The sequence below is a fragment of the Microcoleus pseudofavosus SVA1_A4 genome, assembly GCF_036700565.1.
In the GTDB taxonomy this organism is placed as follows: Bacteria; Cyanobacteriota; Cyanobacteriia; order Cyanobacteriales; family Microcoleaceae; genus Microcoleus.
On sequence record NZ_JAUBPE010000033.1, the window covers coordinates 1 to 57,671 of the forward strand.

General features: G+C 46.1%; 50 protein-coding genes and 1 pseudogene. 23 read left to right on the forward strand and 28 right to left on the reverse strand.

Features of this window, described 5'->3' with window-relative positions:
* Positions 1-126: 126 nt before the first annotated feature.
* The 4 genes from QUA02_RS15815 (at position 127) to QUA02_RS15830 (ending at position 4,766) form a co-directional block, all read left to right on the forward strand.
* Positions 127-600: a GatB/YqeY domain-containing protein gene (locus QUA02_RS15815; RefSeq protein WP_333029136.1), complete on the forward strand. Its 474-nt coding sequence runs from the start codon at positions 127-129 to the stop codon at positions 598-600.
* A gap of 338 nt (positions 601-938) precedes the next feature.
* A complete protein-coding gene (locus tag QUA02_RS15820; protein ID WP_333029137.1) occupies positions 939-2,576 on the forward strand; it encodes a protein kinase domain-containing protein in 1,638 nt (545 codons plus the stop codon).
* A 60-nt stretch (positions 2,577-2,636) separates the two neighbouring features.
* Positions 2,637-3,344 carry a dethiobiotin synthase gene (bioD, locus tag QUA02_RS15825; protein ID WP_333029138.1) on the forward strand — a complete coding sequence of 236 codons (708 nt, stop codon included), beginning with the start codon at positions 2,637-2,639 and terminating at the stop codon, positions 3,342-3,344.
* Positions 3,345-3,548: 204 nt separating this feature from the next.
* Complete coding sequence (locus tag QUA02_RS15830) at positions 3,549-4,766, forward strand: M20 family metallopeptidase (protein WP_333029139.1); 1,218 nt, start codon at positions 3,549-3,551, stop codon at positions 4,764-4,766.
* Between the two features lie 183 nt (positions 4,767-4,949).
* Here the strand turns inward: QUA02_RS15830 and QUA02_RS15835 are convergent, their stop codons facing one another.
* Together QUA02_RS15835 and QUA02_RS15840 are read right to left on the reverse strand one after the other, a co-directional pair.
* Positions 4,950-6,740 carry a serine hydrolase gene (locus tag QUA02_RS15835; protein WP_333029140.1) on the reverse strand — a complete coding sequence of 597 codons (1,791 nt, stop codon included), beginning with the start codon at positions 6,738-6,740 and terminating at the stop codon, positions 4,950-4,952.
* A gap of 68 nt (positions 6,741-6,808) precedes the next feature.
* Positions 6,809-7,597, reverse strand: a complete 789-nt coding sequence (locus QUA02_RS15840) for a calcium-binding protein (protein ID WP_333029141.1) — start codon at positions 7,595-7,597, stop codon at positions 6,809-6,811.
* A 283-nt stretch (positions 7,598-7,880) separates the two neighbouring features.
* Here QUA02_RS15840 and QUA02_RS15845 point away from each other — a divergent pair, with 283 nt between their 5' ends.
* On the forward strand, positions 7,881-9,236 hold the full coding sequence (locus QUA02_RS15845; RefSeq protein ID WP_333029142.1) for an AAA-like domain-containing protein: 1,356 nt from the start codon (positions 7,881-7,883) through the stop codon (positions 9,234-9,236).
* Here QUA02_RS15845 and QUA02_RS15850 read toward each other — a convergent pair.
* On the reverse strand, positions 9,233-10,090 hold the full coding sequence (locus QUA02_RS15850) for a calcium-binding protein (protein WP_333029143.1): 858 nt from the start codon (positions 10,088-10,090) through the stop codon (positions 9,233-9,235). The two genes, QUA02_RS15845 and QUA02_RS15850, sit on opposite strands and share 4 nt — an antisense overlap.
* Before the next feature lie 80 nt (positions 10,091-10,170).
* Positions 10,171-11,031, reverse strand: coding sequence for a calcium-binding protein (locus QUA02_RS15855; RefSeq protein ID WP_333029144.1), 861 nt, complete (start codon positions 11,029-11,031; stop codon positions 10,171-10,173).
* 298 nt (positions 11,032-11,329) lie between these two features.
* Between QUA02_RS15855 and QUA02_RS15860 the strand changes: the two genes are divergently transcribed.
* Positions 11,330-15,016 carry a WD40 domain-containing protein gene (locus QUA02_RS15860; protein ID WP_333029145.1) on the forward strand — a complete coding sequence of 1,229 codons (3,687 nt, stop codon included), beginning with the start codon at positions 11,330-11,332 and terminating at the stop codon, positions 15,014-15,016.
* 32 nt (positions 15,017-15,048) lie between these two features.
* Here the strand turns inward: QUA02_RS15860 and QUA02_RS15865 are convergent, their stop codons facing one another.
* Both QUA02_RS15865 and QUA02_RS15870 read right to left on the reverse strand, forming a co-directional pair.
* Entirely contained in the window at positions 15,049-16,029 is a 981-nt protein-coding gene (locus QUA02_RS15865; RefSeq protein ID WP_333029146.1) for an aldo/keto reductase, read from the reverse strand.
* 67 nt (positions 16,030-16,096) lie between these two features.
* Positions 16,097-17,488, reverse strand: a complete 1,392-nt coding sequence (locus QUA02_RS15870) for a glycoside hydrolase family 10-like protein (protein WP_333029189.1) — start codon at positions 17,486-17,488, stop codon at positions 16,097-16,099.
* Between the two features lie 247 nt (positions 17,489-17,735).
* Between QUA02_RS15870 and QUA02_RS15875 the strand changes: the two genes are divergently transcribed.
* The 3 genes from QUA02_RS15875 (at position 17,736) to QUA02_RS15885 (ending at position 20,557) form a co-directional block, all read left to right on the forward strand.
* Complete coding sequence (locus tag QUA02_RS15875; RefSeq protein WP_445305177.1) at positions 17,736-18,947, forward strand: slr1591 family oxidoreductase; 1,212 nt, start codon at positions 17,736-17,738, stop codon at positions 18,945-18,947.
* Positions 18,948-19,065: 118 nt separating this feature from the next.
* Entirely contained in the window at positions 19,066-19,725 is a 660-nt protein-coding gene (locus tag QUA02_RS15880; protein WP_333029148.1) for a DUF2834 domain-containing protein, read from the forward strand.
* Between the two features lie 82 nt (positions 19,726-19,807).
* Entirely contained in the window at positions 19,808-20,557 is a 750-nt protein-coding gene (locus QUA02_RS15885; protein ID WP_333029149.1) for a gamma-glutamyl-gamma-aminobutyrate hydrolase family protein, read from the forward strand.
* 7 nt (positions 20,558-20,564) lie between these two features.
* On the opposite strand, the gene QUA02_RS15890 is transcribed toward QUA02_RS15885, so the two are convergent.
* The 9 genes from QUA02_RS15890 to QUA02_RS15930 all read right to left on the reverse strand — a co-directional run bounded on the left by QUA02_RS15890 (position 20,565) and on the right by QUA02_RS15930 (position 25,982).
* Positions 20,565-20,753, reverse strand: a complete 189-nt coding sequence (locus QUA02_RS15890) for a CPXCG motif-containing cysteine-rich protein (protein WP_006635525.1) — start codon at positions 20,751-20,753, stop codon at positions 20,565-20,567.
* On the reverse strand, positions 20,737-21,198 hold the full coding sequence (locus tag QUA02_RS15895) for an SRPBCC family protein (protein WP_333029150.1): 462 nt from the start codon (positions 21,196-21,198) through the stop codon (positions 20,737-20,739). The genes QUA02_RS15890 and QUA02_RS15895 overlap by 17 nt, the downstream gene beginning before the upstream one ends.
* A gap of 13 nt (positions 21,199-21,211) precedes the next feature.
* Positions 21,212-21,562, reverse strand: coding sequence for a helix-turn-helix domain-containing transcriptional regulator (locus tag QUA02_RS15900; protein ID WP_333029151.1), 351 nt, complete (start codon positions 21,560-21,562; stop codon positions 21,212-21,214).
* Positions 21,555-21,896, reverse strand: coding sequence for a type II toxin-antitoxin system RelE/ParE family toxin (locus QUA02_RS15905; RefSeq protein WP_333029152.1), 342 nt, complete (start codon positions 21,894-21,896; stop codon positions 21,555-21,557). Before QUA02_RS15905 ends, QUA02_RS15900 begins: the two co-directional genes overlap by 8 nt.
* A 41-nt stretch (positions 21,897-21,937) precedes the next feature.
* Positions 21,938-22,351 (reverse strand): helix-turn-helix domain-containing protein, encoded by a 414-nt coding sequence (locus QUA02_RS15910; RefSeq protein ID WP_333029153.1) that lies wholly within the window; start codon positions 22,349-22,351, stop codon positions 21,938-21,940.
* On the reverse strand, positions 22,326-22,634 hold the full coding sequence (locus tag QUA02_RS15915) for a type II toxin-antitoxin system HigB family toxin (RefSeq protein WP_333029154.1): 309 nt from the start codon (positions 22,632-22,634) through the stop codon (positions 22,326-22,328). The genes QUA02_RS15910 and QUA02_RS15915 overlap by 26 nt, the downstream gene beginning before the upstream one ends.
* A 22-nt stretch (positions 22,635-22,656) precedes the next feature.
* Positions 22,657-24,312: a B12-binding domain-containing radical SAM protein gene (locus QUA02_RS15920; RefSeq protein ID WP_333029155.1), complete on the reverse strand. Its 1,656-nt coding sequence runs from the start codon at positions 24,310-24,312 to the stop codon at positions 22,657-22,659.
* 342 nt (positions 24,313-24,654) lie between these two features.
* A complete protein-coding gene (lspA, locus tag QUA02_RS15925; protein WP_333029190.1) occupies positions 24,655-25,164 on the reverse strand; it encodes a signal peptidase II in 510 nt (169 codons plus the stop codon).
* Positions 25,165-25,403: 239 nt separating this feature from the next.
* Complete coding sequence (locus QUA02_RS15930) at positions 25,404-25,982, reverse strand: biotin transporter BioY (protein WP_333029156.1); 579 nt, start codon at positions 25,980-25,982, stop codon at positions 25,404-25,406.
* A gap of 360 nt (positions 25,983-26,342) precedes the next feature.
* Between QUA02_RS15930 and pstS the strand changes: the two genes are divergently transcribed.
* From pstS to pstB, 4 genes are all read left to right on the forward strand, one after another.
* The gene (pstS, locus tag QUA02_RS15935; protein ID WP_333029157.1) at positions 26,343-27,521 is read left to right on the forward strand and encodes a phosphate ABC transporter substrate-binding protein PstS; all 1,179 of its coding nucleotides are present in this window, start codon (positions 26,343-26,345) and stop codon (positions 27,519-27,521) included.
* Positions 27,522-28,032: 511 nt separating this feature from the next.
* Positions 28,033-28,989: a phosphate ABC transporter permease subunit PstC gene (gene pstC / locus QUA02_RS15940; RefSeq protein WP_333029158.1), complete on the forward strand. Its 957-nt coding sequence runs from the start codon at positions 28,033-28,035 to the stop codon at positions 28,987-28,989.
* Positions 28,990-29,023: 34 nt separating this feature from the next.
* Positions 29,024-29,920 carry a phosphate ABC transporter permease PstA gene (pstA, locus tag QUA02_RS15945; RefSeq protein WP_333029159.1) on the forward strand — a complete coding sequence of 299 codons (897 nt, stop codon included), beginning with the start codon at positions 29,024-29,026 and terminating at the stop codon, positions 29,918-29,920.
* 91 nt (positions 29,921-30,011) lie between these two features.
* On the forward strand, positions 30,012-30,812 hold the full coding sequence (pstB, locus tag QUA02_RS15950; RefSeq protein WP_333029160.1) for a phosphate ABC transporter ATP-binding protein PstB: 801 nt from the start codon (positions 30,012-30,014) through the stop codon (positions 30,810-30,812).
* Between the two features lie 310 nt (positions 30,813-31,122).
* On the opposite strand, the pseudogene QUA02_RS15955 reads toward pstB, so the two are convergent.
* The 4 genes and pseudogenes from QUA02_RS15955 to QUA02_RS15970 form a co-directional block, all read right to left on the reverse strand.
* Positions 31,123-31,911 (reverse strand): annotated as a pseudogene (locus QUA02_RS15955) (bestrophin family protein).
* 199 nt (positions 31,912-32,110) lie between these two features.
* A complete protein-coding gene (locus QUA02_RS15960) occupies positions 32,111-32,590 on the reverse strand; it encodes an aromatic-ring-hydroxylating dioxygenase subunit beta (RefSeq protein WP_333029161.1) in 480 nt (159 codons plus the stop codon).
* A 2-nt stretch (positions 32,591-32,592) separates the two neighbouring features.
* Positions 32,593-33,855 carry an aromatic ring-hydroxylating oxygenase subunit alpha gene (locus QUA02_RS15965; protein ID WP_333029162.1) on the reverse strand — a complete coding sequence of 421 codons (1,263 nt, stop codon included), beginning with the start codon at positions 33,853-33,855 and terminating at the stop codon, positions 32,593-32,595.
* Between the two features lie 179 nt (positions 33,856-34,034).
* Positions 34,035-34,526 carry a tellurite resistance TerB family protein gene (locus QUA02_RS15970; RefSeq protein WP_333029163.1) on the reverse strand — a complete coding sequence of 164 codons (492 nt, stop codon included), beginning with the start codon at positions 34,524-34,526 and terminating at the stop codon, positions 34,035-34,037.
* 807 nt (positions 34,527-35,333) lie between these two features.
* On the opposite strand from QUA02_RS15970, the gene QUA02_RS15975 reads away from it, so the two are divergent.
* Positions 35,334-35,627 carry a hypothetical protein gene (locus tag QUA02_RS15975; protein WP_333029164.1) on the forward strand — a complete coding sequence of 98 codons (294 nt, stop codon included), beginning with the start codon at positions 35,334-35,336 and terminating at the stop codon, positions 35,625-35,627.
* Positions 35,628-35,939: 312 nt separating this feature from the next.
* On the opposite strand, the gene QUA02_RS33635 is transcribed toward QUA02_RS15975, so the two are convergent.
* Entirely contained in the window at positions 35,940-36,203 is a 264-nt protein-coding gene (locus QUA02_RS33635) for an NblA/ycf18 family protein (RefSeq protein WP_445305176.1), read from the reverse strand.
* Positions 36,204-36,338: 135 nt separating this feature from the next.
* On the opposite strand from QUA02_RS33635, the gene QUA02_RS15985 reads away from it, so the two are divergent.
* From QUA02_RS15985 to QUA02_RS15995, 3 genes are all read left to right on the forward strand, one after another.
* Positions 36,339-36,935, forward strand: a complete 597-nt coding sequence (locus tag QUA02_RS15985; protein WP_333029165.1) for a phycobiliprotein lyase — start codon at positions 36,339-36,341, stop codon at positions 36,933-36,935.
* A gap of 273 nt (positions 36,936-37,208) precedes the next feature.
* Positions 37,209-37,967 (forward strand): phycobilisome rod-core linker polypeptide, encoded by a 759-nt coding sequence (locus QUA02_RS15990; protein WP_333029166.1) that lies wholly within the window; start codon positions 37,209-37,211, stop codon positions 37,965-37,967.
* 243 nt (positions 37,968-38,210) lie between these two features.
* Positions 38,211-38,897: an NERD domain-containing protein gene (locus QUA02_RS15995; RefSeq protein WP_333029167.1), complete on the forward strand. Its 687-nt coding sequence runs from the start codon at positions 38,211-38,213 to the stop codon at positions 38,895-38,897.
* 236 nt (positions 38,898-39,133) lie between these two features.
* Here QUA02_RS15995 and QUA02_RS16000 read toward each other — a convergent pair whose 3' ends face one another.
* Together QUA02_RS16000 and QUA02_RS16005 are read right to left on the reverse strand one after the other, a co-directional pair.
* Positions 39,134-40,099 carry an RluA family pseudouridine synthase gene (locus QUA02_RS16000; protein ID WP_333029168.1) on the reverse strand — a complete coding sequence of 322 codons (966 nt, stop codon included), beginning with the start codon at positions 40,097-40,099 and terminating at the stop codon, positions 39,134-39,136.
* Positions 40,100-40,294: 195 nt separating this feature from the next.
* A complete protein-coding gene (locus QUA02_RS16005; protein WP_333029169.1) occupies positions 40,295-41,743 on the reverse strand; it encodes a RecQ family ATP-dependent DNA helicase in 1,449 nt (482 codons plus the stop codon).
* Positions 41,744-41,828: 85 nt separating this feature from the next.
* Between QUA02_RS16005 and QUA02_RS16010 the strand changes: the two genes are divergently transcribed.
* Complete coding sequence (locus tag QUA02_RS16010) at positions 41,829-42,659, forward strand: phytanoyl-CoA dioxygenase family protein (RefSeq protein WP_333029170.1); 831 nt, start codon at positions 41,829-41,831, stop codon at positions 42,657-42,659.
* 273 nt (positions 42,660-42,932) lie between these two features.
* Here QUA02_RS16010 and QUA02_RS16015 read toward each other — a convergent pair whose 3' ends face one another.
* Positions 42,933-43,313 (reverse strand): hypothetical protein, encoded by a 381-nt coding sequence (locus tag QUA02_RS16015; protein ID WP_333029192.1) that lies wholly within the window; start codon positions 43,311-43,313, stop codon positions 42,933-42,935.
* Positions 43,314-43,670: 357 nt separating this feature from the next.
* Here QUA02_RS16015 and QUA02_RS16020 point away from each other — a divergent pair, with 357 nt between their 5' ends.
* Both QUA02_RS16020 and QUA02_RS16025 read left to right on the forward strand, forming a co-directional pair.
* Positions 43,671-44,270 carry a M23 family metallopeptidase gene (locus tag QUA02_RS16020; RefSeq protein ID WP_333029193.1) on the forward strand — a complete coding sequence of 200 codons (600 nt, stop codon included), beginning with the start codon at positions 43,671-43,673 and terminating at the stop codon, positions 44,268-44,270.
* A 14-nt stretch (positions 44,271-44,284) separates the two neighbouring features.
* A complete protein-coding gene (locus QUA02_RS16025) occupies positions 44,285-45,520 on the forward strand; it encodes an MFS transporter (RefSeq protein WP_333029171.1) in 1,236 nt (411 codons plus the stop codon).
* A gap of 247 nt (positions 45,521-45,767) precedes the next feature.
* Here QUA02_RS16025 and ftsH read toward each other — a convergent pair whose 3' ends face one another.
* On the reverse strand, positions 45,768-47,702 hold the full coding sequence (ftsH, locus tag QUA02_RS16030; RefSeq protein ID WP_333029172.1) for an ATP-dependent zinc metalloprotease FtsH: 1,935 nt from the start codon (positions 47,700-47,702) through the stop codon (positions 45,768-45,770).
* Positions 47,703-47,840: 138 nt separating this feature from the next.
* On the opposite strand from ftsH, the gene QUA02_RS16035 reads away from it, so the two are divergent.
* Positions 47,841-48,119: a hypothetical protein gene (locus QUA02_RS16035; protein ID WP_333029173.1), complete on the forward strand. Its 279-nt coding sequence runs from the start codon at positions 47,841-47,843 to the stop codon at positions 48,117-48,119.
* A 124-nt stretch (positions 48,120-48,243) separates the two neighbouring features.
* On the opposite strand, the gene QUA02_RS16040 is transcribed toward QUA02_RS16035, so the two are convergent.
* The gene (locus QUA02_RS16040; RefSeq protein WP_333029174.1) at positions 48,244-50,844 is read right to left on the reverse strand and encodes a dynamin family protein; all 2,601 of its coding nucleotides are present in this window, start codon (positions 50,842-50,844) and stop codon (positions 48,244-48,246) included.
* Positions 50,845-50,927: 83 nt separating this feature from the next.
* Here QUA02_RS16040 and QUA02_RS16045 point away from each other — a divergent pair, with 83 nt between their 5' ends.
* Positions 50,928-52,253, forward strand: coding sequence for a hypothetical protein (locus QUA02_RS16045; RefSeq protein ID WP_333029175.1), 1,326 nt, complete (start codon positions 50,928-50,930; stop codon positions 52,251-52,253).
* Between the two features lie 69 nt (positions 52,254-52,322).
* On the opposite strand, the gene QUA02_RS16050 is transcribed toward QUA02_RS16045, so the two are convergent.
* From QUA02_RS16050 to QUA02_RS16060, 3 genes are all read right to left on the reverse strand, one after another.
* Positions 52,323-53,042 carry a DUF2786 domain-containing protein gene (locus QUA02_RS16050; RefSeq protein ID WP_333029176.1) on the reverse strand — a complete coding sequence of 240 codons (720 nt, stop codon included), beginning with the start codon at positions 53,040-53,042 and terminating at the stop codon, positions 52,323-52,325.
* A 188-nt stretch (positions 53,043-53,230) separates the two neighbouring features.
* Positions 53,231-54,445, reverse strand: coding sequence for a DUF790 family protein (locus QUA02_RS16055; protein ID WP_333029177.1), 1,215 nt, complete (start codon positions 54,443-54,445; stop codon positions 53,231-53,233).
* Between the two features lie 103 nt (positions 54,446-54,548).
* Complete coding sequence (locus QUA02_RS16060) at positions 54,549-56,087, reverse strand: DEAD/DEAH box helicase family protein (RefSeq protein ID WP_333029178.1); 1,539 nt, start codon at positions 56,085-56,087, stop codon at positions 54,549-54,551.
* Between the two features lie 312 nt (positions 56,088-56,399).
* On the opposite strand from QUA02_RS16060, the gene ald reads away from it, so the two are divergent.
* Positions 56,400-57,488: an alanine dehydrogenase gene (gene ald / locus QUA02_RS16065; RefSeq protein WP_333029179.1), complete on the forward strand. Its 1,089-nt coding sequence runs from the start codon at positions 56,400-56,402 to the stop codon at positions 57,486-57,488.
* The last annotated feature ends 183 nt before the right edge of the window (positions 57,489-57,671 follow it).

The following is a 57,671-nucleotide window of genomic DNA, read 5'->3' on the forward strand; positions in this document are numbered from 1 at the left end:
AGCTAAAGATTCCATCCTGTTTTGAATAATGTTTTTGGATCTTGATCGCTACATCATACATCAATTCAGCAACGCCTCGGAGCATACTCCAGATTTTTGATATCGGGCAAAGCAAGGTAGAAATCGATGAGCTTAAGAGAACGCATTGACGCAGAGATCAAAACAGCCATGAAATCCAAGGACAAAGTTCGCTTGGAAACAGTTCGCGGCATCAAAAAATTTATTCTCGAAAAAGAAGTCAGCCTCCGCCCCTCCGGGCAAGACACGCTGACAGAAGCTCAAGAACTGGAAATTTTGATGCAAATAGCCAAACAGCGCCGGGACTCGATCGAACAATACCGCAAAGGCGGCCGCGAAGATTTAGTGGCACAAGAGGAGGCGGAGTTAGCAATTGTAGAAGAGTATTTGCCGCCGCAAATGTCAGACGAAGAAGTGAGTCAAGTCGTTGACGAAGTGATTGCCTCTGTTGGCGCTACTTCTGCAAAAGATATGGGCAAGGTGATGGGCAAGGCAATGCAGCAGCTTAAAGGCAAAGCAGACGGCAACAAAATTCAAGACATGGTGAAAGCAAAGCTTAGTCAGTTGACAGTTGACAGTTGACAGTTGACAGTTGTTAGTTGACAGTACCATCAGCAGTCATTCGATCGACCCCAAAACATCGGAAATGTAGGGGCAAACCCCTCGTGGTTGCCCCTCCTTAAATTTATAAAAAAAACTGGTTTCTGGAACTTGCGTAAAAAAACATAAAATGCTAACTTTGGTCGGGACTGAGACCTAAAGACAGTGAAGTATGCTATTGAGTGTTAAAGACCTAGCAGGATCGTCTATTTTTTAACACTGGACAATTAGCAATTGTTGATGAACGGGTTTAAATTCCCAGTCAACTGTCAACTGTCAACTGTCAACTGTCAACTATTTAACAGTTTCTACTTAAACTTATGCAGCCACCTATTGCTATTGGAACTCTCCTACAAAACCGCTACCGCTTGGTGAATATTTTAGGTCAAGGGGGATTTGGCCGGACTTATTTAGTAGAAGATTTGGGGCGGTTTCAAGAACGCTGCGCGCTGAAAGAATTGATTCCGGTGCAAAGCGGGCCTTACGTTTTGGAAAAATCGAAGGAATTGTTTCAAAGAGAGGCGGCAATTCTTTACCAAATTGGGCACCCGCAAATTCCCCAGTTTCGGGCAATATTTGAAGAGAACCAGCGTTTGTTTTTGGTGCAGGATTACGTGGAAGGGATGACTTACCGCGAACTGTTGCTCGATCGAACTTCAACAGGCCGCACCTTCACCGAAGCCGAAGTCTTGGTATTTATCCGGCAAATGCTGCCGGTACTGGCTCACATCCACGCCCGCGGCATCATCCACCGCGACATCTCGCCTGAAAATATCATCCGGCGCGAAAACGACCAAATGCCCGTACTGATTGACTTTGGAGTAGTAAAAGAACTCGCTACCAAAGTGCAGTCTCCCGAAGGCACAGCCCACGCGACAACTGTCGGTAAAATCGGCTACGCGCCGGTGGAACAGTTGCAAAGCGGGCGCGCCACTGCCAGCAGCGACCTCTACGCTTTAGCTGTAACGGCGATCGTCCTGCTGACGGGGAAAGAACCGCAGGAATTGCTCGATCGAACAACGCTGCAGTGGAATTGGCAGCAGCAAGTGCAGGTGAGCCCGGGTTTGGCTTTGGTGCTCAATAGGATGTTGAGCCGGTCTCCGGGCGATCGCTATCAATCTGTCAGCGAAGTCGCCCAAGCACTCGACGGCCAAACTAATCCTTACTCTAACCCGCAAACTGTACCGCCCGCGCCAGCAGCGGTTCAACCAGACCCTTCGCTAATCGCAACGGTGGCCGTGGGTCGCGCGCCTGAGCCGATCGCCCAGAGTTCCCACCCGCAAAACCAGCCAGACCCGCTAATTGAGCCGGCCGGCGGCTCTATTTGGGACAATCCCGTCGCTGCGATCGGTCTGCTGGCGGGCTTAGTAATCTTGACAGGCTTCGGTTCCTGGGCTTTAGTCGGCTCATTTCTCAACAACAATCCGCGCCCCAAACCCACTCCGACACCGCCAGAACTCACAAGTCCGACGCCGACACTAACTCCGGTACCAAACCCGCTACCTTTGCCAACCCCAACCCCGCAACCTTTGCCCACCCCAACCCCAGAACCTGTGCCGGAACCAACCCCAGAACCTGTGCCGGAACCAACCCCAGAACCTGTGCCGGAACCAACCCCAGAACCTTTACCGGAACCCACCCCAGAACCTGTGCCGGAACCCACCCCAGAACCGACCCCAGAACCGACCCCAGCGCCAACTCCGACACCAAAACCGACTCCCGCACCGACTCCCGCGCCCAAACCGACACCAAAACCGACTCCCGCACCGACTCCCGCGCCCAAACCAACACCCGCGCCAACACCCGCGCCAACTCCAGCACCAACTCCCGCGCCGTCGCCGGAACCCGCACCGTCGCCGGAACCAGCGCCAACTCCCGCACCGTCGCCGGAACCCGCGCCAACTCCTGCGCCGTCGCCGGAACCAGCGCCAACTCCCGCGCCGTCGCCGGAACCCTAGACTTCTGGCAAAATTCCCCTAGACTGATGTTGAGGCCAATTATTTGTTAGCTATTTGTCAATGAACTCCTTGCTAATTGCTGGAACTGATACCGACGCGGGCAAAACTGTTTTGACCAGCGCTCTGGCTGCTTATTGGCAAATGTATTTTCCCGATCGCAGTTTGGGAATTATGAAGCTGTTGCAAACGGGAACGGGCGATCGCGAACTCTACACCCGTTTGTTTGCCCTCGACCAATCCCCCGAAGAACTCAATCCGCTGCACTTCGGGGCGCCTCTAGCACCGCCGGTTGCCGCCGAACGGGAGGGGAGACATATCGAGCTGGAAAAGGTCTGGACGGCGTGGCAAAGCCTCTCTGAGCGCAAGGATTTTGTGTTGGTGGAAGCTTTGGGAGGGCTGGGTTCGCCTGTAACCCGGGAACTGACGGTGGCCGATATTGCCAGGGATTGGCGGCTGAGGGGAGTGTTGGTGGTACCTGTGAGGTTGGGGGCGATCGGGCAAGCTGTGGCGAATGTTGCTCTCGCCAGACACACTGGTTTTAAGCTTAGAGGTATTGTGCTTAATTGCGTTCAAGCTTATTCTGAAGAAGAAATTACCGATCTCGCACCGGTTGATTTGATCCAATCCCTAACTCAAATGCCTGTGTTAGGTATTTTGCCGCATTTAGATGACCCGACTGACCTTGCCAAATTAGCTAAAGTTGCTTCACAATTAGATTTGGAGCGCTTATTGCCTGGGGTTAATTTAGTTTCTAAGATTTCTAAATAACTGTACTCTCAACACCTCTGTTGCTCATTCTTCTCTTCCTCTGCGTACTCTGCGCCCTCTGCGGTTCATTTTAAAAAAATCTCCTGCACAACTCAGATAGGATTGAAGAAGATTTTATTTTAACCGCAGAGACCGCAGAGACCGCAGAGAAAGAGAAGAGAGAGTTTCACAAATTATTCAGAATTGCTATAAGGAGAATGAAAAATGGTTTCTACTTTACCGAATTTAACTTCTGTCAATTTATCTCAATTGCGGCTTGAGATTAGAAATTTGCAGCCTCAGCTAGTCGAATGGCGCCGCCTTTTGCACCAAAAGCCGGAGTTGAGTTTTCAGGAAAATTTAACGGCGCAATTTGTCTCGCAAAAGTTGCAGGAATGGGGAATAGATCGTGAAACTAATATTGCTAAAACTGGGATTGTCGCAACTATAGACAGCGGCAAACCGGGGCGGGTTTTGGCAATTCGGGCTGATATGGATGCTTTGCCGATTCAAGAGGAAAATGAGGTGGATTATCGATCGCAGCATAAGGGAATTATGCACGCTTGCGGCCACGACGGCCACACTGCGATCGCCCTCGGTACTGTTTGTTATCTCGCAAAGCACAAACACAGCTTTTCGGGTAAAGTAAAAATGATCTTTCAGCCCGCCGAAGAAGGCCCAGGGGGCGCAAAACCGATGATTGAAGCGGGAGTTTTGAAGAATCCTGATGTTGATGCGATCGTCGGCTTGCATTTGTGGAACAATCTACCTTTAGGCACTGTAGGCGTTCGCAGCGGTGCGCTGATGGCGGCTGTAGAAACTTTTGACTGCACGATTTTTGGCAAAGGCGGACACGGTGGAATGCCGCATCAGACTGTAGATGCGATCGTAGTTACAGCCCAAATTGTCAGCGCTTTACAGGCAATTGTCGCCCGGAACATTGACCCGATCGACTCAGCGGTAGTAACTGTCGGCAAATTCCACGCAGGCCACACCCACAACGTGATTGCAGACACCGCTCAAATCGGCGGCACCGTGCGCTATTTCAATCCAAAATATCAAAGTTATTTTGACAAGCGAATAGAGCAAATAATTGCCGGAATTTGTCAGAGTCACGGGGCAAATTACAAATTCGATTATTGTTCGCTTTACCCGCCAGTTATTAATGATTCGAGAATAGCTGAATTGGTGCGTAGCGTTGCAGAATCGGTTGTAGAAACTCCTGCGGGAATAGTGCCGGAATGTCAAACAATGGGGGGCGAGGATATGTCGTTCTTTTTGCAAGAAGTCCCCGGTTGCTATTTCTTTTTAGGTTCGGCCAATCCAGAGAAAAATTTGGCTTACCCGCACCATCACCCGCGATTTGATTTTGATGAAACTGCCTTGGGGATGGGTGTAGAAATGTTTGTGCGGTGCGTGGAAAATTTTTGTGCGAGAGATTAAAAGCAATTTCTAAGTTTGTAGGGAGGACTTCAGTCCTCTCTTTTTGTGGTAGCGCCGGAATGATATAGAGGACACGGCAGTGCCGTTTCCCTACCGCGATTAATTGTAGGGACACGGCACTGCCGTGTCCTGATTTCGGGTAATATTAATTCCGATGCCACCGAAATTGATATTATGGTACTATTAAGGCGCGATCGCCTCCCAATTAACCTGAGAAACTCCGTACAAAATAAAATTATTCAACATTCCGTAAGCATCCCCGCAATTGTAACTTTTAGCCTCTACACATTTGCGATCGGCATTTTGATTTACAGCCACAAAAATATCGACTCCATCCGGCAAATTACCCGAATACATCATCAACTTGCCAAAATCATCAAGGATGCGACCTTTATCGTCCAGCGGCGGCAATTTCCACTCTTTAGGATTGCGATTTCCCCCTAACTGAATAGCCCAAGCATGAGTGCCGTCAAGCGCTCCATTGTGCGCGGTATATCGATTCCAAACATTATTTCGCTTCTCCCCGATGCGCGGGTTATTTTCATAACCACCTACCCAATATTCAGACATAAATTTGAGAAAAACTTCAGCTTCCGCAGCAAGCGAACCAGTACCGGGTACCAAATCTGTGTTTCTGCTGCTAAAAGGAACCCGACCCAAATTCCAAGACCAATTTATCGTCCCAGGCTGCGGATTTAGCCAAGTAGAAAAATCGCACAAGCTGCCCTTCCAGATGCAGTGCGGCCGCTTCACATCCCATCCTTTCCAATAATAAGTCTGCCCGTTCCAATCGCGTTTATCTGGTTCGCGATCGGCAATATTTTCTACTCCTTGGCTCATGAAAATTCCCCTCGCAGCCGTAGTAGAAATTCCTAACTCCGCTTTAAAAAAAACTTCTAAAGCCGAACCTTGATGAGTTTCTAATTTACCCATTTTAGCCGCATATCTGCCGGAAGCTACCAACTGCTGCAAAATAACTGTAGGAAATGCCGGACTGGTATTGGAATAGTGATATTGACCGAGAGGATACTGAAGGCATCGCCCTGCTAAAATCTGCATAGTTTCTGCTAAAGTAGGACTGGGCAAAAAATAGCCGGCGTTAGGAGAAATGCCGAGTTGATTTTTAGCTGAACTGATAGATTTGTAGCCCCACTCATTGACAAGTAACTGTTCTTGTGATTGAAAATCGGCTGGAGTTTTCAGATTGCGAAGCACGGGCAAATTTGCGGTGATATCTTCACCGTATCTGGGCGCGCTCCGCTGAAGTCCCGATCGGTGGGATAATAAGTGTCCCAGGGTGACGTTTTGCCACTGTTTGTCTGCAAATCCCGTGTTGAGATTGGCACAGTTTTTGTCTTTCACGGCAAGGGGAAATTTCACTTTTCCCGAAAATACGGCGTGCAAATTCTTAGGAATAATTGCTACTGGATATTGTTTGTTCAAACCGGGAATTAGCGGCGGATAATGCTCTGGATCGAACAATTTCATCCCTTCAATTTGGTCGTCAGTCAGTTCTAAATTTGTGCGATCGCGCGCTGTCTGTTTCAGGGCCCAGCGCACCATTGCAAAGGTAACAGGCTTGCTGATGCTGCCCATACGCATGGGGGTATCTGCGGCTACCGGGGGAGCCAGAGGAGCCTGCATATCGTCGCCGCAAGCCGGATTTACATTATTAGTCGATCGGCCTTTCATGCGGCCTAGACCCCAAACACCCACGGGTTTACCTTTAACAGAAACACCGAGTACGGCCGCACCGACGCACCGATGCTGCATGAATTGTGTTAGGGATTGTAAAATAGGCTGGAGTTGCGCGTCGCCGCTACCGCTAACGGGGATGCCTTCTGACGCTAAAGCTATGTTGTTGGACTCGTCGTAAAGCTTTCCCAAGCCTCCTAGGAGGATAGCTGAAAGTAAGGTCAAACTTGTGTAGAAAAATCTGCTTAATTTTTGTCGATCGCCCGAATTATTCATCATAAAAAACTCCGGTTAAAATAATGTAGGGCGGTGCTCCGCTGCCCGCCCTTTGACAGCGATCGTTGACACTATACGGGGATGGGAGGCGCCGAGAAGAATACTTGATTGGGGTTAACATTACTTAAGTTTGTATCTTGTACAACGCCAATCAAATTGTCCTTGTAGAAGATACCAGTATCTTGAGCCTTGTTGCCGTTCCAATCGCCTGGTTTGAGGGAATAGCCGTCCGCTAACTTGCCTTTAATTTGGATTTTATCTAGACCTAAAGTAAAATCCGTAATTGTCGCGTGGCCAGTTCCGAGGTAGTAAACGTTATCAACGTTACCGAGCACAAATGTGTCGGCTCCCGCGCCCCCGGCGAGAGAATCGGATTCGCTGCCGCCGCCTATACCGTTACCAGCCCCCGAAAAATTAGCACCGTCAAGGTAATCGCTACCGTCCCCGCCGATGAGATAATCTTTGCCGCTTCCTCCGAATAGATAATCGTTGTGAAGCCCTCCCGATAGCGTATCTTTACCTGCGCCTCCGTATAATCTATCCTCGCCAGCATCGCCTGTTAAATAATCGTTGCCGTCATCGCCATTTAATTTATCGTTGCCGAAGCCGCCGTCTAATTTATCGTTGCCGGCACCGCCATTTAATTCGTCCTCTCCGAAGCTACCGTCAAGCAAGTCATCTCCAGCGCGACCGAACAATTTATCGTTGCCTTCATAGCCGTAGATTGTATCATTTGCAATCAGAATTTGACCTTGACCGTCGATCGTAAAATCGTCTCCTACTAGGGATTTGTGGAATTGACCGTTGCCGTTGACTGTGTTGTTGTCGTCGAATTGAGTACCGTTGATAACTGATGACATTGCTGTTGCTCCTGTTTGTTTTCAAATTGGTGCAAGGGTGAGGGCAACTCAACTAACTTGCTTGATATCTCCTAGTTTCTCTTCTAACAAAGCAACCGACAATGGGAATAAAATCAGGTGTTTAAATCAGTCCAAAAATGGCGGCTAGCAGTGATTGATAGTAAAAACTCAGGTTAAATCAGTTAAAATAGGGAAAAGTCAGGGTGACTTTTTCATGCAGGAACAATATATCTCTTGTCATAGTCTGCATATTTACGTATATACGTACTCTCCGGCGAAGTCCATGAACTCAGAATTAGAATTCTCTTGGAGCAAAACCAAAGATGCTGCCGATCGCATTTTTGCTCAAAACACCGGCAAACATCTCAGCGACATCGAAATGAAAGTCCTTCAAGGTTCCTGGGAAGGCAAAAGTTACGACGAAATCGCCAAAACTTACGGCTACAGTGCTGAATACCTCAACAAAGATGTCGGCAATAAATTGTGGCACAAGCTTTCAGACGCATTAGGAGAAAAAATCACTAAGAAAAATTTTAAAGAAGCTTTGAAAAGAGCGGCGTCACCAGAATCCAGTCCATCTATTAACACAAATCTCCCCTCGCAAACTCTACCTATAGTAGCAAACTTGCAGTTTCCCGAAGGGTCGGTAGCATTAGACTCTCCTTTTTATGTAGAGCGTTGCAACATTGAATCTCTGTGCTGCGAGACAGTTGTGAAACCCGGTTCGCTGATTCGGATCAAAGCACCGGAAATGATGGGCAAAACTTCATTGATGAACCGAATTTTAGCTTGCGCCCAGGGGGAGAACTATCACGCAGTTTATCTCGATTTGAGCGCCGCAGACCGAGGAATATTAACAAATTTGGATAAATTTCTGCGCTGGCTGTGTTTGATGGTAAGCCGGCAGTTAAAGTTAGAAAACAAGTTAAACGAATATTGGGATACGGATATTTTGGGCAGCAACGATAACTGTACGGTTTACTTTGAAGAGTATCTGCTAGCAGAAACAGAAACTCCTCTGGTTTTGGGATTGGATGAAGTCGATCGCATATTTCCCTACACAGAAGTAGTTGAAGACTTTCTGGGGATGCTGCGAAGCTGGCACGAAAAAGCCAAGATTTCGGATGTCTGGAAAAAACTGCGGTTGGTAATGGCGCATTCTACGGAAGTTTATATTCCCTTGGACATGAATCAATCTCCGTTTAATGCCGGGGTTCCCATTGAATTGCAAGAGTTTGACAGCCAGCAAATTTACGATTTAGCTCGTTTGCACGGCTTGGATTGGGATGAGGGGCAGTTGCGAGAGTTAATAAGTGCGATCGGCGGACATCCTTATTTAGTAAGATTGGCAATGTATGAGATTAGTTGTGGCAAAATCTCATTAACTCAGCTATTAAAAAATGCGGCATCAGAATCTGGAATTTACAGCAGTCATTTGCGAAAGCATTTGGAAATACTGCAACACAATCCAGAATTAGCTTTAGCTTTGAAAAAAGTTGTCAATTCTGCCGAACCAGTGGAATTAGATTCAATGCAAATTTACAAATTGCACAGCATGGGAATTGTGCGGCGGCAAAACAATTATGTCATGCCGCGTTGCAACTTGTACCGCGAATATTTCTGCCGCGTTTTAGGTTAAAAAGCGGAGATGAACACCTGATTGGGGTTGACATTGGTAATATTTTGGTCTTGCACAACACCAATCAAATCACCCTTGTAGAAGACTCCAGTGTCTTGGGCATTGCTACCTTCCCAGTTGCCAAGTCCAAGCGAATAACCGTCTGTTAGAATGCCTTGAATTTGGATTTTATCGGTTTGAGCTAAACTAAAGTCCGTAAGTGTGGCGTAGCCATTTCCGAGGTAGTAAACGCTATTTGCGTCACCCAACACGAAGGTATCCTTTCCAATGTCACCCGTGAGGGTGTCGAATTCATTTTGCCCAAAGCCGAAACCAGTAAGTTGATCGTTACCGCTTCCGCCGTATAGAATGTCGTTGCCCGTACCGCCAAGTAAAGCATCGTCTAAAGTACCGCCAATCAGCAGATCGTTACCAAGGCCGCCAACTAGATAATCGTAGCCAACGCCGCCATATAAAGTGTCATTACCAGCCCCACCATCGAGAACGTCGTTGTTAGCCCCACCATCTAGATAGTCATTTCCACCAAGACCCAACAATATATCGCTTCCTGCATCACCATAGATTGTGTCAGATCCCAGCGTTAATACAGGGCCATTGGGGCCTTGCATCCATTCAGGATCTTTACCAACTAACTTGGGTCGGAATTGACCGTTATTGAAGGTATCGTCGTCATTGAAAGGGGTTCCATTAATAATTGCCATTTCAGTTGCTCCTTGTTCTTCAAAATTAGGGCGTAGAGATTGAGCGAAACCCACGTAGGTGAATTTTGTTTGTTTAGGCAAAGGTGCAAGTTCGATGACGGGCGTCGCCACATTCGACTTGCACCCAGACGAGCGGTTTCCAACCGCAGGCAAGCGGGGTATTTTCTCTTAAGTTGACACGCCAAGAATGGGCGGAGCGAAGCGGAGGGTGTGCAGCGCCCCTACAGATACAATTACACAAAGGACAGGGTTAAATCCGCAGCCATGTTATCTGAAACTACGGCAATCATGTCACCTTGATAAAATATTTTCGTGTCTTTCAGAGAGTCATTGCCGTAATCGTAGTAGCCCGATACAAATTCGTAGTCTTGCTTTTGACCGACCATCAAAATTGCATCTCCATCGGCTTTCTTAAAGTCCCGAATAATTGCATAAGCGTGCTCGCCTAAGCCATCTAAGTAAGGAACTTCAAACTCTGGGCCGTCGATAACTAGCGAGAATGTATCGGCTCCCGAACCGCCAATTAAGGTATCGACTTCATAATAATCGTATCCTCCGTCATTATTGCTGTGACCGATGAGAATGTCATTGCCGCTATTGCCTTCTAGCCAATCGGAATCGCCACCGCCATAGACTTTATCATTGCCAGTACCGCCAAATAGGAAGTCGTCACCGTCAAGGCCTTTGAGTGTATCTGCACCGCCACCGCCAAAGATTGCATCGTCCGTGTAATGCTTTCCTACTAGGTAGTCATTTCCTGGCGTTCCCGGTATGGTGTTAGGATTGGGTACGCCGCCGATTTTATCGATGCTGCCGAACAAACGGTTAGTAGAATCATCTTCTTCCCGAGGACGATCGGTCAAGTCTTCAAAAGCACCGAATTTATTGTGATTGGGATTCGGCGGTTTACCTGCATCGGGGTCTTCCGTCCGGGGAACATCGGTAAAGTCTTCAATCAAACCGAATTTATTAGGCTTAGGATTCGGATTATCTGAATCAGGGTCTTCCTTCCGGGGAACGTCGGTCAAGTCTTCAATTAAATCGAATCTCAGGGTAGAAATGTTAGCGTCGGCGATCGTTCTAAATTCTGTCATGGTAGTAATCCTATTTATGAGTGTATTCTGAGTTTGTCAAAGCGCTAAGTGTTTGTATTTGTTTGCTGCACCTTTCGCTTTCTGTTATCAGTGTCTTCGTAAAACTATTGAACTGCAATGGTGATAAAATCAGGTATTATAGGAACTGATAAAGAGCTTCGCACTCGGAATTAATCGGAAAAAATCAGGTGTACCCTGACAAAGCATTATCAAAATCAGCAAAAATCAGGTTTTTTGGTAAATCTCTACATAGTTACGTTTGCGATCGTACAATCAAATCTAAATATGGGTGCAAGCAATGATGAAAGAATCTCCCGTTAGCGATGAATATCAGATTGGCGGAAGTCTCGCAGCAGATGCGTCAAGTTACGTGACGCGGCAAGCAGACTTGGACTTTTACGAATGTTTGAAAGCAGGTGAGTTTTGTTACGTGCTGAATTCGCGCCAAATGGGCAAATCTAGTTTGCGGGTGCGGGCGATGCGAAGGCTGCAAGCTGAAGGCACTGTTTGCGCTTTTATCGATCTAACAGGTATTGGTAAGGAAAATGTAACTCCCGAAAAATGGTATGCAGGAATTGTCAATTCTTTAGTCAGTAGCTGTCAGCTAACTAATAAAATTAATTGGCGGAATTGGTGGCGCGATCGCCGGGACTTACTGTCGCCACTCCAGCGGTTTAGTTTGTTTATTGAAGAAGTTGTTTTAGTTGAAGTTTCACAAAATATAGTTATTTTTATTGACGAGATAGATCGAGTATTGAGCATGAATTTTTCTGCGGATGAGTTTTTTGCTCTGATCCGCTGGTTTTACAATCAAAGAGTTGACAATCCTCTCTACCGCAGGCTGACTTTTGCGCTGTTGGGAGTGGCAACTCCTTCGGATTTGATTGCTGATAAAACTCAAACTCCTTTTAATATTGGTAGGGCGATTAATTTAGGCGGTTTTGTGATTGGTGAAGTGCGGCCTTTGATGGATGGTTGGCGGGGGCTGGTTGACAATCCTGAAAGTGTCATGGCCCAGATATTGGATTGGACGGGGGGACAACCTTTTTTGACGCAAAAGCTGTGCAAGTTGGTGTTGGAAAATCAGTTGCAGAGAGTTAACCGCAGCGGGGCAGAGGATAGCCGGAAAGACTTGCAGGTTGGGGGCTTAGTGAAGTTGCGGGTTGTTGAGAATTGGGAGTCTCAGGATGAGCCGGAGCATTTGAAAACTATTCGCGATCGACTTTTGAGAAATCAGCAAAAAGCCGGACAGCTATTGGGGCTTTACCAGCAAATCTTGGAATCCATGAACCCCCCCCAACCCCCCCTCAGCAAGGGGGGGCTAAGTGCTGCTCTATTTCCCTTGAGCAAAGGTGAGCTAAATTCTGTTCTTGCTCCCCCCCTTAGCAAGGGGGGGCTGGGGGGGATTCTTGCTGATAGCAGTCCCGAACAAACCGAACTGCGGCTGTCAGGTTTAGTGGTGCAACAGCAGGGAAGATTAAAAGTTTACAACCGAATTTATGCCGAAGTTTTCAATCTGGAATGGGTGGAAAAACAGCTAGGAAAGCTGCGGCCTTATTCGGAAACTTTTAATGCTTGGGCTGCTGCTAATTTTGAGGATAATTCGCGTCTGCTGCGGGGAAATGCGCTGCAAGAAGCTCTGGAATGGTCGAGGGATAAAAATTTAAGCCATCTGGATTACCGCTTTTTAGCAGCATCTCAAGATTGGGAAAAGCGAGAATTTAAACTGGCTTTAGATGTTAAAGAAGAAGAAAGTCATATATTAGCAAAAGCCAATGATACTTTAGTTTCGGCTCAACAACAAGCGAAAGTAAAATTAACTCAAGCCAAGCGCAGGGCTACCCGCATCATTGCGATCGGTTCTGTAGTTTTGGGGATTTCTATAATCACAGCAATCTCGATTCAATTACAAGTAAAAAAAGCCCAACAGGAACTCGCCGAAAAACAAGTAGTCCTGCAAACTTTATTTTCTAAAGCAGATTTGGTTTCAGATCCTTTTGCAGCACTGCTGAAAGCATTACAAGCAGCGCAAAAGATGAAAAAATTAGAACCATCAGCCACCAACGAGACACAGATGCAGGTAATGAGAGGACTGCAACAAGCAATATATCATGTTAGAGAAAGCGATCGCGCGATCGGTCATCGCGGCGCTATCAAAAGTGTGACTTTCAGTCCCGATGGCAAAATTTTTGCTTCTGCTAGCGAGGATGGTACGGTAAAACTGTGGAATGCTAGACCAGCGACATTGATATCAACCCTGACAGGACATACTGGTAGAGTTACGAGTGTGAGTTTTCATCCTAATGGCAAGATTTTGGCTTCGGGAAGTGAAGATGGTACCGTCAAGTTGTGGGATGTAACGCACAGCACTTTAATTAAAACTATTAAGGCTCATCATAGCTGGGTGCGAGCTGTTAGTTTTAGTCCTGACGGTCAAATTTTTGCTTCCTGTAGCTCCGCTGGTTTTATCAATTTGTGGAAAACAGCAGATGCTACGTTATTAAAAACTCTAAAAGGGCATACCCATAGCGTTAACCATATTAGTTTTAGTCCCAATGGTAAAACTCTCGCTTCTGCAAGTTTTGATACAACCGTGAAGCTGTGGAATATTGGCGATGGAACCCTGGTAAATACTCTGAAAGATCATAAAAGTCATACCAGAAGTGTCAGTTTTAGTCCCGACGGTAAAAGCTTAGCTTCTACCGATGAAGAAGGCATAGTGAAACTGTGGAATGTAGCAGATGGAACTTTAGTGCAAAACCTCCCAACCCATCGCAGGGCTGTCTGGAGTGCAATTTTTAGTCCTGATGGCAAAACTCTAGCCACTATCAGTTCCGATAGTACCGTAAAGTTGTGGAATTTAGAGGATATAAACGACAACAGAACCGAACCGCAACTTCTCAAAGGACATCGCGGGAGAATTATGAGTATCGGTTTTAGTCCAGATGGCAAAACTCTGGTTTCTGGAAGTTTTGATAGTGCAATCAAGCTCTGGAATTTAGAGGTTAGGGAACCGCAAACCATTAAAGGAAATAGCGCTAATGTTCAAGCTGTAAGTTTTAGTCCCGACGGTAATATGTTAGCTTCCGGTAGCGACGACTTTAAAATCAAGCTGTGGAATAGCAAAAATGGTACTTTACTCCAAACTCTTAACGGTCATCTAGACGGGGTGCTAAGTGTTAGTTTTAGTCCCGATGGTAAGATGTTAGCTTCCGCCAGTGCTGACAAAACAGTGAAGTTGTGGAACGTGCAAGATGGTAGATTGCTAAAAACTCTCAACGGTCATCGTGCTTGGGTTAGGAGAATTCGCTTTAGTCCAGATGGGAAGACCTTAGCTTCTGGCAGTTCTGATAGTACGGTAAAACTTTGGAATGTAGCAGATGGTAGTTTGCTGAAAACCTTTAAAGAACCTCGCAGTATTGTAACTGATTTAAGTTTTAGTTTAGATGGCAAATCTCTAGCTGTGTCTTGTTCTGACGGTGATATAATGCTATTAAATTTAAAAATAGCTACTTTGACGCAGGCTTTTCCTGCCCATAGCGGTTGGGTAAATACCATTAGTTTTAGTCCAAATGGTAAAATCTTAGCTTCTGGTGGTTCGGACAGTAGAGTCAAACTGTGGAATGCAGAAAATGGCAGCTTGTTGTTCACCCTAGAAGGACATTTATCTGATGTAAGTAATATCAGTTTTAGTCCGGATGGCAAGATTTTAGCTTCCTCTAGTGATGACGGTACTGTGAGGGTTTGGAATGTAGAAAATGGTCGAGAAATTTCAACGCTAGAAGGGCATCTCGGTAGAGTTACTAGCGTTATGTTTAGTCCAGATGGTAAAACACTGGCTTCTGCTGGGATTGACAATACTATCAAGTTGTGGAATTTAGAACTCGATCTAGATATTTTAATCGGGCGGGGTTGCTTGTGGCTAAGAGATTACCTTGTCACTCATCCTGAAGCAGAAATCAGGGAAATTTGCCGAAAGAGGTAATGGGTAATAGCTACTGAACTACGAACCTATTATTACTTAGTTTGAAAGATATTCTGCACCATTTTTTTATCTGCACTCGCCGCCGCTTTATCCAATTCTTCAATCTCGCCGCCATCTAATTTCCACCCCAAAGCACCAATATTATCCCTCGCCTGTCCCGCAGATTTAGCCCCCGGAATCGGCATAGTTTCTTTGCAGATGCACCAGTTGATTGCTACCTGCGAAACAGTCTTGTTTCTGAATGTCGCTATTTCTCGCAAACACTCTAAAAGCGATCGCATTCCCGGAAGTAGCTGCTTGCACGCCAAACCTCGAATACCTTTAGGAAACGCGCCGTTTTCCGAATATTTACCCGTCAGCAACCCCAAGGCTAGAGGACTGTAAGCAATCAATTTTATCCCCAATTCATCGCAAACATCTTTCAATCCGAGTTCTGTCACCGGATAGGTAGAAAGTAGCGAATATTGCACTTGTAATGTAACAATAGGAATTTGGCGATCGCTAAATTTCTGATGCACCCATTTCAGCCGTTTCGGCCCGTAATTAGACAAGCCCACTCCCTTAACCAAGCCTTGCTCGTACAGGTCAGCCAAACCGTCTAAAAGAGCCCCCTCTTGCCAAGGAGCGTAATTGGCTGTAGACCAGTGCATTTGCACCAAATCTACATTTTTTCCGAGGCGCGAAGCAGAGGCTTTACCCGCCGATATCATTGATTGTCGCGTCAGTCTCCAAGGATAAGCCGCGAGTTTTGTCGCAATACAAATACTGTCTTTATTTGCACCTTGATATTGTTGATAAAACTGCCCCAAAAGCTGCTCGCTGCGTCCGTTTAATTTCCCGGTTCCGTAAGAGTCGCCTGTATCGAATAAAGTCACGCCATTACTGACACAAAGATTGAAAGCGGCTTGCAATTCGCCGTCCATACTTTCATCGTAGCCCCAAAGCAATCTGTTGCCCCAGGCCCAAGTGCCGCAGCCCATTTTTGGTAGTAAAAGTTTTTGGTTAGTTGGCATTTTTATTAATGATTAATGATTGAGATCGCGGTAAGGTGCGCAATGCGCACCCTACTTTTTAAATCTTTTACGTGGTTGGCGAGGGGGAAGGTGCGCTGTTTTTGGTAGGTCGATCCGGCTTAGCTTTGGGGTCGGGCTTGGGTGGCGGTGGCGGAGGGAAAGTAGCCGCGCGTCTGGGTATTTGTAGCGCTGTTCGGAATGCAGAAGACGGGAAGAAAGCACTAAATTGAGAAAGCCGATCGGCAATTGGTTCTGGCGCATATTCCCACAAGCTTTCGTAGTAAAAGAAAGCGACGCCTAAGCCGTATTCTTGGACTGCTTGCACCTGAGATTTAATTTGCTGAATCGGTACTGGGCTATTTCTCAAACCTGTCATAATTCCAACTGCGGTGGGAATCTTTTGCTGTGCTTCTTGCATTTCTGGACGGTTAATCTTGCCGACAAACGATTCTAGATTGGGACGGTACACTTGCACTATTAGCTCGTCGGCAATATCCAAACGCACCCAAGCCAGCCAATCTTGCAGGTGATGTTTGTAAGCAAATTCGTAGTAATTGGGAGAAATAGAGAAAATTGCATTGGGTTTGATTGCTTTGACGGCTTGATTTAGCTGCGACATAAAAGCGGTAATTTTATTAGCTCGCCATTGCACCCATGCTGGATTTTGAAAATCTTTTGGCGGAGCTTTTTTTGTTTCTTTGGTATACAAAGCAACTGTGTAGTCATCGTAGCCAAATTCCGAGGGCAAACTCATGTGATCGTCAAATTGGATACCGTCGGCGTTGTATTGAGTGGTGATTTCTAGTACGAGTTCGGTAATGAATTGCTGCACTTCTGGATGAAAGGGATTGAGCCAAACTAATTCGCCGCCGGCGTCGTTTGATGTTTGGCTGCCGTCCTGTTTTTGTGTCAGCCACTCGGGATTATTTAAGGCTAATTCTGATGTGGGAGGAGCCATGAAGCCAAACTCAAACCAAGGAATTACTAGCAGGCCTTGGCGGTGAGCTCGATCGATTAAATCTGCGAGCATATCTTGTCCGTCTAACCCTCTGTAAACAAAGGGTTGAATGTCTCTTTGCTGCGCTACATAGCTGGGATACATTGCATAGCCAGAATTCCAGACTACAGGATAAATAGTGTTGAAATTTAACCGCTTTAGTTGGCTGACAGCATCTCCTAGTTTGCGGCGATCTCTGAGGATGTCTTTGTCGTTTGTCGTCATCCAAACGCCGCGAATTTCCTGGCGGGGTTGCTGGGCGATCGCCGGAATCAAGTTGTTCGCCAGCAATACTATAATCAATGAGAGGGCAAACAGAAGCGGTAAAAGAGTTTTAATCGATCGCTGCCAACTGCGCGGAATGATGCGTAATGTCATAGTTTTGAATGGTGAGTTAGCTATCCAAACACACCCCGGCATAATTTGGTGGTAAAATTTGCTCGCTCTACAGTCTACAGGTATTTGCGCTGATTTGGCGATCGCAACTGAGCCAAGTATCATCTGCGATACAGAGGGTAAGCCAGAGCATTCTGTCTAACTGCTGAGAAATCATTAATTACGCACTGCAAGCTCTCCTTACCGGACAGTGTGGCCCAAGGAGTGCGAGTGCTGTACAATATCGGTGCTGGAACATTTCGATCGAACATCTTTAATTGTGAAAGATTTAGTCTTAATTGGCGGCGGTCACAGTCATGCTATTGTATTAAAAATGTTTGGCATCAAACCGCTGCCAGGTGTGCGTTTGACTCTGATTAGCGACGTGCTGCACGCGCCTTATTCGGGGATGCTGCCGGGACACGTTGCCGGGTTTTACGGTTATGATGAATGTCACATCGATTTGCGATCGCTCGCGGAATTTGCCGGATGTCAAATATTAATCGATCGGGCGATCGCGATCGACTTTAACAAAAATTTAGTTATTTGTCAAACTCGCCCTCCGGTTAATTTTGACTTGCTTTCTGTGGATATCGGCAGCACTCCTGCGACTTTATCTGTACCGGGTGCCACAGCTTATGCAATTGCAGCTAAACCCGTACCGGAGTTTTTAGCTAGCTGGAATCAGTTAATTTCCGCAAGGCAAAACCATCCCCAAAAACCGCTGCGGATCGCCATTGTGGGTGGCGGTGCCGGCGGCGTAGAATTAGCATTAAATATGCAATCTCGATTGGGGAAGGAAGGCAACCCCCCCCTACCCCCAAGGGTAGAAAAAAGAGAGAAGAAGGAACAAAAATCCGACAAATTATCATCAGAAATTCATTTGTTTCATAGCGGTGCTGAATTAATGCCGGGACATAACAAACGGGTGCGTCGCCGCCTGAAAGAAATTTTGATTAGTCGTGGGATTAAACTGCATTTAATGGAAAAAGTTAGTGCTATAGAAAAGCCAGAAACGATTGACATAGAAGATAATCAAGAATGCCCGATGCCCAATGCCCAATGCCCAATGCCCAATGCCAAAATTTCCTGTAAATCAGGTTTAGAATTAGAGTGCGATCGCATTTTTTGGGTGACACAAGCATCGGCAGCCAATTGGATCGGAGAATCCGGTTTAGCAGCCGACTCAAACGGCTTTATGCAAGTCAACGATTGCCTGCAATCCGTCTCTCACCCCAACGTATTTGGGGCTGGCGATATCGCTGCGATGGTTAATTATCCGCGTCCCAAAGCAGGCGTGTTTGCCGTGCGTCAGGGCAAACCGCTGTTTGAAAATTTGCAGCAGTTTTTATTGGGAAAACGGCTGAAACCCTTTGCACCGCAGGAACAATATTTGGCCTTAATCGGTACTGGGAATAAACGGGCGATCGCATCTCGCGGATCTTTCATGTGGGAATCGGCGCTGCTGTGGTACTGGAAAGATTGGATCGATCGCCAATTTATGCAAAAATTTAGCAATCTACCCAAAACCAGCAATATTAAATAGCAATACGTTCCGATCTAATCTCCTCTTCCTCTGTGTCCTCTGCAGTTAACAAAAAAAAGTCTCTTTCAAAAATCATCGATCGTTGCTATAGTAATATTAGAAGTAAAGAAAACTCACTATGTTCAGAAAAATTGGATTTGGGCTGCTGTGGATTGCATTTACCACCTACGCCTTTGTATTTGCACCACCCGACAGCCCAGAAACGATCGCACTAATTACAAATCTTTCCACAGGCAAAATAGCAGACATCAACCCTTTAATTGTAGCGTTGTTCAACATCATGGGAGTCTGGCCGCTCATCTACAGTTGCGTGCTGTTTGCTGACGGCAGGGGGCAGAAAATACCTGCATGGTTATTTGCCACTTTATCCTTTGGCGTCGGCGCATTTGCCTTGCTGCCTTATTTAGCCCTGCGAGAACCTACTCCAGAATTTTCGGGCACTAAAAACGTCTTTTTAAAGGTATTAGACTCCCGTTTTACTGCCATTGTCCTAACATTAGGCGCTGCTGCTTTAGTTTCCTTTGGCTTGACAAAAGGCGATTGGTATGATTTTATTGGGCAGTGGCAAAGCAGCCGCTTTATCCACGTAATGAGTTTGGATTTCTGTATGCTTTCGGTGTTGTTTCCGGCATTGCTGGCAGACGACATGGCCCGCCGAGGAATGCAGAATGCGGCAGCATTTTGGGCAGTAACATTAGTGCCGCTGTTCGGGCCGCTGGCTTATCTGTGCACGCGCAAGTCGTTGCCAGAAAATGCTGCGGAAACTGTTACAAATTAGACAGCATTGCCGACAATTATCAGTTTACTTTAGGACTCAATGCTATCATACTAGAAACAGGCTTTCTGGCCTATTCCACAAAATGAAAAAATTTCCGATCGTTGGCATCACAACATACAACCGCTGTCAAGCCGGCGAATATCGCTTAAATGGAACTTATATTGATGCTGTTCAGGCGGCTGGTGGCATTCCGATTTTACTGCCGCCCAATCCATTAGATCCGGCTAGTATTTTTGATGCAGTAGACGGTTTGATTTTTTCCGGGGGCGGAGATATCAATCCAGAACTTTATGGCGGTTTGCTCGATCGCACAGTTTACTCAGTTAATACAGAACGCGACAATTTTGAATTAAGCTTAGCAAAACTAGCTTTGAAGGCTGACATACCTGTGTTGGGGATTTGCCGGGGAATGCAAATGTTGAACGTAGCCAGCGGCGGCAGTTTGGTGATTCACGTACCGGATGCTTACGGAGACGAGGTTAATCACGGATCGGGAATTCCCCCGCGTGCGATCGAGCATACCATTGAAATTGAGCCAAACAGTCGGCTAGCAAAAATTATGGGAAAAACTTCAACAACAGTTGTTTCCTGGCATCATCAAGCAGTGCGGAAGGTAACATCCGATTGGCAAATAGTAGCCAATGCACCTGACACTTTGGTAGAAGCAATGGAACACTGCTCTCACCCTTGGATGATAGCAATTCAATGGCATCCAGAAATGTCGCCAAACTGTTCGTTTAACTCTCGAATTTTTAAGGCTTTCGTGGAAGCAGCCGCTGCAAGATTTATGAATTCTACCAAGTCAGCTTCCAAGGCAATTCATACATTTTGATAGTCACTTATTCTTGATAGTCAGTATCTATTTCAATATCCAGGGTATCTTCATCTATTCTGACATACAGAACATTCGGGCGACAGCAAACCTGACAATCTTCGATATATGATTGCTCCATTCCGCCGCTGATATCAACAAAAGTTGTACTCGGTTCGCCGCAGAAAGCACAGTAATATTCAGCCGTTGTTTGCATCTTTCTCGCACTCTCTTTTTGTGACTTCGTGGCGGTAGCGAAACATATCTGTTAACCGCATTTCCACCCACCAACCTAACAACAAATCGACAATCGGGCCGCCCGGTATCGAAAAGGCGATCGCATCCGTCAATCTAGTCTTGCCATTTTCTGAGGTAAACTCGTGTCGGTGAACCCAACGTGCCATCGGCCCCTCAGTTTGTTCATCAACAAACAAGCGATATTGTTCGCACTCAGTGTGAGTCGCCACCCATTTTACAGGAATCGGCCCCAATAACAGGCGAAATTCTGATACAGCACCCACATCGAGTCCCCCTTCGCGGTGAATGATTTTCACCGGTTGCCAAGGCGGAGTCAAAAGTTGCAGAATGTCCGGCCTTTCGTGAAAGTTCCAGACTGCTTCAACGGTCGAATTAATTAGCGATGAATATCGAAAGTTAGGCATTTTTTGAAGTGAGCTAAACAGTTAATTCGGATTTAATTTCAGCATTTCTATTATTATCCTCTGTATCTGTACAAACAGCAACTGTTAGTTTCAATCCCAAAGCATTCAGCCAAGTTCCCAGATTATAAATCGCATCACTTCCTTGCTGCGACAGCAATTCATCCAATTTTTTTAAGTGCAATTCATATTGTTCAGGATTCATTTTTGGTTGACAGAGAGCTTCTGCTACATTGTTAAGTACCATTTTTAGCAGTTCTGCCTCGGGGTTTTCTTCTTCAAAAAAAGCCTCTACATACATAGCAGAATCTATTGGGTTTTTGAGTGATTGTATTAGTGAGGGATGGTAAGGTAAACTTTTAGGCATTATCTTCACTCCTGTAATCAGTCCAGTATTTGATAGCTTGCTGTATGTCTCGGTATTGAGTGCTTTTGTCCCCGCCTATTAAAAGCAGGATAATAGTTGTGCCGACTTGTCCGAAATAGATTCGGTATCCAGGGCCATAATCTATTTTTAATTCATAGACTCCTTCTCCAACAAATCGATAATCTCCGAGATTGCCGAGTTGAACTCTGTCTAATCTCAACCTAATTCTAGCTTTAGCTTTGCCATCTCGGAGAACATTAAACCATTCCTCGAAAGGCACTCTGTTCTCTGGCGTAGTATAACGCTGAATTTCTTTCGGTTGGACTTCTGGCATAATTGTATTATAGTGCGTCACTCAGCCCTGTATCCTGGCAATTAATTATACTCAAGAAATGCCACAGGGGAAAGATGGAAAAACTTAGCTAACTTTTGAATTTGACTCGCCGTCAGTTCCCGCTTTCCATCCATCATCTCAGATACCCAAGACTCGGATTCAAAAATATCAACCAAATCTTTTTCTTGAATATTGTCCTCAACCATCAATGCTTTCAGTAGTGCGATACCTTTCAAGACTGGCATTGGCTCATGTTTTTGTTCGTAATCATAAACAAGAGTACCCAATACGTTTAAGTAATCCCGATCGTCCTGCGTGAGATTGCTCCGACTCACAATAGAATCAATCCGATTTTGTGTAGCGATTAACTCAGCTTCACAAGTAATTGGACGCGGTGGAAAAGTTGTGATTATCTCAATATAGTAGCTACTAGGAGTTTTCAAACCAGTCGTCATTTTTCCAGTTCTCCTTATTATATTGTGCATGAGTTAAAACACAGCGGACAAACACTATCTGGTATTCATAATCGATAAAAGCAATTAACCGATAGTAATTGCCACCAATATTAAATACCGTAAAGTTACCTACTAAGTCCGCCGAAGGAAATACTTTACGAATATCTACTAAACTTTGCCATTCAGCATCACAACTACGCTGATACCACAGCAACAGACTTGTTTCACCATTGGGGTGTGTTTCCCAAAATTCTTTTAGTCGTTTTCGGCTAATGACACGCATGAGACTATTATAATCTAATTTACTAAACGCGACTTAGTGAATTCTCACATTCTTGATTTGGCTGTCGTGTTGTATGACTCATTGCCTCCGCTAAATGTTTTTTCAAAGTCGCCTCCGGTAGCGGCCCTTTTAAATGACTCCAAGGCAAAACCCGATCCAATTCCCACTCTTGAAAAACATAAAAATCCATCTCCGGCAACTCTCCCCGCAACTCCTTAAATGCCCGCCGATAACTGCCCAAAGTATCGCCGTAATGCCGCACTAATTCCAACAGCCGAGACAACCGCCGATCGCCCTTCGATAACAAACCCTGAATTACAGACCAGTTATAGCTTTCAGGTCTAAATTCTAAACCTAACTTCCGCAATTCTTTATCTAAAAACTTCAGTCTTTTCTCCGCATCTTTGTTCACTCCAAACCACTGAAAAGGAGTGTGAGATTTCGGGACAAATGTACTGCATCCCAGAGTCAACCGCAAACCGGGAACAGCTTTTCTGATCGCCCGCATCATCGCCACCGTCTCCTCTAAATCCTCCATTTCTTCCCCCGGTATTCCCGCCATCCCGTAAAGTTTAATTCCCTTCAAGCCGCCAGCCTTAGCATTAATTGCAGCTTGAATAATTTCGTCATTTGTGAGCTTTTTGTTGACAATTTTGCGGAGGCGATCGCTCCCGCTTTCCACCGCAATTGTCACAGATTTGCTGTCTCGGTTGGTCAATATTTCTGCTAGCTTAACTGTAACCGTATTCGTCCGTACCGAAGAAAGACTCAGCCGCACGCCGTCGTATTTCGGATGGTTCAAATGATCCAGCAACGCTTCAAATTCCGGGTGCTGAGTGACAGAAGCACCCAACAAACCCAAGCGATTAGTCACAGCTAAACCGCGATCGATCGCCGGAATTAGCGAATCCTCCAAACTCGCAGTTCTAAACGGCAAAGTCAGATAACTTGCCAAACAAAAACGGCACATTTCTGGACAACTGCGAACCACTTCCACCATGTAAATATTTTCCCACGCCGCCTTTTCTGTCACCACAGTGGAAGCAGATAAAGTATTGCCGCGATAAGTCTGTTTTTCAACTACACTGGGAATTGCAGCATCAATTGCCTGAATCGATTTAATCCCCTCAGTCGCATCCAGATAAGTTACTTCGTACAAACTGGGAACGTAAACCCCCGGAACTTGGGCTAAATAGCGCAATTTAGTTTGTCTGTCGGCGGTACGGACTTCTTTAAAAGCATCAATAAAATTGTCAATAAGATGTTCGCCATCTCCCAGCAAAATCACATCAAAAAAATCTGCAAAAGGTTCGGGATTAGCCGTAAAAACCGGGCCGCCCCCGAATACGATCGGATGATTGTCAGTTCGTTTGGATGCCCAAATCGGAATTTCTAAAGATTCTAATAAATTGAGAATATTTACATAGTCTAGTTCCCAAGAAAGCGAAAATCCCAGTAATTCTGGATGTCGGGGAAGTTGTTCGCGGATATCAGTAAATAAACGGCTGACTTCAATATCCGATCGCACGGCCAAAGTTGCCCACACTATCTGGTAGCCGAGACTGGTAATACCAACCGTGTACTCGTTCGGAAAAGCAAAAATAGTCGGGATAGCATCAGCATCCGGGGTTGCGGGGGCAAATAGCAGGCGTTCTTGGGCAAATGGGTTAGGAGTCATCCGATTTTAGATTTTAGATTTTAGATTATGGAATTTATCCTGCGGATAAACCCGGGGGTTTGCGACCAAATTGCTTTGGATCGCGGGCCAGTCTAGCCTTAGCAATAAAAAATTTAATTATAGCTCATAAATGGCTCTAACCTTAAGTTGACACCTATACCTTCTGACAGCAGACAACGGACAAATGACCGAAAGCAATTGGTTGCGAGACCGCCGGATTCATCAGTGGATAACCAAAAAAAGCTCCGCATCCGATCGACCTGAGAACGGTACAGCCGGTGGGTGGATTAATTAATCTAAAATCTAAAATCTAAAATCTAAAATCGATTGACTTCTTAAAAGTTACTCTGAAATAGAATCGCGATCGTCCCGGCTTCTCGGTGGCGGTGCACTGTGAAAAGTTGCAATCAGCAAACAGATAATCCCAGCATTAATAAACACATCGGCTAGATTAAACACCGGGAACCGAATGATCCGAAAATCGATAAAATCTACAACATGGCCCGAAACAAATCGATCGATCCCGTTCCCCAGTGCTCCCCCCAAAATCAAACCGTAGCCAGCTTGTTCCCAGCGGTTAATTCGCGGCCCGAACCAAGCCAAAATCATCAATCCCACACTCACGCCCAAAGACAGCCAGCGCAACCAAATCGCCCCGCCATTGCTGAACAGACTAAAAGCCGCACCGGTATTAACAACATAAGTGAAGTGAAACACCCCAGGTAACAGCGGCTGCGTCTGCGGAGGAATCGTCAAGTCAAAATTTTGCACCACCCAAAACTTAGTCAGATGGTCTAAAACTAAACTGATAACAGCAGCAACCCAGAACAAGGGATTTCTTTTAAAACGCATGGATTGGGGAATAGAGCATGGGGCATCGGGCATGGGATAATTTGCTCAAATTTCGCTGGTAATTGCCAGCAGAATGGAGTGCAGCAAAGCAATCCCAGCCGCAGCGAGATGACTCTCCCGTTGCGCAATGATAGTATAACCTTATTTGACACAATTACCAATTCTCTTTTTCCCAATCCCCGATTACCAATTCCCATTCCCCATTCCCCATTCCCAATCCCCAATTCCCCATTCCCCAATCAATAAAACATCAAGCGGCGCAAAGTAAATGACAGCAATGCGATCGCACAAACTACCGCCAATTGTCCCGGCAGAGGATAAATCGAATATTTAAGAATCTCATCGAATAAAGGTGTTTTTTTTGCCGGAGGCAGCAAGTAAGTAAAAATTAGATAAATTAAGCCGATCGCGTGAACAGTGAACAAACCGCACAAACAGCTAAAAGCCATAGATTCCAGCCGCGAAGCCACCTTAAAAGCCACCCAACCGCACACCCAAGCACCAGGCACAAAACCCAGCAAATACCCAAAACTCGCTTCTTTGAGATAGCCGATGCCGCCGCCTTGAGCAAAAACTGGCCACAAAGTTAATCCTAAAGCTAAATAGGCAATTTGTGAGAGAGCAGCAGCATTTTTTCCCCCCATGCAGCCTACTAGCAAAACGGCTCCAATTTGATAGGTAACACCTAAAGAGTACGCCTGAAGTCCGCGATCGTCCCAAAACCCGATCGGAATGGTGACAGATGCAGGCAAAAAAGTGCCTCCTATCGTCAGGAGCAAACCAATAAAAGCCCAGATTAATTCAATAGGAGCAGGCATTATAGCATTCGTCAGAAGGTATTCGTCAGATGCAAGCTAGAGTGCCTGCAGCTTTTAAGTTCTTAATACTAGCACCTCGTCAAAACAACCACCATTCTATGGTTTCTGGTTCTTAAGCCCGGATATTCCGATCGTTGTAATCGGGAGTTTTTCGCGATCGGGCGATCGAATGTTTGTTTTCGCACCAATTTATCTTGCTCATATCTTATAAAATCACAATTGTCAAGCCCATCAATGATTTTTATTGAATATTAATTAATATTAACTTGTGATTAAATGTAAAGATTCTTAACCTAACCTTTACTTTCGCGCGATATGCTGGTGCGGGACACACCTATAACGATCGAAGCTTTTATACCTATGCTTTTTCGTCTCAACTTGATTAATCCGAATCGGCTGACTACGACAATTTCCGCAATGGCGATCGTCCTCAGCTTAGCAGCTTGCGGCGGCGGCAGCACAACCAGCAGCAGCCCCAGCCCCGGCGACACCGCAGCATCCCCCGGCGCATCCCCCGTTGCAGCCACAGGCACTGCGGCCAACACCAAACTCGCCCTAGCCTCAGACGTAGCCATCACCGCAGCAGGCGCCTCATTCCCCGCACCCCTGTACCAGCGTTGGTTTCAAGACTTCAACAAAATCAACCCAAAAGTACAAATTAACTATCAATCAGTAGGCAGCGGCGCCGGAGTCGAACAATTTACCAAAGGCACAGTAGACTTTGGGGCCAGCGACACCGCCATGAAAGACGACGAAATCGCCAAAGTTCCAGCAGACAAAGGCGTGCTCTTGCTGCCCATGACAGCCGGCAGCATCGTCCTCGGCTACAACTTGCCAGATGTACCCGAACTCAAACTGCCAAGAGACGTTTACGCAGAAATCTTCCAAGGTAAAATTACCAAGTGGAACGACCCCAAAATTGCAGCAGCCAATCCGGGCGCTAAATTGCCAGACCAAGCCATCACCATCGTCCACCGTTCCGACGGTAGCGGTACCACCGCCGTCTTCACCAAACACCTGAGTGCAATCAGCCCCGACTGGAAAGCAGCAGTAGGCGACGGCAAAACAGTGCAGTGGCCAGTAGGCGTAGGCGCAAAAGGCAACGAAGGCGTTACAGCCCAAGTCCTGCAAACCGCAGGCAGCATCGGCTACGTAGAATACGGCTACGCCAAAAACAACAATCTCAAATTTGCATCTTTGCAAAACAAAGCAGGCACATTTGTCGCACCTAGCGACGAATCAGCTTCAGCAGCTCTAGCGACTGTGCCGCTGCCGGAAAACCTGCGAGCATTCATCGAAGACCCCGAAGGCGCTCAATCCTATCCAATTGTTACCTACACTTGGATGCTCGTACCCAAAACAGTTGCTGACCCCAACAAAGCTAAAGCTATCGAGGCAATGGTTGAATACGGCTTGAATGAAGGTCAAAAAGTTAGTTCCGAATTGGGCTACGTTCCTCTGCCCCAAAGCGTTAAAGAAAAAGTAGCTTTGGCAGCCGACGGCATCAGCCCCGACTACAAGATTGAAGTTGCCAAATAGTAACTGTTGACTGTTGACTGTTGACTGTTGACTGTTGAATGTTGACTGTTGACTGTTGACTGTTGACTGTTGACTGTTGAATGTTGACTGTTGTCCGTTGTTAGAGGGAAAAAAGCCGGCATTGCGCGTGCGGGTAAAAATCAGGAAGAAGGAAGAGAGATATTTCTGTGGGGCGGGTTTTACCAGAAATATTTGTTAAAAAGTCAGGGGATTAATCAATCTGCCCCTCTTCTATGTAACAATCGGTGCATCTGTGTAGGGGCGGGTTTCACAAACAATAATTGCCTAAAATCAATAATCTCATAAACCCGCCCCCACCCCAGGGTAACTAGCCCTCTACCTCTGGCAAAATACAAGGGTTGCGTTTTACCAGAAATACTTGTTGAAAAGTTAGGGGATGAATCAACCCGCCCCTCTGTGATTTTATTGATGCTCTTTCTTTCTACTTCGTTCCAGCTAGCTTTTTCCCAAAATTGCTCTTTTTCATCACTATTATTGGGTTTTGTTTTCTATGATTTCAGATACTAAGAGGGCTCTATCTGAGAGCCGTTCCCGCTCTGGGGCAGAAAAGTCCTTAGACCAAGGATTTATCTGGCTGACTCGGATTTTGGGAATAGGAGTTGGTGTAATTTTGGTGGTAATCGCGCTCACGGTTGCTTACAGAGCTTTACCTGCGATTCAACAGTACGGTTTGGGATTTCTATTTAGCAGTAGCTGGAATCCGGTTAAAGAAGAGTACGGGGCGCTGCCGATGATTTACGGGACGATCGTCAGTTCGGCGATCGCGCTCCTCATTGCAGTACCATTAGGAGTAGGAACTGCCATCTTCTTGAGCGAAGATTTCATACCACTACAAATCCGCACAGCTTTGGTTTTTTTGGTAGAACTCTTAGCCGCCATTCCCAGCGTAGTCTACGGTTTGTGGGGAATTGCTGTATTAATTCCTATAATTAGCAGCATCGGCAAGTTTCTCAACGGTAACTTCGGATGGCTGCCGATTTTTAGCACTCCACCAGTGGGCCCGGGAATGTTACCAGCCGGAGTAATTTTGGGAATCATGACTTTGCCCATTATTACTGCTATCTCCCGCGACTCTTTAGCAAGTCTCCCGCCCGAATTGCGACAAGCATCTCTGGGTTTGGGAGCCACTCGCTGGACAACAATTTTTAGAGTGCTCGTACCGGCGGCTTTTTCCGGCATTGTCGGCGGAATTATGCTCGGGCTCGGCCGCGCGATGGGAGAAACAATGGCAGCAACTCTGTTAATTGGCAATTCCAATCAGTTAAGTGCTTCTCTGCTAGCTCCGGCAAATACTATTGCTTCTCTGATGGCAAATCAGTTTGCCGAAGCCTCTGGCTTGCAAGTAGCAGCTCTGATGTACACGGGGCTAATTCTGTTTATTCTGACGCTGATTGTTAATATCTTGGCAGAGTGGATTGTTTCTCAAGTCAGAGCCAAGTACAACTAAAAGTTTGCCGCAATTTCCCACACAGTTTTGATTTATGTCAAATATTTCATCGGAAGATAAAACTTCTTTTGCCTCGAATCCAGGCAGTTTCAAGAAGGTTAAAGGCAGTCCGCAATCGCTGTTCAATACCGCGATGACGGTATTAGCCGGAGCCTGTTTAGCAATCACTCTCCTGCCTTTGTTTGCAGTGCTTTCCTACGTAACCGTCCAAGGTTTCAACCGCCTGAATTTAGACTTGTTTACCAAGCTGCCGCCCCCGCCAGGACTGTCTGGAGGCGGTATCGCGAATGCAATTGTCGGTACATTGATGACGGTGGGAATTGCTTCTTTAATTGCTGTTCCTTTTGGTGTATTGGCAGCAGTTTATTTGTCGGAATTTAGCAAAGGCTCAATAGCTCGCTGGGTGCGCTTTGCTACTAATGTCCTCAGCGGAGTTCCTTCGATTATTGCAGGTGTATTTGCCTACGGTTTGTTCGTGGTAAATATGGGAGGTTTTTCGGCAATTGCAGGGGGCGCGGCGCTGGCAGTGCTGATGTTGCCGACAATTGTACGGACTACTGACGAAGCTCTACAAATCGTCCCGCAAGATATTAGATGGGCGTCGGTTGGTGTTGGTGCTTCTAATTATCAAACGGTGTTGCAGGTGGTTTTGCCTGCGGCAATTCCGGCTATTCTAACGGGTGTGACGCTGGCAATTGCTCGCGCTGCTGGAGAAACGGCTCCTTTGATTTTCACGGCGCTGAATTCGCCTTTTTGGCCGGCAGGGTTTGATAAGCCAACTCCGTCGCTTTCGGTTTTGGTGTACAACTTTGCAACGGTTCCTTTTAAGGCACAGAAAGAATTGGCTTGGGCTGCATCTTTGATTTTGGTGTTTATGGTGTTGCTGACGAGTATTCTTTCTCGCTGGGCTACTCGCCAAAAAGTGTATTAAAGGGTGAGTTTTAAAAAGGCATTCATGCACTTATGGTGAAGGCCGAATGTAACCCTGGTTTTGAGTAAAATTTGAGAGGATTGTTACCTGTATGATGATGGATTTAGACAAGCAAACGGAAACTGTTTTGCGGACAGAAAATATCAATATTTTTTACGGCGCTTTTCACGCGGTGAAAAATGTTTGTATGGAGATTCCTAAAAATCGCATTACTGCCTTGATTGGGCCGTCTGGCTGCGGTAAAAGTACAATTCTGCGGTGTTTTAACCGCCTGAACGATTTAGTTAACGGTTTTCGTTTAGAGGGTAGAATAGATTACCACGGTCAAAATCTTTACGATCCTGATATTGATGCTGTGGAGGTGCGCCGCAAGATTGGGATGGTATTCCAAAAGCCGAATCCTTTCCCGAAGTCGATTTATGACAATATTGCTTACGGTGCGAGGGTGAACAATTATAAGGGAGATATGGATGAGCTGGTGGAAAAATCGCTCAGCCAAGCTTATTTGTGGGATGAGGTGAAGGATAAGTTGAAGCAAAGCGGTTTTTCGCTTTCGGGCGGCCAGCAGCAGCGTTTGTGTATTGCTAGGGCGATCGCGATTAATCCTGATGTAGTGTTAATGGATGAACCTTGCGCTTCCCTGGACCCGATTTCTACGATTAAGATTGAGGAGTTGATGCGGGAACTCAAGGAGAAGTATACGATCGTGATCGTTACTCACAATATGCAGCAGGCTTCTCGGGTTTCTGACCTGACTGCTTTTTTCAATGCTAAACTTTCTGACGATGGGAAGCGGTTTGGCTATCTTGTGGAGTGTGACAAAACCGAGGTGATTTTCCAAAGTCCGAAGGAAGAGTCTACTTTAGATTATGTGAGCGGCCGTTTTGGTTGAGTCCCCGACAGGTTGAAACCTGTCGCTACACAAACTATCGTCCCTCTTTAAGAGACTAAAAACACTGACGGGGTGACAACCCCGTCAGCAAATTTACTTAACTGAGATGATCGAGGAAGCTCTTTTACCCAAAACGGAAAGAAACCCTGTTTAAGTATCTCTCAGGTGAGAGGTTTTTCTTTACATTTATTTACATAGATGTGTTTATTTCCACCTACCTACTTAATATGACTGGGCTTATTTATTTTACTTATTCTCAACAAGCCTTACTTTTTGCTATGAGCAATTGTTAAACAATCAAGTTGAAAACTTAAGAAGAAGTTAACATAAACTCAATATCACGCTTCAGGGTTGTACAAATTGCATCCAAGGGTAAGTCATTTGCATCGTAACCAAAAGGATTTTCTATTTCGATTCCTATTTCTTCTATGCCAAATAGGGTAAAACTAACTAGAGTAACTATCGGAATAGTCAACCAACCCATTTGCCCCACCAGTTGAAACGGCAATAACAAACAAAACAGCAGTAATAGTTGCCTAAGATGAACCGCATAAGCTAAAGGAATAGGTGTGTGTGCAATACGCTGACAACCTTCCAAGCTGTCTACCAGTAAATTGATTGACATTTGCAATGGTATTATCTCCGGGGCTTGTATTTGTTTTTGATCGAGCTGATGCCGAAGATAATCCCCAATCCATAATATAATTTGTAGCTGAGGATTGCTTGATGTCTTTAGGTGGTGAAAATACTGAGATGAGAGCATCAACTCCTCTAGCTAACCATTTACAGGTTCCAATCTCAAAGCCAATTTACTAGCAAATGTAAAAGCAATTATTAGTTGTAGAATGGAAGCTCTTTTAGCTCGTTCCTCGGGTTCAACTTCTGCCGCACCTGCCCAAATTTGCCTAGACACGTTTAGACTCTGAGAAGCTAGGATTGACCAGAGCTTCCGACCCTCCCAAAAACGCTCGTAAGCCGTGTTGGTGCGGAATACCAATAATAAACCTAAAACAACACTCGGAAGAATAGCCGCAAAACTAGGCTGATTTACAGGTAATTTAAACCACAGGTATGCCACCGAAATAAATACAGCAAACAAACCCTAAAAAATCACTTGATTCAAAATTGAGGGAATCACTGAATTTTTTACATTTAAAGCTAATGTAAACCAGTGTGTTTTTTCTCTTCCTCTTGTCCTTGCCATAATGTTTTTAATTTTCAAAAAACAGCTAATAACTAAAGTTTAAACTAGGGTTCGCAGTCAAAGGGAGAGGCTGCTAAATAGTAAATTTCAGCCTCTAGATCGGGAAAATGAGCGATCCGGGAATTAGATTACCGTCGAGTACGCATATCTTCTGACAAAACTTGAGAGTAGTCTCCTCGCGAACGATAATATCGAAGTAGCGTCCTGCATTGAACACATGGATTGTGTCATCGACGAAGCTCTCGAAGACGACAAAATTAGCTTGCGCGTAAAGCGTTCCGCAGGCATTTTTAACAATGCAGATGTTCGATATCACATGACGGAAAAAACGTGGCGTGTAGAAGTTGATCCTCTTAACCGCATCAACTCGATCGAGAACCATTCCGCGTCCCTCACAGAGCATCAGTGCAAGAGGAAGATCTCGGTCGTAATTCTCACGCGTGACGATTTTGTACAGGCAATCATTGGTGAAGAACTCGGGCCAGCACGCAAGTTCGTCGTCGAGGGCGTTCGCGTAATTATAGTATAGGGTTTCAAGCTCGTCACGGGAAATTTTGCTTTCAATGACTGTCATGACTACACCCCCATGATGTCCCGATAGTATTTATAGAAAGCGCGCATCCCTGCTTCGGTCAGCATGTGGTTTTCGCTCTCGCATCCGTGACCGCCCATCTCTACAACAGCTTCATCCTTGTCATACGCCTGTATGCCATTTTGCAAGCATTGCATAACTTCGCTGTCGTCAATTGAAACGTAGCCAGCAGGACCCATAAGGTTTGCTTGCAAAAGACGTCTTTTTGTCATTTCGGGAGTATCATCAGCGTATCCGAAGAACGTCCAAATGAATTCAAAAGCTTCGGGACTGCGGGTAACAATTTGTCGAGTTGCAAGTGTATTTAATTGCTGCTGCAAAATAACGTTTGGATAGATCGTCTGAATTACAGAAGTGGAGTGTCCCGGAAACTCGTGTACGCTGTCAAGCATCTGCGAACCTTGCAACTTTAAGTCGGCCATGAATGCTTTTGTCTGGAGTGCCGCACTTGATGCGCTCGCTTCTTCCTTGGTATTGATCAGACAAGAATGGCGACCAGTCTTATCTATCACGACCGCTGAGCGTTGGTCAGCTCGCACGAGGTTGAACGTCACAAAGAAGACGTGCAGCGTGGTCGCGTGATACTGATCTTTGAGGTTCTCGAAGATCAATTTCCAGTTGCTGTTGATGAGCTGCCGTGAGTAGCCGAGGACGCGCAATTCTCGACCATCGAAAACACGGTCAAAGTACGTGAGCATTGAGGAATCGAGATAATCTTCAAACGGCTCAATGCCCGGATCGAACGAAGCGAAGATGACCCCATTGCGCTCTGCAACCTTCAGTTTATGCAGAGAATGCGCTTTGAGATCGAAATCTTTGGGCATTCCACCCTGACCTTTCAAACCTTGCTGAAACGTCACACCCCGAAGGTTGCCCTTAAGGTCGAATGTCCATTTATGGTAAGGGCATTGCAACGAAGTCGCGTTTCCAAAATCCCGTACACAAAATGCCATGCCGCGATGTGTACATTTATTGATAAAGACATTTATGAAGCCGTCTTTGTCGCGGGTGACGACGACAGGTTTATCGCCGATCGTAGCACGCTTAAAGTCACCAGGATTCGGAATCTCAGCCGACAGACCCACGTAGTTCCAAGTCCGACCCCCAAAAATTCGCTCTTGCTCACGCGCATAGATAGCTGGATCGGTGTAAAACTTATACGGAATCCGCCAACAGACCGCTTCGGTAGAATTTCTTTGTGCTTCGGGTTCAACAACAGGCAACGTATCCATATCCGTTATATCCATGTTTATCTTTAGTATAAGAAAGTAGCCTTGACACACTACTAAAATATTTTGAGAATTACGGCTGGCTATCCAATAAACGCGGGAAGGTTTGAGGGGGATATAGCGAGGGGAGATAGAAAAGCATTAATATATTTTTTCCCTCTCTAACCTGCCCCATATGAGAGCGGTAGCTTTACGGCTTAACCATAGGGGTGCCCTTTGGGGTAAAAAAGCTGTATTTTTCGATCGAAAAGTTTCTTTTCTTCTGCGTATAGTTCCTCAAGCTGCTGGACTACATCTTCAGAAACTCCAATTAGTGTGGCTGCTTTACGAACCGCTGCTTTCTCACCTTCCTGGTATTCTCCATCAGCAGAACAAGCTACTATTGCATCATAAATTATGGCGTGTTTTGCATATTCAGAAATAATATCATTACTGGTTATTACCTGTTCCAGGCTATCTGTTGCCGGATAGTTTTTGAGTTCTTCAAGCTTTGAATCAGAGACTCCTCTTGCCGCAGTAAGCCCCATAATCCAATCTTTTTCTGCTGGAGCTACTTCTCCATCGCCACTTGCACAAATTAAAAGAGCTTTTGCGTAGATAATTGTACTATCTTCAGGAGGCAATTCGTCGAAACCTCGTGATTCTTTAAAAATCCACTTAGCAATGGTGTGACGAACATTGTTAGACATAATTAGCTTTGTCCTGTTAATGTGAAAGTAACACAACTACGATATTCTAGTTTGGAAAAAAAATATTTTTTTTTACAAAACTTTACAATAAATCCTGACGGGGTGACACCCCGTCAAAAGCCTTGCCAGTAGCGGACCCGTGACAACTTAAGCTAAAAAAAGATGGGGTCATTTTTCTCAACCAACCCCATATTTTAAAGATGTTTCCTCAATTTTACTAAACTCACCTGCAAGGGCAACTAAAAAATACCGAAGATCAGAATCTCAAAATTTTGGTATATCTCTGGCAATCTCAGAAACAAGTTAGCATTGAATTGCTGGACACCTTAATGCCTTATCCTATTCAGTTTGAGAGCAGAAGACGCCTCCAGGCAAATATTTTTAAAATTCTTTTGCCTCAACACTAAAACCCTGTGGTTTCATCGAGTTCAAGAGATTTTAAATGGAAAATTTCTGAATACTCAGCCACTTAATTTAGCTATCAATCGCACGCACCTAATGGCGGCAAAAAAAAATATTTTCGTAATTAGTCTGATATGGCTTAAGCGAGCTATTCCATTATCGGGGGAAATTTTTCATAAAAAATGCAGCAGTAATATTTAAGAGCAAAAATATCTAATTGCACCAAGTTTATCACTATTCAAAAGTTATAAAATTCTACGTTTAGGCGACCGTAAATAGGGTTGGTATCTGCTGACTAATGCGCGGCAGCTCACAAGCAGCGATCGCTGCATTCAAATGTCGCAGTGGGATTTAAGCTATGTTCAAAGACTGCAAGACAGGTGGTTATAATAAGCGAGAAGAGCCATGCGTCGGCCGATCGGAGCAAAAATTTTGTTCTTTTTATTGCTATCGCTTACACTTGCGCTAAGCTGTCACGCATTTAAATTGCATATTGAGGGCGGGCGGGACACCCCACAAGACGGCGAATTGTTTTTTGACCTTCAATTTAAATGCACGACAGCTTATCTTCCCATGTCAAAAAATCATTCATCATGGGAATGGGAATACAAAAATATATTGGTTGCCTTACAGCATCCAAGCGAACGCTCCGCCGACACAGTAGTTTTTGGAGTGGATTGTATGGTCAATATTGGATAATAGGAATGGAAATTTATGGAGAAATTATTGCGTAATTAATGGCAACAAGACGCAACAAGCTGCTATTTTTTCAGAGGGGAACAGGGCTATGTCCTTGATTATACAGATGTTTTGACTCTTGTGGTCACCCCCTCAGCTAAAAACATTTAGTTTGCTGAGTATGGTAGCGACAAAAAAAACTGCGTAAAACTTTTCGGAATTGAGAATCCGCTTTCTCCAAGAAAGCGGGATTCTGGATTTTATGATTAAAAGCTCGATCGCACTTTTTGCAGATACAAGCCACTGATTTTTGTGAATAAATGCTCGAAGAGTTCACATATTCTTCATCCAATGCTTTAACAGGTTTTCTTTAACCATGTTTTGCCGCATAACTTCGAGCAAGTATTCCTGAGCTTGGTCTTGGCTTAAGCTTTTGACTTCTTCGCGCAGCACTTGTAGTTTGAACTGCTGTTCCATGCTGAGGCTGGTTGTAGGCATATCCATAAATCGCTCCTCCAGTTTGCTGAGATCGATGCGAGATCGATCGGAATGACGTTTCGCAGGATTTGTTGTTTCTCCTACATTGTAAACTATCATAACATTCGCTTGACAATATGTCCAAACTACACATTTTGAGACTAATTTGTGCCGCAAAAGTACATCTAAGTGGGGGGAGCCTTATCATAAAAAGGCGTAAAGACCGGGAAGCATAAGCCAAAGGAGATAGTTTGTATGGATGCAATGGAGTTTTTTCAGAGCAGTGCTGGGGAGTGGCGTTCTCAGCGCAGCACTCACCACCTCGCTTTCCGCCAAGCGGAGATTGGGGATTCAAATATTCAGGTAACGGCCCTGGGTGCGGATGACGCGCGAGTGGCCGAGATTTGCCAGATGCACGAAGTCGATCCGAGTCGGGCTGCTGGGGGGGCTTTTGTGACTTGGCACGGCTCGATGGCGTGGGATAAGGATGATGAGAATCATAAGGGGTCTACGGTGTTCGCGATCGTCCCCGATCCTGAAAATCCCCGGCAGGGTTTGATGTTGCGAGAACGGGGCTATGCGGAAATTGTGCCGGTGGCTGGCCGTTTTGAGATGGATGATGAGGATGCGCTGCTGCTGATTACGGAATACGAGACGATGAGTTCGATCGAGCGTTTCTGGTTTCCTAATCCGAACGTGCGGATGCGGACGAGTAGTGTAAAGCGCTTTGGCGGTTTCAGCACTTCGACTTTTTGCACCGAAATTCGCGTGAAACCAGACTCGGATGCAACATCAGAACCCGCAGGAGATCGAGTGGCCGCCAGCGAATTTTATTCGGCTCTGGGTTGGTAATTTGACTGTTGACTGTTGACTGCTGACTGCTGACTCCTGACTCCTGATTGTTGACTGCTTTCGGGTCAACTGCCCACTGCCCACTGCCAACTGACAACAGTCAACTGACAACAGTCAACAGTCAACATATGTTACAGATTGTTGCAAAAATTCAGGAAAATCAGATTTAGATTGCGGGAATCCCCTAATCTGTATGTTGGTTAGTTGTATCCGTTATGCTGGCAGCTCACGGTGTCAACTATTTCTGAAATTTGAGATAACGGAGATTTTAACGTGGCGCTTCCTTTATTAAGCTACGCCCCCAAGAGCCAAAACCAGCGCGTTGCTGGTTTTGAAGTGGGGAGCGACGAGCAGCCGAGAATTTTCACAACTGAAAATGTGCTCTCGTCTGGAGACATGGAAAATTTGATTTGGGCTGGATATCGCCAGATTTACAGCGAACACCAAATCCTCAAGAGCAACCGCCAAAAGTCTTTGGAGTCGCAACTTAAGTTCGGCCAAATTACTGTGCGGGACTTTATTCGCGGTTTGGCGACTTCTTCTCCTTTCCTAGAGCGGAATTACCAAACTAACAGCAACTATCGGTTTGTGGAAATGTGCGTGCAGCGCGTTTTGGGCCGGGATGTGTACAGCGAGCGCGAAAAGATTGCTTGGTCGATCGTGGTAGCGAATAAGGGGCCTCAAGGCTTTATTGACGAGTTGGTCAATAGCCAAGAGTACCTGGAAAAGTTCGGCTACGATACAGTACCTTACCAGCAGCGCCGAATTTTGCCTCAGCGAGTTGGAGGGGACACTCCTTTCAACTTGAAGACGCCCCGCTACAACGAGTACCACCGTTCGCAGCTTGGCTTCCCGCAAATCATCTGGCAGACAGGCGTGCGCCGTTTTGTTCCTCAAGAGCAGCAGCCCAAGGCTGGCGATCCGTCGAACTATTTGGGTATGGCGCGCAATATGCCCATGCCTGCCAGTCCGCCGCAGCGCGTTCCTCTGGCTAATATCAATATCGAGACGATGGTTCCCCGTCGCCGGTAATTGATGCTGCCTGGTGCGCTTAGTTGTGTCGGGCGATCGGCTGAATCGATCGGCTTTTAGGCTGAGAGAGTTTTGAGTCTTGAGTTTTGAGGTTTGAGTTTTTTGATAAACTTGGAATCCAAAACTCGGGACTCATAATTTTTAGTCATTAGTCATTAGTCATTAGTCATTAGTCATTAGTCATTAGGAATAAAAATAATTCGACCTTTTCTCATTGTCAACTATAAGTGCATAGGTGCATTTATGCAGCCGCAATATAACGAAGGTGCTGGAAAATCATTGCGTCGCGAGGCTCAACAGCTTCGTACCAAAGCCTTATACAGGTACGGTGCCGCAACAGGGTTGGTGTTGTTGCCAGTGCTAGTATTATACGCGCTAGCACCTTTTGCTCCTTTATTTTTTTTGGTCGCGGCTCTTGTGATAGGGGCATTAATCGCCATTCCGTTGATTAAGAAGGGGAACAAGTTTTGGAAGTCGTCTCAGAGATATTACCAAGGGGCCTGTGGTGAAGAAAAGACTGAGCAAGTTTTGAAGTCCCTAACCCAATCTGGATGGATAGCTGAGTACAACTTAAAATTGCCGCAAGTAGGCGATATCGATGTGTGGCTGCGATCGCCTAAAGGAGTCAATTTTATCCTTGATGTGAAGTCTCACTCAACCGTAGTTCAGTTGGATGGGGATGTGCTCAAGCGTCTATCTTACGACGGGAAATTGATAGATTTTAATAAAGATTTTCTGGCACAGATTGCCAACCAAGCTACGGCTATAAAAAAAGCTAAGAAGTTAACCAAGGTCACTCCAGTAGTTGTATTTAGCGAGGCCAAAGTGATTTTGATCGACAAAAAGAAGATTAGGGGTGCTTACGTCATGGAACTGGGCAATCTGGTATCAAGGTTGCAAGAACTCGAGCGCACCTATAAAAGTAGATAAGAGTGGTAGGAATGAGATAAACGGCTACATGGATATGTTTGACATCAACAAATTTGCACACAGCAGTACCATCCCAGACTTGCACTAGCATCTAAGTGATACTTGTGCTATTAAAAGAAGTTAAGGTAGAAACAATATCCTGGAGGGAATATTGAACAAAGCCATCAAGGTAGATAAAATTCTCAACGCCTGATGGCGACTTGCCATAACAGCTTTGGTGACTGCTATACCAATTATCAAATGTGAGAGCGCAGGCGCAATATTTTTAGCAGGGTGTTGAATTGATCGGGTAAAGGTGCGATCGCCTCTATTAATTCTCCTGTTACGGGATGCTGCAATGTCAGCCGCCATGCGTGGAGGGCTTGTCCTGTTAAATTGACGCCGATAGAACGGTTGGAACTGTACATCGGGTCGCCGACAATGGGATGTTTTATTTCGGCTGTGTGAACGCGAATTTGATGGGTGCGGCCGGTTTCTAATTGATAGTGGATTAAGCAATAGTTGCCGATTCTTTCTTTGATTGTCCAGTGAGTAACTGCGGGGCGACCGCCTTTTTCTACTGGTACTACTGCCATTTTTTTGCGGTCTGTGGGATGCCGCCCGATGGGTAAGTCTATTGTGCCGGTTTCGGTGTTGGGAGCGCCGTAAACTATGCCTAAATATTCGCGGCGGGCGGTTTTGGTTTTGAGTTGGGCTTGCAGGTGTTGGTGGGCGATGTCGGTTTTGGCGATCGCGATCGCACCTGTTGTATCTTTGTCTAATCTGTGCACGATTCCCGGCCGCTGAACTCCGCCTATTTCAGCTAGGGGACAGTGGGCTAAGAGAGCGTTGACTAATGTACCGTCTGCGTGTCCGGCGGCTGGGTGGACGACTAATCCGGCTGGTTTGTTGATGATAATTAGGCTGTCGTCTTCGTAGAGGATGTCGAGGGGAATTGTTTCGGGCTGCAACTTTGTGGGCTGGGCTTCGGGTAAAGTGAGGTGGATGCGATCGCCCGTTTTTACTGATATTTTTTTCGAGGTGCAGGTTTCGTCGTTGACTTTGACGTTGCCTTGTGATATGAGGGTTTGGATTCGCGATCGGGATAAGTCCGGTATCTGGTTTGACAGCCAAATATCTAATCGCTGATTGACATTACTGCGATCGAATTCCTCTGTATTTTCTACTGTGTAAATCTGTGCCGCAGTGTCTGTTTCTATCATTTACTTTTTACTATTTTTTGCCAAGTGTGTAAAGCAAATATCTTCATCATAACATCTGTGAGTTAGTTCGCGATCGCACGGGTAGCGAGAAACCGGGTTTTTTCACAGCAATACTTCGTTTCTGCCCGCAGACAGGGTAAAAAACCCGGTTTCTTTGGTCGGAGTGGTTAAGTCGTTTGAGTATAATCGTCAATTCTATCGACAATTATCGCAGTGTCCGCATCGCATAGATTTCGCCTCATTTGCAAACCCAAAAGCTTGTAGCAAAAATTGCCATCTACACTGCCCGTGTTTCAAAAATTTTACCATTTCTTCGGCTGCGGAAAAGTTTTGTTTTTCGCCTTTTTGCTGTGCAGATTTATTGATAACATAATTAAAAGGATCTTGCCATGTTAATTGTCCGCTGCTGTGCAAGATTGAAAGGGCGATCGCACTTTCGGGAAATTCGCGGGAAACTGATTCTATATCGCCTTTAACTGGCAGTTTTTTGGCTAACTGCTGCGCTTCTCGATATTGCGATCGCAATTTATCCTGAAAAAACTCCCTTCTTTGTTTGTCTTCTGGGTATAGCAAGCCCGTCGGTTCGCTAATCAATGTCAGGGCGATCGCCGATTTGCCGTCGCGTCCGCCTCTACCAATTTCCTGAATGTATTCCGATAATAGCAAAGGTGCTTGAAGGTGAACCACCCACCGAACATCTGGCTTGTTAATTCCCATCCCGAATGCTGAGGTACAAGTCACAAATTTAAGGTCATTGTTCAGCCAAGCTTTTTCTATTTTTCGTCGTGATTCTGGACTTAAACCTGCATGATATGCTGCTGTTTCATAACCGGCTGCTTCCAACAAATCCGCCAAGCTTTCGCTATCTTTCCTAGTGCGGACATAGACTAAACCTGCTTGTTTTGGTCGAGCTTTAATAAAATTTAATAACTGCTGCTTGCGTCCTCTCGGCGTCCAGACTGTTTGCACTTGCAGGTGCAGGTTAGAACGGTAGGGACTTAGCAGAAATGCTTCGGGTTTTTGCAGTTGCAAGACATTTTTGATTGTCTGCTGCGCGTCGGGGTTGGCGGTAGCGGTGAAAGCTGCGATCGCAATTTTACTGTTTGCTGGTTTAGCTTTCAACAAAGCAGACCGCACTGTTCCCAAACGGCGGTAAGCTGGTCTAAAAGTATCGCCCCACTGCACTAAACAGTGAGCTTCATCTAATATTAAACCGTTGATTGATATGTGCGGCTGATTGATAATTTCCCAGACTGGTTTGCTGAGCAATGTTTCGGGAGACAGGTACAGCAATCGTAATTTATTTTGTTGCAGCGATTCCATAGTTTGGCGGCGCTTCGGTGTTGGCAATTGACTGTGGAGGAGGGAAGCGGGGAGATTGCGATCGCGCAATTCTTGCACTTGATTTTCCATAAGTGCTACCAGCGGCGAAACGACCAAAGTTAAGCCTGTTTGTAACAAAGCTGGCAGTTGAAAGCAGATAGATTTGCCGCCACCTGTAGGCATAATTATAATTGTATCTTTTCCTGCTAATAAACTGCTAACTATTTCTCCTTGTGGCGGTCGAAATTCGTCGTATCCCCAAATTTTTTGGAAGGCGGCGCGGGCTTGATTTAATGCTGTTGCTTCGGGTGGAAAGTTCATTGGATTTAGTTGACAAATTCGTTGGCGTTTAAGAGAAATGAGTGCTAATCTAATAATAGTTGATAATTTTACCTTAATTGGAATTATGAACACAACGACATTGAGCGAAGTTTTTACCTATCAGCAAAAGACTTGCAGCCTTTTTGATACAGCAGGTATTGCAGAAGCCTTGCATGAAGACGGTTTTGCACTGATTCCCGGTGTGCTGGGCCAGTCGGAAGTGGCGGCGGCCCGGGAAGCACTGGATCGCCTGCAACCCTTCGGACTCGACGGTAGCAGTTGGAGTGAGTTGAACCAGCATTTTAAGTGCGTTTTTAATCGCGATCGGCTGTGGCTTTCCTATGCCGATCGACCGGGTATAATTGAGTTAGCAGAATCATTAATGGGCAGCGATTGCCACATTATCGGCATGACTGCTTGGAAAAGCGGGCCCGGTTATGACGGTTGGCGCGTCCACGTCGATCGGGTGTTTGTACCCGTGCCCGAAAGCGTGTTTGCCGTTAGCGCAGCCCTCGGAGAGGAGCGCACTTTTCAACTCCCGGTATTGATTTGCACCGCCCATTTCTATCTCAGCGATGTCACAGAAGACCTGTGTCCTACCTATATTATTCCCGGCAGTCACAAGTCTGGTAGAAAACCCGATCGCGGGGAAGAAACCTGGAACGGGCAATCCCTAGAACCAGTGTTGTGTAAAGCAGGAGATGTGTTATTTTTCCGCAGTGAAATTTGGCATTCCGGCGGCAAAAATACGACAACAGATCGCACTCGCTATATGCTGCAAGTGCATTATTCCCACCGCGACATTGCCCAGAAATTTTCGCCTTGGCCGTGGCAATTTAATCCAGAAATTCTCGCTACCGCTACTGAACGACAACTGCGACTTTTAGGCAAACATCCTGAATCAACTTACGGTTAAAATACCTTGCTAATTCTGTTTAATGACACTAGAGAAATCCTTACAAAAAATAAGAACACCATCTCTTCTTTTCTCTTCTCTTTCTCTGCGCCCTCTGCGACCTCTGCGGTTCATAAAAAAAATCTGTCACAAATCCTTTAACATTATAAAGTGATATTTATTTGAGATATTGAGTTTTGGATTTGAGATTACGATCCATCCCAGAGGCGGGAAAATCTCTGAATCTGTGACAAAATCCCAATCCAAAATCCCAAATCCAAAATCTAAAATCGCCTAAGATTGACCGTCTCGGCGGCCGAGTTCGTACACGCCGCCGCCAATACAGGCGATCGTACCCATAGATACCGCCCAACCAGTACCCAGAGAAAATTCTACGCCCCAATTGCACAATCCCCCCGCAATCAAAAAGGGCACAATGCTCAACAGCGAAGCGTAAAAGGCATTTTGAGCTTCTCTCGCTTGGCGGGTTCTTTCAAACTCGGCTTCCGAGGTGTAGAGGGATCTTTCGGCAAAATTCATCCAGCGGTTGAGTTGCAGCATCACCCATTCGCTGAGGGGCGACAGGCCCCAATACAGGGCCAAAGACCATAAAGACGCACCGGCGATCGCAGTTGCGTCTATGGCAAAACTAAAGGGAAAAATTTCAGTAAGCATTGCTTGATGTCTGTTATGAATTTGAGATTTTGGATGACATCCAAAATCCCCGAACTTAACTATAGTGTCCGACAAAGGCTCGATCGAATTCAACCGCAGCCGAAATTCTGCCGCCATTTTTTTTGCCTCACCCCCCGGCATTCACCCGGAAGCCTTGACAGTATTTCTGCATGAAGTAAGATACACGTTGTTGATAAACTGATTCGCGAAGGAAGGGTAGAGCTCAGACGCCATCTTGCAGCGAATTGGCACTCCTCAACGCACACTCGCACACACATTCAACTTTCAGCCGTGAAAAAAATCCTGCAAGACTCTAGAGGCCCTAGAGTGGCAAAACGCTTTTTTCGTCCCAAACAGATGCTGCTGCTGGCATTTTCGATCGGCATTGTTTTGATTAGCCCTTATTTGCAGCAGCAGTTGGTCAAAGCTCAGTCAGCCTTACCAAGCAAAGTAGCGACAGGTAATTTGTGGCAAGAAGCTTCTTTCCCAGTCGAAAATTTTGAAGCCTACAGTTCCCCGTTCGGCCCCCGCGGCGGGGATTTTCATTACGGTTTGGACATGGCAGCCCCCGAAGGCAGCTACATCCGCAATTGGTGGGGCGGGCAAATTGCAGAAGTTTGGGAGGATGGTAGGTGCGGCACTGGTATGGTAGTGCGATCGGGAGATTGGGAACACATCTACTGTCACCTCAGAGGCCGAGTGGAAACGGCTAACGGCGGGCGTTATTATACCGATCGCGAAGGCTTACAAATTTGGCAGGGTCAAACAGTGCCGGCGGGCGCGAGAATTGCCAGAGTCGGGATGACCGGCCGCACGACGGGCCCTCACCTGCACTGGGGATTGAAGTACGGGGGCCGCTGGGTAGACCCGGCTTTGGTACTGCGGGAAATGTACGCTCAGCAAAGCCCTAACTTTTCTACCTCGTCCCAGTCCCAGAACCAAGGACAAGGCTACTGATTCTCTGAAAACTGATGCAAGAAACCTCTAAAAGGCTGCACCTCCAGAGTTTGCGCGCCCTGGACTATTTGAACTTTTTTCTGGCCGACGTGCGCGACGGTGTGGGGCCCTATCTGGCTATTTACCTGCAAGCTTCCCGCAACTGGAACCCGGCTCATATCGGGATTGCTATGTCTGCGATGGGCATCGCTACAGTCATTGCTCAAACTCCTGCGGGGGCTTTGGTAGATCGGCTGCGGGCTAAACGGCTGTTAATCGCGATCGCGGCCGGGTTGGTGGCGATCGGCTGCGGCTCGATTATTTTGCTGCCAACTTTTGCGGTGGTGATCTCGGCTCAAGCTTTGAACGGCGTTGCGGCTGCAATTTTCCCGCCGGCGGTAGCAGCGATTACGCTGGGCATAGTTGGGCACAGCAAGTTAGACCAGCGGATCGGCCGCAATGAATCGTTCAATCATGCAGGTAATGTGGCTGCGGCGACACTGGCGGGTTTAGTGGGCCACTTTATTGCGCGGGAGGGGATCTTTTTGCTGGTGGGGGGAATGGCGATCGCCAGCGCGATCGCGGTGCTCCGGGTGCGCGAAGAGGATATAAATCACGAGTGGGCGCGGGGGGCCCAACTGGAGGAGGAAGAGGCAGATGGTGGAAATCAGACTCACGTTTCTGGGTTCGCGCAGCTATTTAGCGATCGCCGCCTTGCCATTTTTGCTCTTTGTGCCGTACTTTTTCACTTTGCTAATGCCGCGATGTTGCCTCTCGTCGGTCAAGAACTCTCTGCTGGCAAAGCAACTGGCGCAGCTCTCTATATGTCTGCCTGCATTATTGTAGCTCAGCTAGTGATGATTCCGGTGTCTAGCTGGGCGGGGCGTTTGGCCCACGGCGGGCGCAAAAGAATTTTTTTGATTGCCTTTGCTGTGCTGCCAATTCGCGGCGTACTTTATACTTTGAGCGACAATCCCTATTTTTTGGTTTCAGTGCAGGCGCTTGACGGCATTGGGGCGGGAATTTTTGGGGTGCTTTCGGTGCTTGTGGTTGCTGATTTAACGCAGGGGACGGGACGCTTTAACCTCACGCAATCGGCGATCGGCACGGCTGTGGGAATAGGGGCTAGCAGTAGCAATTTAATGACTGGGTTTATCGTTCAAAAAGCTGGATATAATGCTGGATTTTTGACTTTGGCTGCGATCGCTGCGGTTGCTTTGGCGGTATTCTGGTTCGCTATGCCGGAAACCAAATCAAATCAAATCCGGTAGCATCGGAATTAATATTACCCAAAGTCAGGACACGGCGCCGTGCCGTGTCCCTACAATTAATTGGGGTAGTCCAAGGGCACGGCGCCGTGTCCGAACTATTCCGAATCACTAATGATATCGTTTCCGCTTGCATCGGAATCATAATATTTGGATGATTTTACTGCGAGCGGGGACGCTCGCGATCAACGCAGCGAGCGGGGACGCTCGCACTACATAATTCCGATGCTACCGGATTTGATATGACTCTTTATGTCGGTGCCAATTGTTTTTTTGTCAACTCGGTGTACCGATCGACAATTTGGCGGAATTCGTCACCGTCGATCGTTTCTTCATCCAACAGCGCTTCGACAAGTTTGTCTACCAAAGCGCGGTTTTCGCGGATAATCCGGCGAGCTTCTTCGTAGCAGTTAAAGGCAATCTCCCGGACTTGCCGATCGATCTTGATTGCCATTTCTTCGGAATACTCACTTCGCGAATTCCAGCTTTGACCCAAAAACACCTCATTGTTCGGACTTTCTAAAGCCACAGGCCCCAAATCAGACATTCCGTAAAGCGTTACCATCTCCCTCGCGAGACTGCTAACAGCTTTGATATCGCCGCTGGCACCCATAGTTACTTCAGCATCGCCGTAAATTTCAGCCTCTGTCGCCCGTCCCCCCAAGGCTACTGTAATCTGGCTTAACAGCCAAGCCCGACTCCTCAAACCTTCACTATCGAGCATTTCGTCGTCCAGGGCAAACTTAGCAAAGCCTGCGATGCCGCCGGAACGCGGAATAATCGTTACTTTTTCAAGTGGATCGGCATTTTTGAGCATTGTCGCGACTAGGGCGTGTCCGACTTCGTGGTATGCTACTATCCACTTTTTCTTGCTGTCTAGCAGGGGGTTGAGGGTGAGTCCGATCGTAATCCGGTCGAGCGCGTCGTAAACTTCTAAGTTGCTAATAGTGTCTTTACGACGCCGCGCGGTGAGAATTGCTGCTTCGTTGAGCAAGTTTGCCAAGTCGGCGCCGGAAAAGCCGGGAGTGCGGCGGGCGATCGTGTCTAGGGCAACTTCTGGGTCGAGTTTTTTGTTGCGCGCGTGAACTTGCAAAATCCCCAAACGCCCTTTGTAACTGGGCAAATCTACCGTTACTTGGCGATCGAACCTGCCGGGCCGCAGCAGGGCGGTATCGAGCACGTCGGGGCGGTTGGTAGCTGCAACAATAATCACCCCGCTGTTTCCCTCAAAGCCGTCCATTTCTGTCAGCAACTGGTTGAGAGTTTGTTCGCGTTCGTCATTTCCGCCGCCGATACCAGCGCCGCGCTGCCTTCCTACGGCGTCTATTTCGTCGATGAAGACGATGCAGGGGGAATTTTCTTTAGCTTTGCGGAACAAGTCGCGGACGCGGGAGGCGCCGACTCCGACGAACATTTCGACAAATTCGGAACCGGAGATGCTGAAGAAGGGGACGCCTGCTTCGCCTGCGATCGCTTTTGCCAGCATTGTTTTGCCTGTGCCCGGAGGCCCGATTAACAGCACTCCTCTGGGAATTTTGGCGCCGATGGCATTGAAGCGTTCTGGTTTTTTGAGGAAAGTTACGACTTCTTGCAGTTCTTCTTTAGCTTCTTCGATGCCTGCTACGTCGTCGAACATCACGCCGGTTTTGGCTTCCATTTGGAAACGGGCTCTGGATTTGCCGAAGTTCATGGCATTTCCTTGAGATTGGGTCGATCGGCGCAGGATTGCCATCAGCACTGCCAGCACTGCGAAAATTACCAGCAAGTTTACTACTAAACTGACTGCTGCGGTGTTGTCTGCTGTTTGTTTGACTTCAAAGTCGATCTTTTTGGCGCGGATTTGCGAGTAGAGTTCTCGGTTGTTGTAGTCGAAGAGAGTAACTGATTGGGCTACATCGCTTTTTTGATTTTTTAGCCTAACCCTGGCAGTTCTTTGAGTTTCGTCTATTTCGATTTTACTGACTTGTCCTTTTTCTATGTTATCGATCAGTTGGGTGTAACTCATGGTGTTTGGCGCGCTGTCGGCAAACACCGGGGTCGAGAGCAATATTCCTTGAGAAATCACCAAACTGCCCAGGATGCGCCAAAGATTGCGTCCTGGAATTGATTTTTTAAGATTTTGGCTCGACTTGTCTTTGATTGCAGCTAGATGCCCCAGCCATGTGTGTTTCCCAGAATTTTTCATATATATTGCTTTGTCCAAGGTGGAAGACTGCCAAGATTGACCGCTTGTGGTTTGCTACGTTCATTTATTTTAACAAGAGCGCGGGTGTTGAAGGGGTCGATCTGTTTTATCGGGTCTCAGACAAAAACAGAAGCAAAAATGGCTTCAAACCCAGACCTAGAAAGACTTTTAGCTCGAATTGGCATAAATCTAGCAGTCACAAAGGTTTCAGGCGTTTTTAGGTCATCAACCTGTTTTCGTTGTCCAGAGAGGTTTTCAGCTTCTTTAGTGACTATAAAATGTCTAATTCCCGATAATATGCTGATTGTCGATGAGTTGCTGCCGGGTTTGGAGTTGACGACTCGACGGATTTTTGCAGAACCGGGGTTAATGGATTTATTGAGGGCGATCGTACTCTGTGCAAGAAATCAGTGGTAGGGTGCGTGACCACGGGAAAACTTTAACTCGCGGCGGTGGGACTATTGACTGTCACGCACCGCGACAAAACCATAGTATTTACAAGGTACTATGGTTTTTTTGCGCTTACCGTCTCGTCATTGAATTAGCGATCGCTCTGATTTAAAATAGCCTCAATTTGATTTTGTACCTGTTCGAGTTCTCGACGTTTGTCAGCCAGCCAAACTTTTTGGGCTTCGCATTCTGCTCGCTCTCGATCGCGCTTTTCCTGCTGTTCTAATAAATTTTCCCACAGCGACATTGCTTGCGCGATCGCCCCGCTAGCTGCTTCATTTCGCTCGTCAAATACTGTTTTAATTCTTTCATTTATCTTCTCAAGAATCGACTTCTCAGACTCCTTAAATTTCTCCAACCCTAACTTACGGACTTTTTGCTTTATCTGAGAGTGAATTCCATCAATATCTAGCATTCCCAGCCCAAACGATCCACCTCCTGCAGCAGCTAACGCTGCTACAATAACTGGAATGAGACCCACTCCTATAAACGCCAATGCAGCCGCGACGGCTCCACCAAGACCTAAACCACCCAAAAAACCTCCAGGACCTCCAATATCTGAGTTGATTGATGAAGCGATATCTAGTCCATCGATACCAATTCCACCCAGATTTCTTGCGGCGAAGTTATTGAATTGAGTAACAAGGCTAGTGCTAAGTTGCAGATCCAACTGTTGAAAATCTTGTCGAATTGCAGAAATATCTTCATTAATTTTGCTGTCTAAAATTGCTATTTTTTGTGTCAATATAAACTGCAATTTTTTGGCGCTCCAGTCATCAATCTCTTGTGTTAGTTCCTTCACAAATTGATTGGCATAATCTTGGATCAAGTGGTTTTGGCTCAAAATCTGATTGTGCTCTGAAGTCCATTCCTTACTTTTGGTAGCCATGCGATCGTCCAATCCTTCTTGCCACTCATGAAAAGACCGATCGACTTCCTTAGAAGATTGTTTTCTCAGTTCTCCTGCTAATAGTCTAATCTTAACATCGCGGCCGCTTGCTTCCGCCATCTGTTCAAATATTTTCTGTTTATCTCCTTGAGAAACTGTCAAATTTCCTTCTAACATTTCCCTATATTGACTCAATTTATCGCAGCCAGTATTAATAATTTGCTTAATTCCGGCTGCAGATTGGTTAAGTGCGATCGCGCCCCGTTTTTCTATCAAAAACTGTTCGAGAGATTTGGTGAAATCCTGAAAAGATTTCACATACTCATTTTCCGTCCCATCCAAAATAGCATTAAGTGCTGATTTAGCCGAAATAAAATGAATCCGGTTTTTACCAGCAATAATTGGTTTTTCCCCATAAACAATTGTTTCTACCGTTTCTTTTACATCCTGGCGATCCTCTTCACTCTCCAGCCAATCGAAAAAACTCACTGCAATAAAAATGTTTCTTGCACCTTCATTCTCTTCACCATAATTCAATTCTTTTTTTAAGTACAAAAGCAGTTCTTGTTCTGTCTTTGTTAAAACAGTGTTAGCCTGAGTCAAAAAAATAACTGCATCAGCCGTTTTCAGAACTTGCTGAGTCGCCACTGTGCGTTCCGCTTGTTCGTTCAATCCGGGAGTATCAATAATTTCTACGCCATTGCTGCACAACTCTAATTCGGGATGCTCAAAAACGATTTCTGCGATTTCTGATGTGGCTTTTTCATCTGCAAGAGAACCAGAAGCTGCCTTTCTAGAAATAGAAGCTTTCTTTTGATATTCTTCCGGCGAAATCTCTTCCTTATCTCCATTTTTGTAATAACAAACAACCCTGCGCTTCGATCCATATTTCAAAATAGTCACCGTACCGCTACAAGGAGTAGCCCGCACTGGTTGAATTTTCTCGCCCACCAAAGCATTTAGTAAGGTTGATTTGCCTTTACTAAACTCGCCGACGACAACCACGCGAAACCGCTGAGATTGCAATTTGCGAGATATTTTTGTTACTTCTGCTGTTAAAGTAGGAGATAGCACGTTGCGATCGCTTCCATCTTGCAGAGTTAAATATAGTTTTCCACAAACAGCATCCAGTTGTTGTCGGTACAGTTGAAATTTTTTCAACTCCTGATAGGACGAAACTGACTGATTTTGATTTGTTTTGTGTTTCGGTTTTGCTGGTAAATGTCCGATAATGTGACTGGCAGCACGGACAAACATAGAATCGAGAGATTGAAATTGTGCTGGATCGAGTAACCTGTGCACTTCTGCTAAAGCTGCTGTATCTGCGATCGCTTGATTGCTAAAACTCGCTTCTAAAACTGCCAAGTATCGAGAGTCAATTTCCAGTGTGTTACCGATAAGTATTAAATACTCTTTTTCGCTATCGTCCATTGTCCCATCTGCTGCCGACATCTGATAGCCAAAACTAATCAGCAGCAGTTTTTCCTCCTCAGAAAAACACGCTGTCAGCGCCAACAACTCCTGCATTTTTTTGTAAACTTGCTGTTCCCGCACACCCTTAACCATCGGCATTACCAATGGGCCCAAACTGCTGTTAGGGGGAATAAGTTCCGTCAAAGTTGCCCGCAATCGCTGCGTTTCCTCAGCACTTACCGTACCGTCAGCATGAATGACTCCCAGCAACACCGTCACCAGCCCCCCCAGAAAAAGCACAGGCGGAGTAATATCTTCTTTTCGGAGTTTTTGCCCTGTCACCAGCGAAACAAGCTCAATTGTTTGGGGACTAATTAACGAATTATTCATTGGCAGCGCCTAATAATATTTCTTTTATTAAATGGATCATAATAGATCAGTTGTTGTGTTGGTTTCTACCAGGGTAAAAATTTATGATGAACTTTGTATTTCCCGCAGCGGTACAGGCTGCGATCGAGGCTGGCAAGTATGTACAAGTTTTTACATCTGCCGGAGTGCCGATCGGCATGGCGAGGGATGCAGCGACGGGACAGTTTGTGGCTCATGCGGTTGGCGCGATCGTCAACAATAGCCCGCTAGCGCCCTTAGTGTTGCCCGTGCAGCTTGTCATGAGTGGCTTGCAGATGTACCAAAACTATAAGGGCGTTGAAGCCGTCAAAGCTGATTTGGAGGTGCAGAGGCAGCAAATTCACATGGGCTTTCAAGCCGTCCAAGCCAGTATGGGAGTGCTGCAAGCGACAACAGCCGTCATTGGTGTGGGAACTTTCGCCGGGGTAGCCTTGTCAGCGGTGAATTTGCACCAGACATTGAAACTAAAAAAAGCGGTAGAGAGGCTGGAAGTTAAAGTAGAAAATGGTTTCATCAATTTAGAACAACTTTTGAAAGGTCAAGGCGCGGAAATTAAGCAATTAATTTCCGAAGTGGTTGCAGATATAAAATTTGAGAACCATCGCCTAGTCTTAGTGCGAGCTTACGGGTTATTTAATCAAGCAATTCAACGAATGCGATCTGCTTTGCAACTTCAAGACATTAACCGTCGCAATGCTGAAATTGATGCAGCGCGGGGGATGTTGTTTGAGGCTTTAGCAGACTACAGAAACCCGCATTTGTTGACAGAAACTTGTGCGGCGGGACAGTTGCGTCGGTTAGAGTGCAGTTGGGCGATCGAGCAAAGTATTATCGGCACGTATCAGGTGCAAAATGAATTTGGTGCTGCGGGCGATCAGCTTTCTCAGCTTCAACAACAAATCCGTCAAGATGGCTTAAGAATAATTGATGCTTGTGACTCTGATGACGAACTAGATTTTCTGTTTCCTGAAATCACGCGAATTCACAATCACGATTTAGCTGCCTTAGACATTTGGCTTAATCAGATTGAATGGACTAAAGCTTTGCCCGAAAGTGAGTTAAAGCAGTTAGAGAGTGCTGATTTTAGTAAATCAGACTTAGCTGTTATGGGGGATAAAAATTCAGCCAAAACAGCTTTAGCGATACCGGATGAACAGTTATTTTATGAAAATTTGAGGCCGAAGTCTCATTTTTATGCGCTTTGCACTCAACTGGAATTAATGCTCGATCCGCAGCAGCGTCAAGAGTACGAAGATTATATCATTGAGCAAGGGGAAATAGCGGGTCATAAAAGTTTAGTATCGTCGAACTTGGAAAAAGCCTCGAATTTGGCTGTTGCTAATCTTTTTTACTATTTCAAAGTCCGAGATCAATCGGAAGAATCGGAATAATCAGACCTAATTTCTAATTTGCTTTAATTTTATCCCAGTTTTGATTATCCCTCAATTACTATAGAGAACTCAAAGACTTTCATTAAGTTGCTTCATATCCTCTTGCGGCTGTACTTGCTTGTGCAAACTAATTTTGTCGCCCACTTCATACCCCGAATTAAAACCCGCCTCGCTGCTGACTTGAGAATCTGTTCTCGTTCTAATTTTAACCCCTCGACCCTCTAAATAATCCGCGATCGCCTGTTGATTTTTCTCAAACATCGATCGCACTACAATCCCTGGAGTCGCCGCCACATCCCCCGAACCCGGAATCCCCGACTCTTCCATCTCCTGTTTTTGTTCCAACAATCTTTGTCTCAACCTCGTCGCGCATCCAACTCGAAAAGCATTCAGATACGCCAACCCCCTGCCGTTTCCTTTGCGGTATTTAGCCCTTTTTTCAATTGCAGAACTCAAATACTCGTACAGATGTTTGCAAACAATCAGGTTGGTAGAAGTTCCCACCAAAAACATACTGCCATTATAAGTGTTTCGCATGGCATTGCAACCGTTAGCGTCGGCAATTCCCGAAAGCAGAATCATTTTCCAAGTGACAAATTTCGATGTTGTTTCAACAGAGTTTTCGTCAATCTCTTCTTGGTGATTTGGCCCTAAATCGGCGAGGCTGAGATTGTACTGTGCCAGTAAAAGGGAAGCTTTTTCGGCCGCAGCAGTCGATTCGTTTTCATTGGATGAGGTGGCGAGGGCTAAAAGCTTTTTGATTCTTTCGACAATACTTGTGTCTGCCATTTTTCAATCGGTTTTAGGGTGAGAGTACGCGGTGGCAAGGATTTGGGTAAATTCCTATTTTAGTATAGCTGGGAATGTACGATGTTTTTTGAGGAGGATTTTTTTGAACCGCAGAGGGCGCAGAGGGCGCAGAGAGAGAAAGAAAGAAAGAAAGAAAGAAGTTTGCAACTGATGGGCGGATTGGTATACTATTCGAGGACTTCCAGGACTGATTTAGGCAGCAATTTATCTTTAAACCAGACTACTTTTGCTGGCACGTCATTTACATTCACTCCGGCTTTTTCTAAATTCAGCCGTTCGGAAATAGCTAAAATCAAGTTATCGCATTCTGACTTCTGTACTTGTGCAAATTTCTTTTGCAAATACTCCGGCCGCCAATAGCCAACTATTTCTAGTAAAAATACTCGCCCGTCGGGATGCACTAACCGAAAGTCGGGAATCATCACACTACCTGGAATCGGAATTAAATCAACTTCGCGTTCTAGTTTCCACTCGGTTTTTGTGGAATTCCATCTTTCAGCAAATGCTGCTTCTAACATACTATCATAAGGCTTGCCAGGGGGATAGTGGCTGACTAAACCGCAATCGGAATTTAGGGTAAATTTACCTGTTTTCAAAACGCCGCTAAAAGGGTCTTTTGTGTGCAGTGTCGAGTGCATACTCCATTTGGTGACGTGCAGCAGTGCGGGCAGCATTTTCGCGAGGGCTAAGCCGTAGCGGGTGCTGGGTTTAAATAAGCTTGTAGGGCCGTCTATTGTCAGTGTAAAACCGTGGTCTGCATCGCCTTCGATGTAAGTCATTAATTGAAATAGTTTCAGATAGCGAAATAAGAGTTTGTATTCTCCTGGATCGTTGCGGTGGGCGGTTAATTGGACTTGACTTGCTCGGTAAAATATGCCTTGAACTTGAGAAAGATTGTATTTGTGAAGCAAGTTTTCGGGTGTTGGCGCATTAAACTCTGTGAGGATTTTGTTTTCGTTTAAATCCGCGTATAAACCTGTAGTGATTTCGTGAGGCAAAACTTCTCTGTTTAAGTCTTGGCTGAGTTCAGTTGCTACTTTTTCCAGGGTTAATTGGGTGGATTGAGGGCTGGGAGTCGATCGCGCGGACAATGCAAAAACCCGCTGTCTCAACTCTGAGGGTTCTAGGGGACTGATGACTTCCAATGTGCAGAAACCGCCTTTCAGCAGGTGCGCTAATCCCCGTTTCAGCCGATAATCGGGGCTGTCGCCTTCTAATTCTAGCAACCGTCCGTCGAGTTCGCCTTGGGTTTTGCCGATCGACTCTTGAAAGCAGTTTATCGTTTCGGTAGCTGCATCTATGTTTTTAGCATCTATCTTGAGGCGTAGGGGGATGATTGACTCCCCGTTTTGGCGGTGACTTAATAAATCAGTGGGTAGCATTTGTTAATAGTTTTTTATTTTTAACGAACCGCGAAGGCGCGAAGAACGCGAAGAGAAGAGAGAGAAAGAAAGAAAGAGAGTGTTCAGATATAGTTTGGGCTTGTTACCAGGGAATTTCATCATTGTCTTCTCCCCATTTTGCAGGTGATTCTGCGGCTTTTTTAGTTGTCTCTCGGTTGACTCCGTAAATGGGTGTCGGTTTGACAATTTCTAATTTCTGATATTCTGGCTTTGGCGGTTCTATTTGTGTTTTTGCTTGGGGTTTGTGAGGCTGCATTCCTCCTCGGCGGCGTTGAGAAGTTCTTTCTTCGCTGGTGTCTTCGGTGACGACTTCGTAGAGAATTGCTAACTTATTTACATCGCTGCTTTTGCGGAGAACTCTACCCAATCGCTGGATGTATTCGCGTTCGCTGCCGGTGCCTGATAATATGATAGCAATTCTGGCGTCGGGAACGTCCACTCCTTCGTTGAGGACGTGGGAGGCGACGAGGGTTTTGTATTCGCCGCTGCGAAAGCGATCGAGGATTTTGTGGCGTTCTTTGACTGGGGTTTGGTGGGTAATTGTGGGGATGAGAAATTCTTGGGAAATTCGGTAAACTGTGGCGTTGTCTCCGGTGAAAATTAGGGTGCGCTGGGGAGAGTGTTCTGCTAGTATTTGGGCTAAAATTCGCAGTTTTCCTTCGGTACAAAGGGCGATTTCTTTGGCTTGGCGGTGGGCTAGCATGGCGCGCCGTCCCAGGGGCGATCGCGCGCTTGCCATGATAAACTGTTTCCAACCTTCGAGGCTGGATATTCTGATGTTAGACTGTTTTAAGAAGTCGTTGCGAATGTTGATTAATTCGGCGTAGCGGTCGGTTTCTTCTGTTGACAGTTTTACCATAATTTGAACTATTTTATGGTCGGCTAAAGCATCGCCTGCCAAATCTTCGGGTCTTTTGCTAAATACTGTCGGGCCGATGAGAAAATGCAAATCGCTGTGGCGGCCGTCGGTGCGATCGGGTGTTGCTGTCAGTCCCAGTCGATAAGGGGCGATCGCATATTCGGAAATTACTCGATAAAAGTCCGTTGGCAAATGGTGGCATTCGTCAAAAACCAGCAAACCGTATTTATTGCCCAAGGTTTCTGCATGAATACTTGCACTGTCGTAGGTTGCAACTAAAATTGGCGTTTTGTCCCGCGAACCTCCGCCCAACAATCCGATTTCGATGTCGGGAAAAGCTGCTTTTAAATTAGCGTACCACTGGTGCATTAAATCGAGAGTTGGTACTACAATTAATGTACTGCGACCAGTGACTTGCATGGCTAATTGTGCCAGATAAGTTTTGCCCGAAGCGGTGGGGAGGACAACTACTCCTTGGCTGCCGGCTTCCTGCCAAGCTGCGAGGGCTTGTGATTGATGTAGGTAAGGCTGCATTTCCACGCTGGGTACGAGTTCGAGTAGTTCGTATGCCCTAGCTTCGTCGCTGAAGTGAATGCAGTCGGCTTGGAGGCATTCTACCAGCGGGCGGTAGTGAATCGCTCGAATGCGGTATTTTTCCACGCGATCGTCCCAAGTCGCAAAGTCCACCCAGTCTCTGCCTTTGGGGGGCGGGTGCAGCAATAGAGTTCCGCGATCGAATGTTAAGGTAGGTGTGCGTGACATTGTTTTTTTGAGACCTGAGTCGCTGCTGTTAAATTATAAGTGACTGATAAGATGAGTATTTTGACTGCATATATATCGACTTATGGAAAATGATAAATTGGGGAAATTGCGATCGCAGTAGCGGAAAATCAAAAAATTGTTCCCCTAGCACAGCATGACTTTTAAATCTAGTATCTCCCGATCTCCGACTTCTTAAAGAAGTCGGGGATTTAAACCGGGGTTTCAAAATCTAATATCTCAAATGGTATTATGCCGATGGAATTATTGCTAGGCTAGATTCGATCGAAGTATGGCTGCAATTTGAGGTTATAGATGGAAATAGGCGTCCCCAAGGAAATCAAGGATTTAGAGTTTCGAGTCGGGCTCAGTCCCACAAGTGTCCGGGCTTGTTCGGACAAAGGCCACACAGTTTTTGTAGAAACGAATGCAGGTGCTGGGGCCGGTTTCGCGGACGAGGACTACGTTGAAGCAGGGGCTAAGATTGTCTTAAAGGCTTCAGATGTCTGGAATCGACAACTAATTGTTAAAGTTAAGGAACCGCTGCCTGCTGAATATCCGCTGATTCAAAAAGAGCAGTTGCTGTTTACATATTTGCACTTGGCGGCCGATCGCGCATTAACCGAGCATTTAATCGACAGCGGAGTCCAAGCCATCGCCTACGAAACCGTGGAACTCCCGGACAGGAAATTGCCGCTGCTGACGCCGATGAGCATTATTGCAGGGCGTTTGGCCGTGCAGTTCGGAGCTCGGTTTTTGGAACGACAGCAAGGTGGCAGAGGAGTGCTTTTGGGCGGCGTACCGGGGGTAAGACCGGGCAAAGTTGTGATTTTGGGCGGCGGAATCGTCGGCACGGAAGCGGCGCGTATTGCTGTAGGAATGGGCGCTAGAGTGCAGATTTTGGACGTAAATGTCGATCGACTGGCTTATCTAGAAACTCTGTTCGGTTCCAGAGTAGAATACCTCTACAGCAGTCCTTTGCAAATTGAAGCAGTTGTTCCCGATGCTGATTTATTAATCGGCGCGGTTTTGGTCTTAGGTAAAAAAGCTCCTATTCTGGTTTCTCGCGAATTTGTTGCGAAGATGCACCCCGGTTCTGTGATTGTTGATGTCGCTGTCGATCAAGGCGGCTGCGTGGAAACTTTGCGGGTAACTTCTCACACAAATCCCACTTATGTCGAGGAAGGAGTGTTGCATTACGGCGTGCCGAATATGCCAGGTGCCGTGCCTTGGACTGCGACTCAAGCTTTGAATAACAGCACTTTGCCTTATGTTTTGCAGTTGGCAAATAGCGGGATTAAAGCATTGGAAATTAATCCGAGTTTGGCGAAGGGATTGAACGTGCAGAATCACCGATTGGTTCATCCGGCCGTGCGCGAGGTTTTCCCGGATTTGGCCGATTAGATTTCCCGTTTTTTCAGCAAATCCCGTAGGGTGCGTCAGATCGAAGCTTGTGGATTATTAATAACCGGACGCGAGCTGACGCACCCTACTCAACTACACAGCGTTTTGCGATGTTTGGCTAACAGTAAATCCTCGAAACTAAAGGATTTCTCAACCCGAACAGTAATTTGTGCAAAATATTAC

Excerpts from the sequence above, each read along its gene's own strand:
- QUA02_RS15815 (WP_333029136.1), top strand. The coding sequence starts at position 127 with ATGAGCTTAAGAGAACGCATTGACGCAGAGATCAAAACAGCCATGAAA.
- QUA02_RS15820 (WP_333029137.1), top strand. The coding sequence starts at position 939 with ATGCAGCCACCTATTGCTATTGGAACTCTCCTACAAAACCGCTACCGC.
- bioD (WP_333029138.1), top strand. The coding sequence starts at position 2,637 with ATGAACTCCTTGCTAATTGCTGGAACTGATACCGACGCGGGCAAAACT.
- QUA02_RS15830 (WP_333029139.1), top strand. The coding sequence starts at position 3,549 with ATGGTTTCTACTTTACCGAATTTAACTTCTGTCAATTTATCTCAATTG.
- QUA02_RS15835 (WP_333029140.1), bottom strand. The coding sequence starts at position 6,740 with ATGATGAATAATTCGGGCGATCGACAAAAATTAAGCAGATTTTTCTAC.
- QUA02_RS15840 (WP_333029141.1), bottom strand. The coding sequence starts at position 7,597 with ATGTCATCAGTTATCAACGGTACTCAATTCGACGACAACAACACAGTC.
- QUA02_RS15845 (WP_333029142.1), top strand. The coding sequence starts at position 7,881 with ATGAACTCAGAATTAGAATTCTCTTGGAGCAAAACCAAAGATGCTGCC.
- QUA02_RS15855 (WP_333029144.1), bottom strand. The coding sequence starts at position 11,031 with ATGACAGAATTTAGAACGATCGCCGACGCTAACATTTCTACCCTGAGA.
- QUA02_RS15860 (WP_333029145.1), top strand. The coding sequence starts at position 11,330 with ATGATGAAAGAATCTCCCGTTAGCGATGAATATCAGATTGGCGGAAGT.
- QUA02_RS15865 (WP_333029146.1), bottom strand. The coding sequence starts at position 16,029 with ATGCCAACTAACCAAAAACTTTTACTACCAAAAATGGGCTGCGGCACT.
- QUA02_RS15875 (WP_445305177.1), top strand. The coding sequence starts at position 17,736 with ATGTTTGGCATCAAACCGCTGCCAGGTGTGCGTTTGACTCTGATTAGC.
- QUA02_RS15880 (WP_333029148.1), top strand. The coding sequence starts at position 19,066 with ATGTTCAGAAAAATTGGATTTGGGCTGCTGTGGATTGCATTTACCACC.
- QUA02_RS15885 (WP_333029149.1), top strand. The coding sequence starts at position 19,808 with ATGAAAAAATTTCCGATCGTTGGCATCACAACATACAACCGCTGTCAA.
- QUA02_RS15890 (WP_006635525.1), bottom strand. The coding sequence starts at position 20,753 with ATGCAAACAACGGCTGAATATTACTGTGCTTTCTGCGGCGAACCGAGT.
- QUA02_RS15895 (WP_333029150.1), bottom strand. The coding sequence starts at position 21,198 with ATGCCTAACTTTCGATATTCATCGCTAATTAATTCGACCGTTGAAGCA.
- QUA02_RS15900 (WP_333029151.1), bottom strand. The coding sequence starts at position 21,562 with ATGCCTAAAAGTTTACCTTACCATCCCTCACTAATACAATCACTCAAA.
- QUA02_RS15905 (WP_333029152.1), bottom strand. The coding sequence starts at position 21,896 with ATGCCAGAAGTCCAACCGAAAGAAATTCAGCGTTATACTACGCCAGAG.
- QUA02_RS15910 (WP_333029153.1), bottom strand. The coding sequence starts at position 22,351 with ATGACGACTGGTTTGAAAACTCCTAGTAGCTACTATATTGAGATAATC.
- QUA02_RS15915 (WP_333029154.1), bottom strand. The coding sequence starts at position 22,634 with ATGCGTGTCATTAGCCGAAAACGACTAAAAGAATTTTGGGAAACACAC.
- QUA02_RS15920 (WP_333029155.1), bottom strand. The coding sequence starts at position 24,312 with ATGACTCCTAACCCATTTGCCCAAGAACGCCTGCTATTTGCCCCCGCA.
- lspA (WP_333029190.1), bottom strand. The coding sequence starts at position 25,164 with ATGCGTTTTAAAAGAAATCCCTTGTTCTGGGTTGCTGCTGTTATCAGT.
- QUA02_RS15930 (WP_333029156.1), bottom strand. The coding sequence starts at position 25,982 with ATGCCTGCTCCTATTGAATTAATCTGGGCTTTTATTGGTTTGCTCCTG.
- pstS (WP_333029157.1), top strand. The coding sequence starts at position 26,343 with ATGCTTTTTCGTCTCAACTTGATTAATCCGAATCGGCTGACTACGACA.
- pstC (WP_333029158.1), top strand. The coding sequence starts at position 28,033 with ATGATTTCAGATACTAAGAGGGCTCTATCTGAGAGCCGTTCCCGCTCT.
- pstA (WP_333029159.1), top strand. The coding sequence starts at position 29,024 with ATGTCAAATATTTCATCGGAAGATAAAACTTCTTTTGCCTCGAATCCA.
- pstB (WP_333029160.1), top strand. The coding sequence starts at position 30,012 with ATGATGATGGATTTAGACAAGCAAACGGAAACTGTTTTGCGGACAGAA.
- QUA02_RS15960 (WP_333029161.1), bottom strand. The coding sequence starts at position 32,590 with ATGACAGTCATTGAAAGCAAAATTTCCCGTGACGAGCTTGAAACCCTA.
- QUA02_RS15965 (WP_333029162.1), bottom strand. The coding sequence starts at position 33,855 with ATGGATATAACGGATATGGATACGTTGCCTGTTGTTGAACCCGAAGCA.
- QUA02_RS15970 (WP_333029163.1), bottom strand. The coding sequence starts at position 34,526 with ATGTCTAACAATGTTCGTCACACCATTGCTAAGTGGATTTTTAAAGAA.
- QUA02_RS15975 (WP_333029164.1), top strand. The coding sequence starts at position 35,334 with ATGCGTCGGCCGATCGGAGCAAAAATTTTGTTCTTTTTATTGCTATCG.
- QUA02_RS33635 (WP_445305176.1), bottom strand. The coding sequence starts at position 36,203 with ATGATAGTTTACAATGTAGGAGAAACAACAAATCCTGCGAAACGTCAT.
- QUA02_RS15985 (WP_333029165.1), top strand. The coding sequence starts at position 36,339 with ATGGATGCAATGGAGTTTTTTCAGAGCAGTGCTGGGGAGTGGCGTTCT.
- QUA02_RS15995 (WP_333029167.1), top strand. The coding sequence starts at position 38,211 with ATGCAGCCGCAATATAACGAAGGTGCTGGAAAATCATTGCGTCGCGAG.
- QUA02_RS16000 (WP_333029168.1), bottom strand. The coding sequence starts at position 40,099 with ATGATAGAAACAGACACTGCGGCACAGATTTACACAGTAGAAAATACA.
- QUA02_RS16005 (WP_333029169.1), bottom strand. The coding sequence starts at position 41,743 with ATGAACTTTCCACCCGAAGCAACAGCATTAAATCAAGCCCGCGCCGCC.
- QUA02_RS16010 (WP_333029170.1), top strand. The coding sequence starts at position 41,829 with ATGAACACAACGACATTGAGCGAAGTTTTTACCTATCAGCAAAAGACT.
- QUA02_RS16015 (WP_333029192.1), bottom strand. The coding sequence starts at position 43,313 with ATGCTTACTGAAATTTTTCCCTTTAGTTTTGCCATAGACGCAACTGCG.
- QUA02_RS16020 (WP_333029193.1), top strand. The coding sequence starts at position 43,671 with ATGCTGCTGCTGGCATTTTCGATCGGCATTGTTTTGATTAGCCCTTAT.
- QUA02_RS16025 (WP_333029171.1), top strand. The coding sequence starts at position 44,285 with ATGCAAGAAACCTCTAAAAGGCTGCACCTCCAGAGTTTGCGCGCCCTG.
- ftsH (WP_333029172.1), bottom strand. The coding sequence starts at position 47,702 with ATGAAAAATTCTGGGAAACACACATGGCTGGGGCATCTAGCTGCAATC.
- QUA02_RS16035 (WP_333029173.1), top strand. The coding sequence starts at position 47,841 with ATGGCTTCAAACCCAGACCTAGAAAGACTTTTAGCTCGAATTGGCATA.
- QUA02_RS16040 (WP_333029174.1), bottom strand. The coding sequence starts at position 50,844 with ATGAATAATTCGTTAATTAGTCCCCAAACAATTGAGCTTGTTTCGCTG.
- QUA02_RS16045 (WP_333029175.1), top strand. The coding sequence starts at position 50,928 with ATGATGAACTTTGTATTTCCCGCAGCGGTACAGGCTGCGATCGAGGCT.
- QUA02_RS16050 (WP_333029176.1), bottom strand. The coding sequence starts at position 53,042 with ATGGCAGACACAAGTATTGTCGAAAGAATCAAAAAGCTTTTAGCCCTC.
- QUA02_RS16055 (WP_333029177.1), bottom strand. The coding sequence starts at position 54,445 with ATGCTACCCACTGATTTATTAAGTCACCGCCAAAACGGGGAGTCAATC.
- QUA02_RS16060 (WP_333029178.1), bottom strand. The coding sequence starts at position 56,087 with ATGTCACGCACACCTACCTTAACATTCGATCGCGGAACTCTATTGCTG.
- ald (WP_333029179.1), top strand. The coding sequence starts at position 56,400 with ATGGAAATAGGCGTCCCCAAGGAAATCAAGGATTTAGAGTTTCGAGTC.